The sequence below is a fragment of the Pantoea sp. sgz302252 genome, assembly GCF_042610525.1.
Classification (GTDB): domain Bacteria; phylum Pseudomonadota; class Gammaproteobacteria; order Enterobacterales; family Enterobacteriaceae; genus Erwinia.
This window is the reverse complement of the sequence record NZ_JBHDVM010000010.1, coordinates 113,245-170,915: the sequence shown is the minus strand read 5'-3', so window position 1 is coordinate 170,915 and position 57,671 is coordinate 113,245. Positions and strand designations below refer to the sequence as shown.

The window sequence follows — 57,671 nt, the reverse complement described above, 5'->3', positions numbered from 1 at the left end:
CAATTCGCTTTATCTGCATCTGAAAGGGTTTGAGGTAACGGCCTGGGATCGCAACCCGGCACGCCTGGAGCAGATTATCGCCGAAGAGAGGCTGAGCGGCATCCAGACCGCAACCAAAGACTTTAATGAGCTTAGGTTTAACGGCGCTTACGATCTGGTGCTTTCAACCGTGGTAATGATGTTTTTGCAGCCTGCCGCTATTCCGCAGCTGATTGCCGATATGCAGGCCAGCACGGTCAGAGGTGGCTATAACCTGATCGTGTCGGCAATGGATACGGAAGATTATCCCTGCGAGCTTTTCCCCTTCGCCTTTAAATCCGGCGAGCTGAGCGAGTATTACCGCAAATGGCGCATTGTGAAATACAACGAGCATGTTGGCCAACTGCACCGCACGGACGAACAGGGCAACCGCATCTCGCTACGTTTCGCCACGCTGCTGGCGCAGAAAGAGCGGGTTAAAGAGTAGGATTTCCCAGGCGGCCGCAAAGCCGCCTCTTTTACAGGCTGGAGAGCGGAAGCGCTTCGCCGTAAAGCTCGCCCTGAAGATAATCCACCCCCAGCTTGCGTAACTGCTCGTCCATTTCCTGCGTGGCCACGCCCTTAGCCACAACCTGCATCTTCTTCATGCGCGCCAGTACACAGGTAGAAGCGACGATCTGATAATCCAGACTGTTATTAAATATATTGCGTATATATTCACCATTGATTTGCAGCATATCCGCTTCGCTATCTTTTAACAGGAAATAGCTGCCGTAGCGCTGGCCGACATCGCTAATGGCGATACGGCACCCAAGCTGGCGCAGCTGGCTGATGGTGCGATAGCCACCGCCGTGCGGTGCCATCATCGGCGATTCCTCAATGTTGATAATGAGCTGCCACGGTTCTACGCCATGCATTCGCAGCAGCGCCTGAACTTCCTGAACCAGCCCCGGCCTGCACAGGCTAAGCGTAAAAAAGTCGAGCGCAATTCTGATCCCCGGCTGCTTTTCCCGCTGCTCGCTGATAAAGGCCAGCACCTGGCGCAGCCGCCAGCTATCCAGCTCCCAGGTTAAACCGAATTCGGCTATCACCGGAAAAAAGGTTTCCGGCGGTATGGCTTCGCCGCAGGCATTCGGCAAAGCCAGCCTGACGTGGTAGTAGTCGTCTCCGCGAACGCCACAGATTCTCTGCGCCGAGAGCTGGAAACCATCCAGCTTCAGCGCCTGCTGGATATCGTTTAACAGCGCGATTTTTTTACCTATGCGATACTGCACCGGCAGCGTCAGCTTTTGCTGCAAATTTTCCGTCATGCCGCTGGCCAGCGACAGTTCCGCCATGCCGCTCAGCTCTCCCAGCAGCTCATACAGATGGTGAACCGGCGGCTGTACGCTGCAATAACTGACGCCAATATCCGGGTGCACCGGCAGGCCGTCCCAGCTTAGGTAGTAATCTTTGAGCCTGGCGGCGAGATGTTCTATACGCGCCAGCTGGCTATTTCCCTCGAGCCGCATCACCAGATCGAAGCCGGGCAACTGGTAAACGTCTTCGCCCGGGTGCAGCTCCGGCCTCAGATGGCTGGCAAGGCTGCGCTTATAGTGAATACGCAGCCGCAGCCCGTAGGTTCTGCTCAGGCGATCCAGCTCCGGTATGGTCAAAAAGCAGAGCGTGGAGCAGGTGCTCTGCGCCAGCGCCAGACTCAGGGCGCGCAGGTTCGGCAAATTCATCACCGGATCGTTTAAGGCTGCCGCTTTGGCTCTGGCTAAAGTACGCCGCTGGCGCGTGGTAATAGCCGCCATCAGTAGCAGGCTCAGGCTGAAGACCAGCAAATTAGCGGAAATCACCGCCAGCTGATAAGGCTCCGTTTCCGGATGTAAAAAGCGATCGCGCAGCTGATAAAGCGCGATCAGCAATAGCGCCCAGGCCAGGCTGGTAAACAGATAGCCGAAGCGCATCGCGGCCCAGAGCATCAGCGGCAAAATCAGCGGCAAACCATAATCGGTGGTCAACAAATTTTGCCGGGTCGTAGTGACTTCCAGCAGCATCGTCAGCAGGAATACCAGCAGCATAAGCCAGATTACACATTCCGTTTTGCTGACCTCCGGTGAAAATTGCCGCCGAAGCCTCGGCAGAATAAGGCGTAGATAGCCCGGACTACGCAGGCTGCGCGCCACCAGATAGCAAATGGGCACCATAGCGACGCAGGCCAGCAACACCGATTGCAGATTCAGCAGCGTATGCAGCGAAAGGATCTGCCACGAAAAAATCGATTTTCTCAACGGCACTACGCCAGCCGAAGCCAGCGTCTGCATTAAAAAAATAAACAGCACGGGCGTTACCACCACCAGCCAAAGTAGCCTGCAAGGCATCAGGCGCAGCTCGTCGTAATCAACGCCCCATCGCCTTTTGGTCTGAAACCTGTAGCCGCCCCAGCCAGCCGCCAGCGCCATTAGCCAGCTAGCTGAGATGACGGCGGCGGGCAGCGGCGCGTAACGATTAAAGTAATAGAGGCTTAGCCCCAGTACGATGCCCGGAAATGCGCCCCAGTCATAGACCAGCATCAGTGCAATCATCGTGGCCAGCGGCAGGTAGATTAGGTAGACATAGCCATCCATGATTTCCAGCCGTACCGAAAGCTGCGTGGCGAGCGGCATCAGGATCGCGGGCAGGATTAAAGCCAGCCCCCAGGGGCTTTTACGGAAACGATTGAGATGGGCAGTGGTGATCATGGTACTCGCTGAATTACCGGGCATACACGCCCACAGACAGGCGCGCCGAAACTGGCCAACGCCGCTTACTCCCGGCTACCAGGCGTCATGCCTTAAGCAACCTGCGTTATCAGACATAAATTTGAGCAAACGATATTTTCGATGCGGGAGTATCCGCCATACTATGCGCAAACAGGGCTTTAAATTTGATCTATAACAATTTCAGACGCCTTTACCCGCGATAAGTGACAGATTTTGTATACCGTGCTCAGAAAACCCTGAACCAAAGCTTTCCGCACGGTCGATCGGCATTGACCTGACGGATGCGCTGTGTCTAAATTGCACTATCGCCCCTCGGGCATACTTCAGGAAAATTGCGTGAACCGCGCCATGGTCTTTAACAAACGCCGCAAAACAAGTCGAATGACCCGCATCGTGCTGCTGGTCAGCTTTATTATCCTGGCCGGCCGGCTGCTTTACGTGTTGCCTGGCGCCATTGAACATCACAAGCAAAAAAAACAGGAAACCCCGGTATCCGTCAGCACCGTTAAATAACCCTCAGCTTCCTGAAAAAATGCAACTTATTCCTCTGATTTGCCCAATTTAAGCAATACTTACTTCTTTGTCCGCTTTTGCCAGACACAAGGGAATTTTTATGTCTGTAGCCCAGTCACATGCTCAGCAGCTTGCTGAAATTCGTAACCGTATTCTTAATCTGTTGCTCAATGACAACGACCTGGTCGATACGCTGCTGCAAAAGCCGCTAAGGCAGAGCGAAGCCGAAGCCGAAGCGCATCAACAGCAGGTGCAGGAGTTAAGAGATTACCTGCCACTGCTGCACGCGGCGGATATAGCCGATCTGCTGGAAGCCCTGCCGGAAGAGCATCGCCAGGCGCTCTGGCGGCTGGTCGACACTAACCGCCGCGGGGAAGTGCTGGTTGAAGCATCGGAAAACGTCTGGGAAAGCCTGATCGAGGAGATGAGCGACCGCGATCTGCTGCAGGCTATTGAACCGCTGGATATTGATGAACAGGTTTATCTTGCCAAGTACCTGTCGCGCGATTTAACAGGCCGCCTGCTGACTTCGCTCGATCCGGCGCAGCGTTCGCGCGTGCTGGAGGTAATGGATTTCGACCGCGACCGCGTAGGCCGCATTATGGATTTCAAGCTTGTTACCGTCCCGGCCGATATCAAGCTGGCTACCGTACAGCGCTACCTGCGGCGCAAGAAAGTGATGCCGGACGGCACCGATAAGTTATTTATTACCGACGAAAACAACACGCTGCTGGGCGAGCTGACGCTGATGGATATCCTGCTGAACAAGCCAGGCAAGCGAGTGTTCGAAGTGATGAACGACAGGCCGGTGACTTTCCGGCTGGATGATAAAGCCGAAGATGCGGCAGGCGCTTTTGAACGCTACGACTTGATTTCCGCTGCCGTTATCGATGCCAAAGGCAAGCTGATGGGCCGCGTCACTATCGAAGATGTTATCGACCTGGTTAACGAGGCTAACGACAGTAATATTCGTAAGATGGGCGGTGTTAATCCCGACGAGGATGTTTTCGCGCCGGTCAGAAAAGCGGTACGCAACCGCTGGACATGGCTGGCTATCAACCTTTGTACCGCTTTTGTCGCCTCGCGCGTGATTGGCCTGTTCGAAGATACCATTTCGCAGCTGGTGGCGCTGGCGACGCTGATGCCTATCGTCGCCGGGATCGGCGGTAATACCGGCAACCAGACGATTACCATGATTGTGCGCGCGCTGGCGCTGCATCAGGTCGAGCCCGGTAACTTTTCGTTCTTAATAGCGCGCGAGCTGGGCGTGGCGCTGATAAACGGCCTCTGCTGGGGCGGCATAATGGGCGGCGTCACCTGGGCAATGTACGGTAACGCGGCGCTGGGCGGCGTTATGATGCTGGCAATGGTGCTGAACCTGCTGCTGGCGGCGCTAATGGGCGTGTTGATCCCGTTGATTATGACCAAACTCAAGCGCGACCCCGCGGTTGGCTCCAGCGTGCTGATTACCGCGCTGACCGATACCGGCGGCTTTTTTATCTTCCTGGGGCTGGCGACGCTGTTTTTACTGCACTGAGGTCAGTGGGCGGCCAGCGGAGTGCTGGCTGCCCCTGTTTAACCGCCTGGTTCATCACTGTTATGTGCTGAAAAGTTGAAAACCTTAGTGAGCTAACTTCCACAGCGTTATGGCCGGTAGTTTGGTCATTTTCCTGATGGTTTTAAGATCTAAACCGCAGGCCAGCATAGTACGCGCGACTTCCAGTTTTGCCTGCTGAAAACCTTCGTCACGGCCTTGTTTGAGGCCTTTTTTAAGGCCAAGCTGTTCCAGTTGTTCTGCTATGGTCATCATAACCTCCTTGTGCTGCGGTAAGCGCCGCGCCAGGCTACGGAATAGCGCTTTGCCGTTGTTCGCCTGCCCTGCCTGCGTTATGTAATTAACCAGCAAGGTCAGCTGCTCATTGTGAATATCCCCATGATCTAACAGCACGATCATTTGCTGCTCCAGCGCCGCCAGATCCCTTAAACGAATATGCTTTTGCAACAGTTCCAGCATTGCAATGCGGCGGTGAGTGACGATTTTATCATCAGAAATCGCCGTGATGTCAACCAGGGGAAAGTCATTACTGTAGAGCTGCGCGGCCAGTTCTGGATTATTGAAGCCCTGTAGCCAGTTAGTGTCGTAAGGGTAAGGCGTAACGGCACCATGGTAAAAAAGGATGGGGATGACTAACGGCAGCTTTTTATAACCCGCATCCAGATGCCGCTTCATCGCCGCTATGGCGTAGCGCATCAGCCGAAAGCTCATCTGCTTGTCCGGCGTGCTTTGATGTTCGATCAGGCAATAGATATAGCCCTCGCCTTCTGTGGTTTCCAGCGAATAGAGCACATCGGAATGATAAGTCCGCAAATCATCCTCGATAAAACTGCCGGACGTTAGTTTTAGCGTGCTGAGGTTGCAGCAGCTAAGCAGCTTAGCGGGCAGATGGATCTGCAGAAAATCTCTGGCTGCGTCGATCTGGCTTAAGTATTGTTTAAAAAAGGCGTCGTGCGGCGTCGGCGTCAGTGCCATATCTTGCTCCCGTCACTTCCGTTTGTTCTGGCGGGAACTTAGCACAGATGGAAAGCATCCGGGCTGGCTGTTACGCTCTTTGTTTAAGCGTTGCGAGGCTGCTCGTAAAGCGAAATGTAACGCAGACAATTTGCAGAAAAATGTTGGTTCAGGATGGAAAAAGCTCCGCCGCCTGGCAGAGCTTTTTTAAGGTTGGGGTTAGTGCAAAGGGGTTATTGCCTTATTCCCACTCAATCGTGGCAGGTGGCTTACCGGAAATATCGTAAACCACGCGGGAGATACCGTCGATTTCGTTGATGATGCGGTTGGAGACGCGGCCGAGGAACTCATACGGCAGGTGCGCCCAGTGCGCGGTCATAAAGTCGATGGTTTCCACTGCGCGCAATGAGACAACCCAGTCGTATTTACGGCCATCGCCCATTACGCCCACGGAACGCACTGGCAGGAACACGGTGAACGCCTGGCTTACCTTGTTGTACAGGTCGGCTTTATGCAGCTCTTCGATAAAGATGGCATCGGCACGACGCAGCAGGTCGCAGTACTCTTTTTTCACTTCGCCCAGTACGCGCACGCCTAAACCTGGACCAGGGAACGGGTGACGGTAAAGCATGTTGTACGGCAGGCCAAGCTCCAGACCAATTTTGCGTACTTCGTCTTTAAACAGTTCGCGCAGCGGCTCGACCAGGCCCATCTTCATTTCTTTCGGCAGGCCGCCCACGTTGTGGTGCGACTTGATCACGTGCGCTTTGCCGGTAGCGGAAGCGGCGGATTCAATGACATCCGGATAGATGGTGCCCTGCGCCAGCCATTTCACGTCCTGCAACTTCAGCGCTTCTTCGTCGAACACTTCCACGAACACGCGGCCAATGATTTTACGCTTGGCTTCCGGCTCGTCCACGCCTGCCAGCGCGTCCAGGAAACGCTGCTCGCCTTCGACGTGAATGATGTTCAGACCGAAGTGATCGCCAAACATCTCCATCACCTGCTCCGCTTCGTTCAGGCGCAGCAGCCCGTTGTCCACGAATACGCAGGTCAGGCGATCGCCGATGGCGCGATGCAGCAACATAGCGGTCACGGAAGAGTCCACGCCGCCGGAGAGGCCCAGGATCACTTTGTCGTTGCCAACCTGCACGCGCAGGCGCTCAACGGCGTCCTCAATGATTTTTGCTGGCGTCCACAGCGCCTCGCACTGGCAGATTTCCAGCACAAAACGTTCCAGCATGCGCTGGCCCTGACGGGTATGAGTGACTTCCGGGTGGAACTGCACGCCGTACAGGCGCTTTTCTTCGTTAGCCATAATGGCAAACGGGCAGGTTTCGGTGCTGGCAACGGTCACGAAATCGGACGGGATGGCGGTGACTTTATCGCCATGGCTCATCCAGACATCCAGCAGCGGCTTGCCATCCGCGCTCAGAGAATCTTCGATGCCGCGCGTCAGCGCGCTTTCCACATTGATTTCTACCTGCGCATAACCGAACTCGCGCTCGCTGGAGCCTTCCACTTTGCCGCCAAGCTGCAGCGCCATAGTCTGCATGCCGTAGCAGACGCCGAATACCGGCACGCCAGCGTTGAAAACGTATTCCGGCGCACGCGGGCTGTTGTTCGCCGTGGTGCTTTCCGGGCCGCCGGAAAGAATGATGCCGTTGGGATTAAACTGGCGGATCTGCTCTTCGGTGACGTCCCATGCCCAAAGTTCGCAATATACGCCCAGCTCGCGCACGCGGCGTGCAACCAGCTGCGTATACTGCGAGCCGAAATCAAGGATCAGGATGCGGTGTTTATGGATATTTTCCGTGGTCATTGGGCTATTCCAGAGCGATAAACAAATACAGGGATTAGGTAACATGCCCGGCCAGCGCCGGGCATCATGGCCGGGTTATCAGGAACCCATGCGGTAGTTTGGCGACTCTTTGGTGATGGTTACGTCATGCACGTGGCTTTCCGTAATGCCTGCGCCGCTGATGCGAACGAATTCTGCTTTAGTGCGCAGCGCTTCGATGGTGCCACAGCCGGTCAGGCCCATGCAGGAGCGCAGGCCGCCCATCTGCTGGTGCACGATCTCTTTCAGGCGGCCCTTATAGGCTACGCGGCCTTCGATACCTTCCGGTACCAGCTTATCCGCCGCGTTGTCGGTCTGGAAATAACGGTCGGAAGAGCCTTTAGACATCGCGCCCAGCGAGCCCATACCACGGTAGGATTTGAAAGAGCGGCCCTGGTAGAGTTCGATTTCGCCCGGAGATTCTTCGGTACCGGCCAGCATTGAACCAACCATTACCGCGCTTGCGCCAGCGGCGATTGCTTTAGCGATGTCGCCAGAGAAACGGATGCCGCCATCGGCGATAACAGGAATGCCGGTGCCTTCCAGCGCGGCAACCGCATCGGAAACAGCAGTAATCTGTGGAACGCCTACGCCGGTAACGATACGGGTAGTACAAATAGAGCCTGGGCCAATACCTACTTTCACCGCGCTCACGCCTGCTTCCGCCAGCGCCAGTGCGCCAGCGCCGGTCGCTACGTTACCGCCGACGATTTGCAGGTCAGGATATTTCGCGCGAGTTTCGCGGATACGCTGCAATACGCCTTCGGAGTGGCCGTGTGAGGAGTCAATCAGCAGTACGTCAACGCCAGCCGCGACCAGCGCATCCACGCGCTCTTCGTTGCCTGCGCCTGCACCAACTGCCGCGCCAACACGCAGACGGCCCTGCTGGTCTTTACAGGCGTTAGGCTTACGTTCGGCTTTCTGAAAATCTTTTACGGTGATCATGCCCAGCAGATGGAAAGCGTCGTCTACTACCAGCGCTTTCTCGATACGTTTTTCATGCATCTTCTGCAGCACGACTTCACGCGCTTCGCCTTCGCGTACGGTAACCAGACGCTCTTTCGGGGTCATTACGGCGGAAACCGGCAGGCTCAGGTCGGTAACGAAACGCACGTCGCGGCCGGTGATAATACCAACCAGTTCGTTTTCGCTGTTAACTACCGGATAGCCTGCAAAGCCGTTACGTTCGGTCAGGGCTTTGACATCGCTCAGCGCGGTGGTTGGCAGCACGGTCTGCGGATCGGTAACCACGCCGCTTTCGTGTTTTTTCACCTTGCGAACTTCTTCCGCCTGGCGTTCGATGGACATGTTCTTGTGGATAAAGCCCAGGCCGCCTTCCTGTGCCAGCGCAATGGCCATGCCCGCTTCGGTCACGGTATCCATAGCCGCAGAGAGCATAGGAATGTTCAGGCGAATAGTTTTAGTAAGCTGGGTACTGAGGTCGGCCGTATTAGGCAAAACAGTGGAGTGAGCAGGAACGAGCAGAACGTCGTCAAATGTCAGGGCTTCTTTAGCGATTCTTAGCATGGCAATATCTCAACCTCAGGGTGAATGAGAACTTGTAAAATATTGCCGCGGCATTATACAGGGCGTAATCGATTGCCTCCAGCATTATTTACGAAAAACTCTTGATCCCTCTGGTAAGGCATGTAGTATCGGTTAATTAACCCTCTGATTTGAAATTTGATCTCTATCACATGTCGCTACCGCCAACCGCCAATATTTTTACCGTCAGCCGCCTGAACACCACGGTGCGCAAGCTGCTGGAAATGGAGATGGGCCAGGTCTGGCTGAGCGCCGAGATCTCGAATTTCTCCCAGCCCTCTTCCGGCCACTGGTATTTCACGCTGAAAGATGACGGCGCCCAGGTGCGCTGCGCAATGTTCCGCAACAGCAACCGCCGCGTTACCTTTCGTCCGCAAAACGGACAGCAGGTGCTGGTCAGAGCCAGCATTACCCTTTACGAGCCGCGCGGCGACTATCAGCTAATAGCAGAGAGCATGCAGCCTGCGGGCGATGGCCTGCTGCAACAGCAGTTCGAGCAGCTCAAGCAGAAGCTGGCGAACGAAGGTTTGTTTGAACAGATTCACAAGCAGCCCCTGCCGGATCCGGCGCGCCAGGTTGGTGTAATCACTTCTTCAACCGGTGCGGCGCTGCACGATATTCTGCGTATCCTGCATCGTCGCGATCCTTCTCTGCCCGTAGTGATCTACCCTACTCCGGTTCAGGGCGTAGATGCACCTGCCAGCATAGTGCGGGCCATTGAGGTGGCGAACCAGCGTGCAGAATGTGATGTGCTGATCGTCGGACGCGGCGGCGGCTCGCTGGAAGATTTATGGAGCTTTAACGACGAGCGCGTGGCAAGAGCAATTTTCGCCAGTCGTATCGCTATCGTTAGCGCCGTTGGGCATGAAACCGATGTCACTATCGCGGATTTCGTAGCGGATCTGCGCGCGCCAACGCCTTCGGCAGCGGCCGAGCTGGTCAGCCGTAATCAGGTTGAGCTGCTGCGCCAGCTACAGTCGCAGCAGACCAGGCTGGAAATGGCGATGGATTACTATCTTGCTCAGCAGAACCGCACCTTTACGCGGCTGCATCATCGTCTTCAGCAGCAGCACCCTCAGCTAAGACTGGCCCGCCAGCAAACTACGCTGATGAAGCTGCAGCGCAGGCTGGATGATGCCATGCAGCTGCGGCTGCGCCAGGCCAGTCGTCAGCAGGAACGAGTTGCACAACGCCTGGCGGCCACGCAGCCGCAGCAGCGTCTTTATCGCGCGCAGCAACAGCTGCAACAGTGGCAGTACCGCTTACAGCAGGCGATGCAGTCGCAGCTTAACGGCAGCAAACAGCGCTTCGGCGAGCTGGCGGCGCAGCTTGAAGGCGTTAGTCCGCTGGCAACGCTGGCGCGCGGCTTCAGCGTTACTACGGTGGCCGATGGCGCTGTAGTAAAAAAAGCCGCGCAGGTTCAGGCTGGCGACAAGCTGCAAACACGGCTGGACGATGGCTGGGTCGAGAGCGAAGTCACCGCCATTAAGCCGCTAAAAAAATCCCGCGCGAAAACGGCCCGGCGGTAAAAAGCACGTCGGGCTACAAAGCGCGTACGCAATGCAGCCACTATACTTTTTGGACATTTACGATGGACCAAGGAGCATGGTATGCATTACGGCGTCATTCCTCCCTATATTCTGCGCAAAATCATCGATAACGGCTCCGGCCAGCAGCAGAGCTGCGCGCGTCATACTCTGGCGCACGTACAAACGCTGATGGCGGAAAACTGGATCAAACCGGACGGCGCAAAAACCGCCGCGCCGGGCAAGGTTCAGCGGGAAATCTATGATTCAGAGCAGACGCAAAATCTTCCCGGCACGCTGGTGCGCAGCGAAGGCCAGTCCAGCAATAACGACGTTGCCGCCAATGAGGCTTACGATTATCTCGGCGTCACCTACGATTTCTTTTGGCAGGCGTATCAGCGCAACTCTCTGGATAATCAGGGCCTGACGCTGAAAGGCACCGTGCACTACGGCAAAGGCTATCAAAACGCTTTCTGGAACGGGCAGCAGATGGTGTTCGGCGACGGTGACGGCGAAATATTTAACCGCTTTACCATTGCGTTAGATGTGGTCGGCCATGAGCTGGCGCACGGCGTAACGGAAACCGAGGCCGGTTTAATCTACTTCGAACAGGCGGGCGCGCTGAATGAATCTCTGTCGGACGTATTCGGTTCGCTGGTGAAGCAGTTCAGCCGCAAGCAGACCGCCGATAAGGCAGACTGGCTTATCGGCGAAGGTTTGCTGGCCGAAGGCATTAACGGCAAGGGGCTGCGTTCGATGTCGGCTCCCGGCACGGCCTACGACGATCCTTTGCTGGGCAAGGACCCACAGCCTGCGGATATGAAAGGCTATATACAAACGCGGGAGGATAACGGCGGCGTGCATCTGAACTCCGGCATTCCTAACCGCGCTTTCTATCTGGCCGCAAAAGCGCTGGGCGGCTATGCGTGGGAGCTGGCGGGCTACGCCTGGTATGACACGGTATGCGATAAAACGCTGCCGCAAAACGCCGACTTCAAAACTTTTGCGCAGTATACTGTTAATCACGGTCAGAAACGTTTTAATAAATCGGTAGGCCAGGCGATTGAAAATGCCTGGAAAGAGGTTGGCGTATTATGAATTCACTTCCGGAACTGAGCGACGACGCGGTCATTGACGTGGCGCGCGAAGGTGGTTTTGCTTTTATCCCTAAGCTGTCCGCCGCAAAAAGAATTGCGCTGGCACAGTTGGATCCTCCGCAGCGGGAGCATGTGTGCAGCGTGCTGCGACAGGCGTTGCCGTTAGGGGAACCGCCGGGAGAGCAAAGCCGGGCCGGAAGAGGAGATCAACGTTATTACCGTATTGAGATTACCTACGCGACTCAGCAGCATTCAGGCAATATAGTGATTCTGATCCCTGAGGATTTGGCACCGCCTGAACTGGTGCAGCTCTGGCACGACGGTCAGTAGATAAAAAAAAGCCCCGCTAATCACGGGGCTTGAGGTTGATGACAAACTCTTTATCGCCTTTAAATCAGTGACAAAGCAGCAGGGGCAGATCGGAACATGGACACGCCGTGAAATCGTCCCTGATGGCTCGGTTGGCGCGTCCCTGCGCCAAACGGTCCACTTATCCGCTCTGCCTCCGCCGCTATCAAGCTGCTGTGTTGCTGTAAAAAGAGGCAGTCCTGATGAAGGGTTCAGGTTTGTCAGCAGTCTGAAGCCCCGCTAATCGCGGGGCTTCTTTTTTACGCTTACTTATCCAGCGAGAAGGCAATCACGTAGTCACCACGATCCGGGGACTGACGCGCGCCGCCCGCAGAAATCAGGATGTACTGCTTGCCTGTTTTCGGCGATTTGTAGCTGATTGGGCCGCCCTGGCTACCAACCGGCAGACGTGCTTTCCACACTTCTTTACCGGTTGCGGAGTCAAAGGCGCGCAGATAGTAATCCTGCGTACCGGCGATAAACACCAGGCCGCCCTGCGTGGCCAGCGTGCCGCCCAGCGTTGGCATACCTACCGGCATCTGCGCATGCATTTTGATGCCGAACGGGCCGGTATCCTGCACTGTGCCGACCGGAACCTGCCACACCAGCTTCTGGGTTTTCAGGTCGATAGCGGAAAGCGTACCGAAAGGCGGCTTCTGGCAAGGGATGCCCAGCGGCGACATAAAGCGGTTTTTGTTAACCGCATAAGGCGTGCCTTTCAGCGGCACCGCGCCCATACCGGTGTTGATGGCTTCGCCACCGTTGCTGCCACGAGCGATAGCGCCAGTGTTAGCCGGAATCATCTGCACCCACAGGCCAAGACGCATGTCGTTGACGAAGATGTAGTGATTATTTGGATCGGTAGAGAGGCTGCCCCAGTTCATACCGCCCAGCGAGCCAGGGAAGCTGAGCGCTTTATCAGTGCCCGGCACGGTGTACAGGCCATCGTAACGCATTGATTTAAAGGCCACGCGGCAGGCGAGCTGGTCGAACGGCGTCGCGCCCCACATATCAGACTCTTTCAGCGTCTCCGCGCCAATCTGCGGCATGCCTACAGACTTAGGCTGGGTTGGCGTGTACTGCTCGTTCGGGATATTGCCTCTTTTAACCGGCACTTCTTTCACTTCGGTCAGCGGCTTGCCGGTCAGGCGATCCAGCACATAGATCTGGCCCGCTTTGGTGCCGATAACCACGGCTGGCTTGCTGGTGCCGTCTTTCATTGGGAAGTCGATCAGGCTTGGCTGCATCGGCAGGTCAAAGTCCCACAGATCGTTATGTACGGTCTGATAAACCCACTTCTCTTTACCGGTGGTGGCGTCAACAGCAAGCACAGAAGCGCCATATTTATGGTTCAGCGCGGTACGCGTTGCGCCATACAGGTCCACCGAAGAGCTACCCATCGGCATAAACACGGTATTCATGGTCGGGTCGTAGGACATCGGTGCCCAGGAGTTAGGCGTGCTGCGGGCGTAATTCTGACCCGGCTGCAGTTTGGCGTTCGGATCGTCGTTGCCGGTATCAAACGCCCAGCGCATCTGGCCGGTGATAACGTCGAAACCACGGATTACGCCGCCAGGCATATCGGTCTGTACGTTATCTGCTACGCGACCGCCTACCACTACGGTAGTACCGGCCAGCGTCGGCGCGGAAGTCAGCTGGTATTTTGGATCCTGCGCTTCGCCCAGGCCCGCTTTCAGGTCAACCACACCGTGGTCGCCGAAGTTCTGGCAGAGTTCGCCGTTGTCGGCATTAATAGCCATCAGGCGCGCGTCGATGGTGTTCATCAACAGGCGACGCTGGCAGCTATCGCCCGCAGCCAGAGCAGGCTGCGGCACCGCCGTGGAGCCAGGTACGGAAGGCTGAGTCAGCGGTTTAGTGGCATCGAAGTAAGCCAGGCCGCGGCAGCGGTTCCAGACTTCCGCCTGCGCGTTAACTACGTGTTCCCAGATCTTTTTGCCCGAGTCAGCGTTAACAGCAATCACGTTATTGTGCGGCGTACAAAGATAAAGTACATCGCCAACTTGCAGAGGCGTTTGCTGATCTTCCGCGCCGTTGCCGGTCGGGCTGTCAGGAATATCGCCCGTATGGAAAGTCCAGGCAACTTTAAGATCTTTAACGTTGTCGCGCGTAATCTGATCCAGCGCTACGAAGCGGCTACCGCCCGGCGTGTTGCCATAGTTATCCCAGTTTTTCTGCTCGCTCGCCTTATTAACCGGCGTTAGCGGCAGTTCGCTACCATCGGCGACCGGCGCGTGAGGCTGGAACATTTGCGCGAAGGTTGCGACCATACCCACAACCAGCACGGCTGCAGAAATATAAGCTGGCTTAGCCGCAGAGGATTTCCCTTCATGCTTGCGCAGCGCGGGCAGCGTGATAACGGCCAGCAGCGTCAGGCCAGCAATTGTCATCAGGCGCGACACCAGCGGCCAGAAATCCAGACCGACGTCCAGCAACGCCCAGATTACCGTGCCGATAAAGACCAGCGCGAAAAGCGTTACGGCGGAGGATTTACGACGGAAAAATTGAATGGCGGAAAGCACGGTAACAATACCGGCAATCAGGAAGTACCAGCTGCCGCCCAGCGACACCAGTTTTCCTCCGCCAATAACAAAGAACAGGCCGGTCGCCAATAAAATCAGGCCCAGCACAAGGCACCATAAACCCAGCCATTTTGGCGACCGGGCATTTGTTTGAGACATGGTAAAGATACTCCTGGAAAAAACAGGCCCTTAGCGCAATCTTATGCTGCTTCAGCGCGCTTTAGCCAGGCGCCGGACGAAGCAAATCAACATTAGGCTATGGTCGCTATTTTTATTAACAAGTCGTTACGGGCCGCGCCCGTCCTGCGCCAGCGCAAAATTGCCTCAGGGCTTTTCGCCGCTGGCGGCAAAATTGTACCACGCGGTTCATAAATAACTACACAGAAAATTAACAAACTTCACACTTCAAATTATAACTGACAATTTCCGCCACCTAATTTTAACTGTAGAAAAACAATTACGGCGCACAATTGTTCAAAGCGGCTAAAGGAGCCACTAGCAGAGTAATTAAAGAATGAATATGTTAGCGATGGGTAAGCGGGGGAAAATAAAAGCCGGGCTAATTAAATTAACCTTGTTTACAACGAGGGGATGAAATAAGCACCAGGCCGCGAGCAGCCCGATCTTTTTAGAGTGACTCGATGAGCGGTTTGAAAATCACGCTTTTTCTGGAGATTAAACCATCGCCGTTAGGGCAAAAGTAGTCGACGGCACCGCAGGCTTTCAATACCTGCAGAGACTGTCCGCAGCTGGGGCAGATTGGCTGTGCAGCAAAATCACGCTGGCATTCAACGCAGTGAAAGGCGTCCTGTTGGGCAATAAGTTGATGCTGGCAAACCGGGCAGTTTTCGCTCATAGAGATCTCCTGTGCTGTTTGACGAGTATAAAACAAAGGGGGCCATCAGGCCCCCTTGCGGATTAACGTTTATTCTTTTTCAGATGACTCATCAGACGCTTGCGCTTGCGCTGCTGGTTTGGCGTCAGCAGGTTGCGTTTACCGGCAAACGGGTTCTCGCCTTCCTTGAACTGGATGCGGATAGGCGTCCCCATGACCTCCAGCGAACGGCGGAAGTAGTTCATCAGGTAGCGCTTGTAGGAGTCCGGCAAGTCTTTGACCTGGTTGCCGTGGATCACCACAATCGGCGGGTTGTAGCCGCCAGCGTGCGCATACTTCAGCTTCACCCTGCGCCCACGCACCAGCGGCGGCTGGTGATCGTCGGCCGCCATATTCATGATACGGGTCAGCATGGAAGTGTTAACACGGCGGGTTGAGCAGTCGTAAGCCTCGGTGACCGACTCAAACAGATTGCCTACGCCGCTGCCGTGCAGAGCAGAGATAAAGTGCACGCGAGCGAAGTCGATAAAGCCAAGACGGAAGTCCAGCGTCTCTTTGACCTGCTCACGGATCTCCTGTGACAGGCCATCCCATTTGTTGACCACGATCACCAATGAGCGGCCGCTGTTGAGGATAAAGCCCAGCAGCGATAAATCCTGATCGGAGATGCCCTCATGCGCGTCGATAACCAGCATCACGACGTTGGCGTCTTCAATTGCCTGCAGCGTTTTGATCACGGAAAACTTCTCTACCGCCTCGGTGATTTTTCCGCGTTTGCGCACGCCAGCTGTGTCGATCAGTATGTATTCCCGGCCATCGCGCTCCATTGGGATATAGATGCTGTCTCGCGTGGTGCCCGGCATATCGTAAACTACCACGCGGTCTTCACCGAGAATACGGTTGGTCAGCGTTGACTTACCCACGTTTGGACGGCCAACGATAGCCAGTTTGATCGGCAGATCCAGCGGGTTGAAGTCGTCTTCCTCTTCTTCCTGCTCTTCGCCGCTCTCTTTCGCCGCCAGCTCTGCCCAGTAGGCTTCGTTTTCCTCTTCTTCCGTCAGCTCCGCCTGCGGTGCCACTTCATCCATCCACGGCAGCAGCACCATCTCCAGCAGACCTGTTACGCCACGGCCATGCGAAGCCGCGATCGGATGAATTTCGCCAAGCCCCAGCGAATAAAAATCAACCACGGCGGAATCGGGATCCATGCCGTCGGTTTTATTGGCAACCAGGAAAGTAGGTTTCTGGCGTGAGCGCAGATGTTGGGCGATGGCCTGATCGGCAGGCATCAGCCCGGCGCGCGCATCCACCATAAACAGCACTACGTCGGCTTCTTCAATCGCCAGCAGCGACTGTTCCGCCATGCGCGTTTCCACGCCCTCTTCTGTACCATCGATACCGCCGGTATCGATACAGATAAACTCACGCCCTTCGACCTCGGCGCGACCATACTTACGGTCACGGGTTAGCCCGGGAAAATCCGCTACCAGCGCATCTCGCGTGCGCGTAAGACGGTTAAAAAGTGTTGATTTTCCCACATTGGGACGCCCGACCAGCGCGACCACAGGTACCATATTGAAGCCTCATTACTAAAATTAAACGCCTGACCGCTGGCAACTTAAATGCTGACGCAGACGCAGGCTCAAGGCGTAGAGGATACCACGCCTGTAGAAAAACGAAACGGCCCCTGAAGATTCAGGAGCCGTTGCAAAACGGTGCTAAAAGCTAATTAGCGGGTAAAAGCGTAAACCTTGCCGCCTTTCGCCTGAATCAGCAGCTTGTCGCTGGCGACCACTGGCTCGGTCTGGAAACCGGAACCGTCGACTTTCTGCTGCGCGACAAAACGACCATCGGTGGTGTTGATCCAGTGCAGATAGCCTTCGCTGTCGCCGGTAACCAGATAGCCATTATAGAGCACTGGCGCGGTCAGGTTGCGGTGCAGCAGATCGCTCTGGCGCCACAGCGTTACGCCGCCATCGGTGCTTAGCGCCACTACGCGGTCGTCCTGATCGACCAGGTAGATGCGGCCAGCGTCCACGATCATGTTGTTTACGGAACCAATTTCTCGCTTCCACATGATCTGGCCCGAACGCAGATCCAGCGCCGACAGGTTGCCGTTATAGGCCAGCGCGTAAACCACGCCGTCTACCACAACTGGCGTAGTATCGACATCTGACAGGCGATCGATTTCCGTCGCGCCGCCCGGCTGTGAAATACGCTGCTGCCAGATAATCTGGCCCTGGTTCATCATTACCGCGCTGACGCGGCCGTTATCGCCGCCAACGATAGCCGCGCCAAAGGCGGTCGCTGGCGCTGATTCGCCGCGCAGCGACAGCGCTGGTACATCCAGGTTAACCGTCCATTTTACCGCGCCGCTGTTTTGATCCAGACCCTGCAGCATGCCGTTGCTGGTATGGATCAGCACAAGGCCATCGCTGGCGACCGGACGCGACAGCACTTCACCCGCTGCTTTGGTCTGCCACACAATGGAGCCATCGCTGCTGTTCAGCGCGTAAACTTCACCGCGTTCGCTGCCGACATAGACATGTCCGCCGTCATAGCTCACTCCGCCGGAAAGCAGCGCGGGCAGGTTTTTCGAGAAGAAGCCAGTTTTGGTCGAGAGATCGACTTTCCACTGCTCTTTGCCGTCGCCTGCGTTCAGCGCTTTAACGATGCCGAAACGATCGGCAGCGTACACGGTATTTTCTGACCAGGCCGGATGCAGGTTAGAATAGAAATCGCCTACGCCATCACCTACCGACGTGCTCCAGACCTCTTCCGGGGTAAACTGGTTTTCTACTTTTGGCAGCGGCGACATTTTGACCACGTCTTCTTCGCCGCTGAACCATGAACATCCGCTGAGCAGCGTGACTGAAATCAGCCCCGGCAGCAGTATCTTACGCAATTCCATGACATCCCTCTTGAGCCCGTTTTAGCCCGGCAAATTGTTCATTTTCATCTGCAGCATCTCTTTCAGCGCCGGCGAGGCGTTGGAGGCAATGCCTTTACTCCAGGCTTCACGAGCGCCTTTGCTGTCGCCCTTGCTGAGCAGCGCTTCACCGCGCACGTCGGCGATAATGGCCGTCCAGCCTTCGCCTTTGACCGCGTCCAGGGTTTTCAGCGCCGCATCCGGCTGCTTCTGCTGCAGCTGAACACGGGCCAGGCGCAGATTAAGCACCGCCTGGAGGTTAGCGTCTTTGGTGGCTTTCAGCCCGTTTTGCAGCTGCGCTGCGGCTTTATCCAGCTCGTTGTTGTCAACGTAGCGCTTCGCCAGATCCAGCGAGGCCAGCGCGCCGTAGGTATTGCTGTTGCTGTCGGCAAACTTTGCCGCCGCCGTCAGCGTCTCTGGCTTACTGCTATCCAGCGCGGTGGAAACCTGCTGGTAGGCCGCCGAGGTTTCACGGCTGCCGCTGTCCTGATGGCTGCTCCAGTAGCGCCAGCCCGCCAGCGCGCCGATGCCGATAATAACGCCGATAGCCAGCGCCTTGCCGTTCTGCGCGAAAAAGCTTTTCAGCGCGTCGACCTGTTCGTTTTCGTTGCTATATACTTCCACGCCAACTCTCTCCTTAAATCGCGGCGGTCTGCTTCAGCATTGCTGCCAGCGTCGCTGCCGCCTCATGCTGCTCCAGCTTCTGCTGCTCGCCGTTGCGCAAATCTTTAATGACTACCAGGCCGTTGGCAACTTCTTCTTCGCCCAGCACCAGCGCGACGCGCGCGCCCCACTTGTCTGCGCGGGCAAACTGCTTCTTGAAGTTGCCGCCGCCGAAGTTAGTCATTAGCTTCAACGAGGGATCCGCATCACGCAGTTTTTCCGCCAGCTGCATCGCCGCAGACTGTACGCCAGCCCCTGAAGCGATAACATAGACATCGACAATGCGCGTCGGTTCAAATTCCGGATTCACCGCCTGCACCAGCAGCACCAGGCGCTCCATGCCCATGGCAAAACCTACGGCTGGCGTAGCTCGTCCGCCCAGCTGTTCTACCAGGCCATCGTAACGGCCGCCGGCGCAGACTGTACCCTGCGCGCCCAGGCTCTCGGTGACCCACTCAAAAACAGTGCGGTTGTAGTAGTCCAGGCCGCGTACCAGACGCTGGTTCACTTTATAGGCGATACCGGCATCTTCTAACAGCTGGCAGAGGCCTTCGAAGTGCTCGCGGGATTCCGTATCGAGATAGTCGCCCAGCACCGGCGCATCGTTCAGCAGCTGCTGCACGTCCGGGTTTTTGCTGTCGAGCACTCGCAGCGGGTTGCTGTACATGCGGCGCTTGCAGTCTTCATCCAGCACTTCTTTGTGCTCTTCCAGGAAAGCCACCAGCGCATCGCGGTAGTTGGCGCGCGCTTCCAGCGAACCGATCGAGTTCAGCTCCAGACGAACGTGATCGGCGATGCCCAGCGCTTTCCACCAGCGTGCGGTCATCATAATCAGCTCGGCGTCGATATCCGGCCCCTGCAGACCGAAAACCTCTGCGCCAATCTGGTGGAACTGGCGGTAGCGGCCTTTCTGCGGACGCTCGTAGCGGAACATCGGGCCGATGTACCACAGGCGCTGCTCCTGATTGTAGAGCAGACCGTGCTCGATGCCGGCGCGCACGCAGCTTGCCGTGCCTTCCGGACGCAGCGTCAGGCTTTCGCCGTTGCGGTCGTCAAAGGTGTACATCTCTTTTTCGACTACATCGGTCACTTCGCCGATAGCGCGCTTGAATAACGGGGTCTGCTCTACAATCGGCGTGCGGATTTCGCTGTAGCCATAGCTGGCCAGCACCTGCTTGAGGGTTTGTTCGATACGCTGCCATACCGCGGTGTCTACCGGCAGATAGTCGTTCATTCCGCGGATTGCCTGAATATTCTTCGCCACTGTTTTCTCTTCTTTCCTTTCGGAGGCGGGCCGCGAAAGCCAGGCCGCGCCCGCCCCGCCGTTATTTATTTTTCAACCTGCTGCACATCGATACGACGGGATTCGTCCATCATCGCGGCTTTAGCGCGAATGCGCGCTTCCAGCTGGTCGATCATATCGTGGTTGTCCAGACGCTCGCGCAGGCGCACGCCGTCCTCATAGAAACCGCTTTTTTTGTTGCTGCCGGTGACGCCAAGCGTGGAGACCAACGCTTCGCCCGGCCCATTCACCACGCAACCGATAATGGAGACATCCATTGGGGTGATGATATCTTCCAGCCGCTGCTCCAGCGCGTTAACGGTGCCGATCACGTCGAACTCCTGGCGTGAGCAGGTCGGGCAGGCGATAAAGTTGATGCCGCGCGAACGGATACGCAGCGATTTCAGGATATCGAAACCGACTTTTACCTCTTCGACCGGATCTGCCGCCAGCGAGATACGCAGCGTATCGCCGATACCTTCCGAGAGCAGCAGCCCCAGGCCGATAGCGGACTTTACCGCGCCAGCGCGCGCGCCGCCTGCTTCCGTAATCCCCAGATGCAGCGGCTGCTCGATCTGTTTTGCCAGCAGGCGATAGGATTCGACAGCCAGAAAGACATCCGAGGCTTTGACGCTGACCTTGAACTGGTCAAAGTTGAGGCGATCGAGATGATCCACATGGCGCATGGCGGATTCCAGCAGCGCCTGCGGCGTCGGCTCGCCATACTTTTCCTGCAGATCTTTTTCCAGCGAGCCGGCGTTTACGCCGATGCGGATAGGAATGTTGTTATAGCGCGCGCAGTCAACGACCTGGCGGATACGCTCTTCGTTGCCGATGTTGCCCGGGTTGATGCGCAGGCAGTCAACGCCGTACTCGGCGACTTTCAGCGCGATGCGGTAGTCGAAATGGATATCGGCGACTAACGGGACGTTAACCTGCTGTTTGATCGCGCGGAAGGCTTCAGCGGCATCCATAGTCGGAACAGAGACGCGGACGATATCTACGCCGACGCGCTCCAGCGCTTTGATTTGGTTGACCGTCGCGGCCACGTCCGTGGTTCGCGTATTGGTCATGGACTGGACGGCAATAGGCGCGCCGTCGCCCACCGGCACCTTGCCGACGTAAATGCGCTTTGATTTGCGACGGATAATGGGTGCTTCGTTATGCATATTCTTTCTCCGGAATTACTCGCGACCAGAAGATGCGTTATTGCGCACCGACTGTCAGGCGGGCAACCTGGTTGGTACGGATAAAACGACTCAGATCGACCGGCTGGCCCTGGTATTGGATCTGGACTGCGCCCGGCGCGCCAATCTTCAGGCGATATGGCGTTTTGCCGGTAAGGTTGAGTTTACCACCGCTGCGCTGGATCCCGCTGAACAGTTTTTTGCCGGTCGCATCGCTGACTTCCAGCCAGCAATCTTTACTGAAGTTCATCACCAGCGCGTTGGCATCGGCAGCCGGGCTGACGCCCGCGGCGGCCGTTGGCATCTGGCTTGCGCTTTCCTGCGGCGCCTGCGAAGGCGAAACGGCCACGGGTGCCGCGCTTTCTGCTGGCGCTGCCGGGCTGGCTGCGGCTGGATTAGCCGCAGCGGCTGGCTGAGCCGTCTCCGCTGCGCTTTCTGCTGGCGCGCTGCGCACAGGCAGGCTGTCTACTGGTGACGCATCCGACTGCTGCGCGCTATCCGCGCCGCTGTCGGTTAAAGGGATTGACTGACCATTGCTGTCGCTCGCGCCCGCATTCTGATCGGCCATAGAAACCAGATCGTCCTGCGCCGCCTTGTGGTTCTGCCACCACCAGGCACCGGTCAGCCCGACGACCACAAACAGCACCAGCCAGGTGAAAATCATTAGCCAGCCATCACGCTTTTTACGGCGTTTGCCCAGCGAAAAGCTCTGCATCGGTTCGACTTTGGCGGCCCGCACCGGCGCCTGTTTCGCCATCATCGGCAGCAGCTCTTCTTCCGGTACATGTACCAGCCGGGCATAGGAACGGATATAGCCACGCAGGAAGGTTGACGCCAGATCCGCAGGCGCCTTGTCCTCTTCAATGTCGCGGACGGTGGAAAGTTTCAGGCAAAGGCGCTCCGCAACGTTCTGCTGAGAGAGGCCCATCTGCTCACGGGCCATGCGCAGGCGCTCGCCTGTTGAATTTACTGCTGATTTATCTTGAGTGGCTTCAGTATTCATTAGCTAAAAAATGCAGGTACTGTATCGATTGTGGAAAATTTCGCGCCAGCTGTTCCCCGGCAAGCCGGATGCTCTCCGGATGCCCTGCCTGCGCGGCGAAGCGAATCTCTAACCACAAGCTCTGCGCCGAAGGGGCAAAGTTGTGTTGATAAACATCTAACAGGAGCCGCGACGAATCGCGCTCGTTCTTTCCAAATCGCCTTTCGGCTTCCGCCAGCAGCGCGGCGCCCTTTTCCGCATCGTTCCGCGTCGCTTCCAGCAACGCCGCTTTCGCCTTCTGCGGCTCGCCTGCCCTGAGATAGCAATAGCCAGCGTTTTCCACCGCATCGGCGCGTCCCGGCAAAGCGGCGGCCTTGCCGAACTGCTGCTGGGCCGCATCATACTGCCCTAAAAGACAGAGAAACGCACCGTAATTATTGATTACGTCACGGTTTTGTTCTGCCAGCGCCACCGCTTTACGGTAGCTCTTTAGCGCGCCAGCCTGGTCGCCCGTTTGCTGAAAATAGCGGGCCATAGCCAGCCAGCCGCGATAATCATTGGGTGCCAGCGCCAGCGACTGGCGCAGATTGCGCTCTGCCGCCGCCGGTTCGTTCTGCGCCAGCCAGGCCAGGCCTAATTGTAGCTTTGTTGCGGCCAGCTCGCTGCGCGGTGCCGTCTGGCCGCAGCCCGCAAGCAGCAGCGCGGCCAGCCAGAGTAGTAATCCCTTAGCCATAATCGCCTCCTTAACGGAAGCGATGTTACGCCCTTTGGCTCAGGGAACAAGCCGCGCTGCCGGGTTTCAGAGCGCTTTCACAGAAATCGCTTCGCCAGCCATTTTTTTGCGCATGGTGCGGCGCGTGCGGTCGATGACCTCGCCAGCCAACTGGCCGCAGGCGGCATCAATATCATCGCCACGGGTCTTACGCACAATAGTGGTAAAACCATAATCCATCAACACTTTAGAGAAACGATCGATGCGGCTGTTCGAACTACGGCCATAAGGCGCGCCCGGGAAGGGGTTCCATGGGATCAGGTTGATTTTGCACGGCGTATCTTTCAGCAGCGCGGCCAGCTCATGCGCATTGTCAGTACTGTCGTTGACGTGATCCAGCATGACGTATTCGATAGTCACTCGGCCCTGATTGGCGTTGGATTTGGTGATGTAACGAGCCACCGAAGCCAGGAAGGTTTCGATATTGTACTTTTTGTTGATCGGCACGATTTCGTCGCGGATGACGTCGTTAGGCGCGTGCAGCGAGATAGCCAGCGCTACGTCAATCATATCGCCCAGCTTATCCAGCGCTGGTACTACGCCGGAAGTAGAAAGCGTTACGCGGCGCTTGGAAAGCCCAAAGCCGAAGTCATCCAGCATGATTTCCATTGCCGGTACTACGTTGTTCAGGTTCAGCAGCGGCTCGCCCATGCCCATCATTACCACGTTGGTAATAGGCCGCTGGCCGGTGACTTTAGAGGCACCGATAATTTTAGCGGCGCGCCAGACCTGACCAATAATTTCTGATACGCGCAGGTTGCGGTTAAAACCCTGCTGCGCGGTCGAACAGAATTTGCACTCCAGCGCGCAGCCGACCTGCGAAGAGACGCACAGCGTGGCGCGATCTTTTTCGGGAATGTAGACGGTTTCTACCTGCTGGCCGCCGACGGTGATGGCCCATTTTATGGTGCCGTCCGCCGAGCGCTGCTCTTCTGCTACTTCCGGCGCGCGGATCTCGGCCAGCTCTTTCAGCTTGCCGCGAAAAACTTTGTTGATGTCGGTCATTTCATCGAAATCATCACAGCAGTAGTGATAGATCCACTTCATCACCTGATCGGCGCGGAAAGGCTTTTCACCTAAGCTGACGAAAAACTCGCGCATTTGCTGACGGTTGAGATCGAGCAGGTTGATTTTTTCTTTTTTTGGCGTGGCGATGGCGACGGACGACGGAGTCACAATTTGTTCAGACATAATTTTCTCTGGCCTCGTTGTTACACGTTATGGCGCTGGGGGTTAAAGGTGTATAAATAAAACGCCCCCGCTTAAGCAGGGGCGCATTATTGTACAAGCGCGGGATAGCGGGTTAAAGGGCGTTATGAAAATAAATTGTAAACGCGCCGCCGTCCCGGGCCGACAATCAGCTTAGCGAGTGCGTGGGCACACTTCGCCTTCGCCGAAGAAGTACGCGATTTCACGAGCAGCAGACTCTGCAGAGTCAGAACCGTGGGTAGCGTTTTCGGTGAAGCTGTCTGCGTAGTCAGCACGCAGCGTACCGGCCAGCGCGTTGTCCGGGTTAGTTGCACCCATCAGATCACGGTGACGCTGTACGGCGTTTTCGCCTTCCAGCACGGAAACAACAACCGGGCCAGAGGTCATGAATTCAACCAGACCGTCGAAGAAAGGACGGCCCTGGTGTTCTGCGTAGAAGCCTTCAGCCTGCTCTTTGGTCAGGTGCAGCATTTTGGTGCCAACGATTTTGAAGCCAGCGCTTTCAAAACGGTTAAAGATGGCACCAATTACGTTTTTTGCCACCGCGTTTGGCTTTACGATAGAAAAAGTACGTTCGATAGTCATAGTGACCCCTGTTTGATGTCGAATTTAGCCGGTGAAAAGGCTCCCCGGCCGGGAAAATGGCGCCGATTATAGGGGGCTGAGCCAGGCTTGCCTATGGAAGATTTAATAATTTATTAAAAAAACAGGTTTTCTCCCCACACTTTTATAACGGCCTGACTTTATTTTATACAAATCACTGCAATTCAAAGCTGGCTGCCGCTACCTCGCCTGCTTCATCAAGTACCGTCAGTTGGTGCCTGCCAGCATCGCTAAGCGAAAGAGACCAGGAAGCTTTGCCATCCGCCTCGGCTAACGGATTACCATCAAAAAACCACCATCTCTGGCTTCCTTCTCCGCCCTGCACGCTTACGCTGACTGTCAGTGTGGCCTGCCCCGGCAGGCGATGCAGTAATTGACCATCCCGTAGTCCGGTCATCAGCAATGGCGCTTTATTGCCAGAACGCAGCGGCGGACAGCCTGGATCACTCTCCGGCAGGCGATTACTGCGCCGTTCCGCAGAGGGCAGCCACGGCTGTAACGCAAGCGGCCACTGAATCACTTTTTCCGCATGGGCCTGCGGGCAATCTGCCGCTACCTGCTGCCCGGCTTCATTAAGCCAGATGGGTTGCTGAAGCCCGGCGAGGCTCTCCTGGCCGACTGCCAGCAAAGTTGGTGGCGTAGTCCGATCCAGCAGCCAGCTTTGCCTGCGCTGGCGACAGTTGCTGTCACCGGCAGGCAGCGGTTGCCCGCCAGGCCAGCAGATTATGCCTGCCGTTACCGAAGCGGGCCGCGCGTCGCCGGGCAGCCAGTTGCCGCGAAAAACCGGCGAGGTCATCAAGAGATTGTTGACCTGGTTCAGCACCGGAACCGCGCTGGCGTTGCCATACTGACCGGCGACGGGCGTGCCGTCCGGGCGGCCAACCCAAACGCCGATCAGGTAACGCGGGTTAACGCCTATTGCCCAGGCATCGCGATAGCCATAGCTGGTGCCGGTTTTCCACGCCAGCGGCACCACCGCAGGCAGAACGCCGTCCGCAAGCGGCTGCGCTTCTCCCGCCATAATGCGCCGGATAATCCAGGCCGCGCCCGGCGACAACAACCGCCTTTCCTGTAGCGGCTGCTGCGGCAGGAAACGCAGCTTCGCCGCCTTGCCGTGACGGGCGAAAGCGCTGTAAGCCGCAACAATTTCATCCATTCTCGTGCCGGTGCCGCCAAGCACCAGCGACAGATTAGGCTCGGCTGCTGGCGGAAAACGTAGCTGCAGGCCGACATTTCTTAACGCTGCGGTCAAATATTTTGGCCCCAGCGCTTCCAGCACCTGTACCGCCGGTAAATTTAACGAGCGCACCAGCGCCTCGCTGACGCTTACCGGGCCGTGAAAACCGCTGTCGAAATTGCCCGGACGGTAGTCGCCAAAACGTCTGGGCACATCCTGTAAAAGCGATTCTGCATGGATTAACCCCTGATCCAGCGCCATGCCATAAACAAAAGGTTTCAGCACCGAGCCGGGCGAGCGGACGCTGCGGATCATATCGACGTGGCCGAAGCGGCTGTCGTCATCCAGATCGGCGGAACCAACGTAGGCCCGCACTTTCATCGTGGCGTGATCCACAACCAGGATAGCCATAGAGGTGCGCGGCGGTAGCTGAGTTTTCCAGCCTGCGGTCAAGGCTTCCAGCTGGCGCTGCATCGGCGCGCTAAGGGTAGAGACTATTTTTTGCTGCTTTGACAAAGCCAGCAGCCTGCGCGAAAGCAGCGGCGCAAGCTGAGGCACTTGCCTGGGCGCCAGCCAGACCGGTTCCTGCAGGATTTCTTCCACCTGTTTTGCGGGCCAGACCTGCAACGTCGCCATGCGTTTGAGCACCTTGTCTCGTGCCGCCTGCGCACGCTCCGGCCAGCGATCCGGGCGCAGACGGCTTGGCGCCTGCGGGAGAACTGCCAGCAGCGCTGCTTCGCCCCGCGTTAACTGAGAAGGCGGTTTGCCCAGCCATGTCCAGCTCGCCGCGCCCACGCCTTCAACCGTCCCGCCAAAAGGCGCCCGGTTCAGATAGAGCGTCAAGATCTCGCGCTTCGAAAGGTGCCACTCCAGCTGTAAGGCGCGCCAGACCTGCCAGAGCTTGCCGCTAAATGTTCTGGGGCGGGGATCAAGAAGACGTGCTACCTGCATAGTGAGCGTGCTGCCGCCTGATATAATCTCGCCCCCACGCAAATCCTGCCAGGCAGCCCGTAGCAGCGCCTGAGGATTGATGCCCGGGTGATACCAGAACCAGCGATCTTCATAGTTCAGCAGCGCCTGCAGGTAATCCGGCGCGACATCCTCCGGGCTGACCGGATAACGCCATATGCCGTTGGCGTCGGCAAACCGCCACAGCGGCGTGCCATCTTCTGCCACCACCAGCCGCGCAGGCGCGACCTCCGCCAGCGGCAGCGGCCACAGCCGGTCGGCAAGCATTAGCAGCAGCGCCAGCAGACAGGGAAGCAAAAGCCAGCGAACATAGCGAGACAGGATTTTCATTCTGCTACGGCGCCCGCTGCGACGCGGGCGCCTCCTGCTTAGTGAACGGTCAGACCGTTTGGCGTGCTGCCCACGGCGCGCCATTGCGGCACGTACATAGACTCTACCTGCGGCGGCGGAACCTGGTAGTGACCCGGCGTAACGGCTCGGGCCAGATAGAGCAGCGTAACCGGACGATAATCGTCGACTTCCATAGCGGCGACAAAACGGTCATCGCGGAACTCCATATGCTTAATGCTGGCCTGCTGCATATCGCCCATTAATTCCTGAACCGCCGCTGCGCTGTCGCTGAGGCTGACCGTGCTGTCGGCCAGGTTCTGGTTTTCCAGCTCCAGCCCGGCTGGCAGCAGATCGGTGACCAGCGCGTCCGGCACCTGGCGATCGGCCCAGACCTCGAGGCTGACCAGCACTAAATCGCCACTTTTCAGGTTGGCAAGTGAGATCTCCTTGCCGCTGAGATCCAGATAACGGCGTGAGATTTGCAGCACCTGATGCGCGGGCTGCGGCGACTGGACAGGATAGCCAGAAACATCCAGGCGACCATAAACCGCGCCTTCGCCCTGGTTCTGTATGGCAATACCCTCTGCAAGCTGCTCTGCCGCGACAGAAGTATTAAGCGGCTTATCGCCGCTTAGCGCCTGCTGGCCGTTGAGCTGCACCTGCCACGGCATGGCTTTATCATTAATAAACTGATGAGCAACCAGGAACAGCGCGTTATTCTCCTGCGTGGAGAACCAGAGCATACTGTTTACCTGCTGTGAAAGCTCGATTAACAGCTGATTGCGGGCTTCCGGCAGCAGCTGATTTTCTGCCAGCAGCACCAGAATCATTGCCCTGTCGCGGATATCGCTGCCGTAATCTTCCAGCCAGACGTTTTCCCGGGCCCGGCTTGTAGTCAGCCCCTGAGCCAGCGCCTTTTCCGATCTCGACTCGTCGCCCATCAGCTTCAGCGCCACGCCCAGCTGTACCAGCGCCAGTCCTGATTTGGCCTGGTCTTTTTTATCGTACAACGCGCGCAAGGCACCAAGCGGCGCTTTTTGCTGACGCGCCAGCACCAGGGCGGCGTAAGACTGCACCCCGAAACGAGCGGCGTTAGCATTCTGGCTGTAGTAAACATCAATTTGTGACGGATCCTGAAGGTAACGCAGCAGGCGCGTGTTGGCTTTGTCGATAACCGGTTTCGCCACGTCGTAGCCCTGCTCGCCTGCGCGGATCAGGAAGTCGGTAACGTAGGCCGTTAGCCAGAACTCCTCCGGGCTTTCTTTGCTCCACAGGCCAAATCCGCCGTTACCGCGCTGCATGCCTGCCAGCCGATCAATGCCAATACCGATTGACTCTCTGCGCGCGGCATCAGTGCTGCCTTTAATCCCTAATGCTTTTAACTGCATCTGGTTAGTGAACAGCGAAGGATAAAGCCCGCTGGTGGTCTGCTCCAGACAGCCGTAAGGGTAAGCGTACAGCTCCGATATATAGCGAGCGATATTGAACGGCAGACGGTTACTCAATACCAGGTGGCCCTGCATGGTGGACGGCGCAAGGCCGCTGAAGGCTTCGGCCGGTAGATTCCACGCCTTGCCCGTTTGCATGACGCTGCTGAAGCTGCGGGTTTCAGCCGGATAAGGAGAGCGCACGCCAATTTTCCAGTTCTGATTAAGCGGCTCAACGGTTTCCCCTGGCAGGTTTAGGCCGGTAATTTCTGTTGCCACCTCGCCCTCGCCAAAGCCTGGCCGCGCGCTCACCGGAATAAACAGCGTTTTTCGTTCGCCTGCCGCAAGCGCCAGCGCTAAGGGTTCAGCGTTCTCCAGTTGTATCAGGCCGGACGCTTTAGCCTTCACCAGAAGATTTTGCGGCGCGCCGGTAAGGTTAGTGACGTCAAACGCCAGCCTGGCGCTGTCGCCACCTGCCATAAAGCGCGGCGTTGCCAGCTCGCTGACTAAAGGCGCGGCGACGACCACTTTCTTCTCTGTCGAACCGAATTCCTTTTCGCTCCATGCTTGCGCCATCAGCCGCAGTTCGCCATTGAACTCAGGTATGGCCAGCTCAAGCGTGCCTTCGCCCTTGTCGTCAAGCGTCACCGGCTGGAGCTGCTGAGCAATAATATTGGCATGAGTAACCGGCTTTTTGCCGCCGCGGGCAAGCGGATCTTCTTCGTCGCCATCGCCGCCGTAGCTCAACGTCGCCAGCCTGCCAGCGCCCTCAATTAGCTGGCCGTAGACATCGTACTGGTCAGCGTTATAGCGTTTACGGCCAAAGAAGGCTTCCCAGGGATCGGGGGTTTTATAATCGGTAATGCTCAGCACGCCGCTGTCGACGGCGGAAAGCAGAACCTGTACCTGCTGCGGAACTTTTCCATCCTTAGTCGCGGCCTTGACCCTGATTTTTAGGGTGTGCTCGGGCCGGATTCGGTCCGGGGAAAGTAGTGTAATATTCAGCCGGCGGTTCTCCTGCGCCAGCGGAAGATGAAGTAGCCCTACCGCTCTTTTGGGCGTAATGCCCTTTGATTTATCGCCCTGGCGTATCACCAGCGCGCTCAGATAGAGGTCGTGACGCTTCCATGCCGGATCGATCGGTAGTTCAATATCCTTACCTTCTGCGGGCACGGTGATTTCCTGCCGCCAGAGCGGCCCGTTGCTGGACTCTACCATCAGGTAGCCTTTGCCGGCAGCGGGCGCGGTAACATGCACAATGGCTTTATCGCCAGCCTGATAGGCGGGTTTATTGATGCTGAGCTTAACCTGATCCGGCCGTAGCGCGCCGGAACCACCGGTATTATCCTGCCAGCTATAGCCTGCCCAGAAGCGAATGCTGCTGACGATGTTCCCTTCTGGCGCGCGCACCTCCAGACGATAGGAGCCCCAATCTACCGGGTAATCCACACGTGCGGTGCCACCAGCGGCAATAGCTATGCTTTGCTCGTCTTCGACCAGGTCTTTTTGGTCATAGCGTGACTGCCAGCCTTCGTCGTCGGAAAAACTCCAGTAATAGTCGCGCCGTTCGCGGATTAGTCGGACATCAAGATCCTCTACCGCCAGCTTCTCACCTTCGCTGTTAGCGTAAACCACATCGAATGAGGCGACGCTGTCGCTGTCCACCATCGGCTGGCTGCGATAGCTGTCGCTGCGGTAGTCGTACATCTCTTTGTTGCCGAACAGCGGACGGATGCCGGGCAGGGCTTCTGCTGGCCAAACAGCCTGCTGAGCACGACGGCTGACCGGACGCCCTCCTGCCTCCAGCAGGCTGGCCTGTAGGATCACGCTCAGCGGCGAGTGCGTCTCTGCCCAGCTGGATTCAGCCTCGACGCTGGCGTTGCCCTGCTCGTCCAGCTTCAGATCCAGATCGTCCAGGCTGCGCTTCAGGTCTGGCTCGGTAATATCGCCGAACTGATAGCCCGGCAGGCTGGCGACAGCTTCCCGCAGCGGACGTAAAAATAGCTGCCCTTGTAACGTATTGCCTGCTGCTGGCGCGCCGTAGAGGTAGCGGCCGTTAATCTGAAAGCTGGCGTTTTCGCTGTTGTCTATTGGATGTTCGCTGCTTTTCAGACTCAGTGCCATGCGCTCCGGCAGAAAATCTTCCACGTTGAATGCCCAGTTACGCGCCCGGCCATCACCTGTATCCAGGCGCAGCGTCCATTTCCCTGTAGCTGCGGACTCCGGCAGAGCATAGCGATACTGGTAAAGGCCGTTTTCCGGTTGCCATACAAATGTACGCGCCGCTTCGCCATCTGGTTTGACTACCGTGGCTTTTACCGGCTGTGGTGGCAGAGGCGCGCCATCGGCGTCTCTCATCAGTGCATTGAACACCACTGTTTCTCCCGGACGATAAAGATCGCGCGGGCTGAACATAAATAGCTGTTTGTCATACCCTTCCGGCCCTGTTACGGCAAATTCGGCCAGATCTAATGCTGGCAGCGTCAGATCAAGCAGCGTTGTTTGCTCGCCTTGCGTAGCCAGCAGCAGTTTGCCCTGCTCATTTGCTGCCAGTTCCGCATAGCCGTTTTTATCCGTAGTGGCCTGCTCCAGCGTCCGTCCCTTTTGGTCCAGAAGCGTTAGCTGGGTATTGGGCTGTGCCGCGCCGTCTTCGAGACTTTGCGCGAATACCGCCAGCTTGCCGGGGAACTGATGCAGCGACAGCCCGATGTCGCTTAACGTAAACAGCGTGGCCGGATTACTGTAGTTATACGAACCGGCCTGTTTCATTACCGCCAGGTAAACGCCCGGCTGTTTCAGCGCGGCGATATCGTTAAGCGGTAACAGCATTTTCTCGCGCGTGTTGCGCTGGGGATTAAGCTCGAAACGCCCGCTGTAAACCAGCTCGGTTTTATTTTGTAGCTCCCGCGAGCGCCAGGTTGATAGCGACGATCCGTACTGCCATGAAGAAAGGAAAGCAGGCAGTGAGGCAGGCTTAACACGGAAGAAATCGACATCGACCTTGTTGATATTGAGCGCCAGCACCGGCAGCCCTTGCGTGATCCGCGTAGGCAGCAGCGAACCCCGGCTGGCGAAGCCCACCATTGGCTGAATATCGCGCGTGGTTATTTTTTGCTGGACCGGTTCTGCCAGCGCCACACCATTTGCCGCCAGCAGGCCGCTATCAAGAGTAACGGTCAGTTCACGGTCTGGCGGCAGATGGCGAAACCGCAGCTCTTTGCGATTTGGCGACAGCTCCCAGCCACCCTCTACCGCGCCTGTTTTGCTGTCTACCAAATGCAGTAGGCTACTGTAATTTTGCCGGTCATCCAGCGCTACTGAGAAGGTGAGGACAAGCGTAGCGGCACCATCCAGCTGCACTTCCGAAGCATCAATCAATTTTAAAGGTTTGCCGGCATCCCGTTTTATCGCCGCCTCGCTTAAAGGGGCTGGCGCTGGCTGCGGCTGGGTAGCTTTTGCTGCGCTATGGGCCGCCAGGCCCAATTCTTCTTTTTCATTATTGTCGCACCCGCTAAGCGTCAGTAGCGAGAGTAAAACCGCCAGCCCGAAGGCCCTTGTCGTATAAGTCATAGTTGTATCCCTGGCAGAGCCACATAAAAGCTTATTATGCCGTCATCGGGCGTTAAGAAAAAAGGCAATTATTTATTCTTCGCAACATCTCGCAAAGTTTCTGCTGTGTTGCAGTTCACTGTCATTAAAATGCTTAACGCTTCCAGCTTTTTGCTTTATTCCTGTTAATCAGCATGGAAGAGCTTGAGATGCTTGCCGGGATGAAAGACACTCAGGAAACAATCTCTACAGCGAGGCCGCTATGACTTCCTCTTTTTTTGTGACCGCCGACTGGCTGGCGGAACATTACGCCGATGACGATATCCAGGTGCTGGACGCGCGCATGCTGCCGCCAGGCCAGGAAAAAACACGAGATATCCTGGCCGAATACCGTGCTGGTCATCTGCCAGACGCCCCTTTTTTCGATATCGAAGCGCTCTCCGACCATGCCAGTCCTTATCCGCATATGTTGCCGCGAACGGAAGCTTTTGCCGTGGCAATGCGCGAGCTGGGCATCAGCAGCGAGAAACATCTGGTGGTTTACGATGAGGGCAACCTTTTCTCCGCGCCGCGCGCCTGGTGGATGCTGCGCCAGTTTGGCGTGGAATCAGTTTCTATTCTGGCTGGCGGTCTGAAGGGCTGGCGCGAAGCGGGTTTTGCGCTGGCGACGGGCGAGGTCACGCTGCCGGAAGCGGAGTTCGAGGCCAGCTTTGATCCGGCAGTGGTGAAGCGAGTAACCGAAGTGATGGTGATTAGCCACGAGGGCGGCGCGCAGATTGTGGATGCCAGAGCCGCTAACCGTTTCAACGGCGAAGTCGATGAGCCGCGGCCAGGGCTGCATCGCGGCCATATTCCGGGCAGTCTGAACGTGCCGTGGAACGAGCTGGTAGAAAACGGCGAGCTAAAGTCGCCAGAAGCGTTGAAAGCTATTTTCCAGCGTCAGGGCGTCAAGCTGAACGAACCTGTGGTAGCCAGCTGCGGTTCGGGCGTAACGGCAGTGGTGCTGATTCTGGCGCTAAACTCGTTGGGCGTCGAGGATGTAACGCTGTACGACGGCTCCTGGGGCGAATGGGGCAGCCGTGACGATCTGCCAATCGCCACGCGGTAAAAGATCCGGTGTCGGTTGCCGATTAAAGAAGGTTTGCTGGAGTGGTCAAAAAAGAGTTGTTGCGGTAAAGATACGCCCGGACATCTGTTCTGTCCGGGCGTAAAGCGGCTTACAGGATCCTGTCCTGCTTAAGCGAGCGCAGAAAGCTGCCCCAGCGCCGCTCATAAAACGGCGTGAGATGGGCGGTAAAAAAGTGGCTGATGTTGTCGTTTTCCACCACCTGACAGATATCCACAGGTTCATCCTCCAGCAGCGTATCGGTCGCCACGCTGCCAGCGGCCTGGATAATATTTTCAATATCGCCGTCGGCTTCAATGCCTATCAGCAGGTTAGGCTGCGCTTCCGCCGCCTCTTTGATATGCGCGACCCAGGCGCGGCGCACCTCTTTATGTTTGGCAAACAGCTGAGTCAGCGAGGCGATAGTCTGCGCCGGAGGCTCCGCGATTTCCGACAGTAGCAGCGAGGTGCCGCCTTCCAGTACCGTTTGCTGGCTGAGCGCATTGCCTGTTTCTTCCAGCAGGCTGCTGATTTCGCGCGGCGAGAACTCTTTACCGGCAGGCAGCTTTGGATTCAGAAACAGCGTTTCGCCTCGGGTAATGGCAAACAGCGTGCGCGTCGGCATCACCAGAAAAGGCAACGCTTCGCTGGTGGCCTGCTGCAACGCCTGCTCCGAGGTAAAAAAAGGAATGATGCTGGCGCCATCCTCTTTTTCCCAGTGCTGTAGCTCGACATCGCTTTGCGCCGCACTTTCGCCAGGCACCCAAACGCTGGCTTCCAGCAGCAGCTTAAAAAATTCCGGGCGATGGGCAGGCTCGGTCGCCGCCAGCTTCAGCACCTCTTCCAGGCGCGAGTTGGTTTCGTTCATGATTTTATCCAGTTAAAGCGCCGGGCCTGGCTGCCCGGCCGGAAACTATTTCAGCAGCAGGTTCGCCACGGTACGCACGCCCAGCCCGGTCGCGCCAGCCGACCACTGATCGACAGCGCCTTTACGGTAGGTCGCCGAGCAGTCGATATGCAGCCAGCCCTGCTGGTAGTTTTTCACGAAGTGCGACAGAAATGCCGCTGCCGTGCTGGCGCCAGCCGTGTGCGAAGGCGCGGCGATGTTATTTAAATCGGCAAAGTTGGAAGGCAGGTAGCCGCGATGGAACTCGGCCAAAGGCAGTCGCCAGAATGGCTCGTTTTCGCTGGCGGCGCTGGTCAGCAGCGACTGCGCCAGACCGTCGTCGAAGCTGAACAGCGCATGGTAGTCATTGCCCAGCGCCATTTTCGCCGCGCCGGTTAGCGTGGCCGCATCGATCATCAGCTGCGGATTCTGCTCGCTGGCGTCAATCAGGCCGTCTGCCAGTACCAGCCGCCCTTCCGCATCGGTGTTCATAACTTCGACGCTTTTGCCGTTGCGGTAACGAATGATATCCCCCAGGCGGAAAGCGTTGCCGCTGACCATGTTATCGGCGCAGCAAAGATAAAGCTTCACGCGCTTGCCCAGGCCACGGTCGATTGCCAGCGCCAGCGCGCCAGTCAGCGTGGCCGCGCCACCCATATCCGACTTCATGGAATCCATTGAGCCGCTCGGCTTCAGGCTGTAGCCGCCGGTATCAAAGGTGATGCCTTTGCCCACCAGGCAGGCGAAAACCGGCGCGTTTTCATCGCCGGTCGGATTGTAATCCAGCGCCAGCAATGCCGGTGCGCGCGTAGAACCGCGTCCAACGGTATGCAGGCCTGCATAGCCCTGGAGCCGCAAATCTTCGCCTTTAGTAATGCGATAGCTGACATTGTCACAGGCGACGCCGCATAGCAGATCGACCGCGCGCTGCGCCAGCTGTTCCGGGCTAAGCTCTTCTGCAGGCAGATTAATGGTGTCACGAACCCAGTCGATAATTTTTAAACGGCGATTAAATTCTGTTTGGTCAGCCTCATTCAGCGCGGCCCAGTCAACTTTTCTCTCGCCTTTTGGTCCGCGGTAGCCCTGCCAGAAGGCCCAGCTTTTTTCCAGATCCCAGTCGCCCTGCAGGCTGACGTGGCGAATGCCCTGACCGTCAATTTTACGCGCCGCGCGCTGGATGGTGGTCAGCTCATCGCCGCCGTTCAGGTGGATGGTCATACCGCTGTCGTTGCTGGTCAGGGTCGCTTTTTCGCCCCAGCGCGCATCCGCCGCTGTCGTTGACAGCGTGATAATCATTGGCGTGGTTGTCATTGCCGCTCCTTGTTAAAATTTTGTTACATCAAGCCGGTAAGGTAGAACGCGTTTATCTTTCCAGATTAACAGAATAAACGGAAAACGGGCTAAAGAGGCCGTTTCAAACTGCTGAACCTGAGGCGATGGAGGGCCTATAGCTGGAGCAAAGCATTACGGGCCATGGACGGCCCGTACTGAGCCACCATGGACGGTGCTTTTTGCGTCTTTGCGGAAGATACAGGCCCTCCTGAGCTTGCACCTGCATACTTTGTCATCAGCCTGAAACGGGCTAAAGAGCCCGTTTCAGGAGAAAGTTTAAGCTTGTTTAAAAGCCTGCCATTGCGGGGAAATATCGCGCAGGCGGGCAATAGATTTGCGTACCAGCTCAATGGCGTATTCGATTTCTTCGCCAGTGGTGAAGCGCCCCAGCGAAAAGCGCAGCGAACTGTGCGCCAGCTCTTCGCTCAGCCCCATGGCACGCAACACGTAGGAAGGCTCCAGGCTGGCTGAAGTACAGGCGGAACCGGAAGAGAGCGCCAGATCTTTCAGCGCCATAATCAGCGATTCGCCATCTACATGGGCAAAGCTGACGTTCAGGATAGTCGGTGAGCTCTGCTCCAGGCTACCGTTGAGAAAAACTTCTTCGATCTCGCTCAGGCCGGACCATAAGGTTCTGCGCAGCAGATTAAGCCGGGCGCTTTCGCTGCTCATCTCTTCTTTGACGATTCGGTAGGCTTCGCCCATGCCAACAATCTGATGTACAGGCAAAGTGCCGGAACGCATCCCGCGTTCGTGACCGCCGCCGTGGATCTGCGCGGCAATACGGATACGCGGTTTTCTACGCACATAAAGGCCGCCGATCCCTTTCGGGCCATAAAGCTTATGGGCGGAAAACGACATCAGATCGACTTTCAGCACGCTGAGATCTACCGGCAGCTTACCGACGCTTTGCGTGGCATCGACATGAAAAAGGATATCCTTTGCCTGGCAAAGCTCGCCGATAGCCGCAATATCCTGTACCACGCCGGTTTCGTTATTAACGTGCATGATGGAGACCAGGATAGTGTCATCGCGCATTGCCGCCTGAATCTGCTGCAAGGTAATGATGCCGTCGGGCTGCGGCTGTAGGTAAGTTACCTCAAACCCTTCCCGCTCCAGCTGGGCGCAGGTATCCAGTACCGCTTTATGCTCGGTCTGGCTGGTGATGATGTGCCTGCCTTTCTCCTGATGGAGTTCGGCCGCGCCTTTGATAGCCAGGTTATCAGCTTCGGTAGCGCCAGAGGTGAATACGATTTCGCGGGGATCGGCACCGATCAGCTCGGCGACCTGGTTGCGGGCTACGTCGACCGCTTCCTCGGCCTGCCAGCCAAACCGGTGAGAGCGAGAGGCCGGATTGCCAAAAGTGCCGTCCATAGTCAGGAACCGCATCATTTTTTCCGCCACGCGCGGGTCAACCGGCGTGGTGGCGGCATAATCCAGGTAAATCGGGACTTTCATTGCGTTGAACTCCGTTATGGCATTCAACGCGACCGATGCGCGGCGACTATCGTCCCCGACACGGCTAAAAGGACGACGGCCTGCGCCGCCGCTTCAATCAGGCGCGCAGATTGACATTGATGGTTTCATGCAGGCGGCCAACCGGCACGCGTGCTTTTTCAGTATTGTTCTGACGGTCGGCCACATCCAGGATTTCCTGGTTGTTGACCAGCTCCGCCAGCGTAATGTTGTTCAGGAAGTCGCTAATGCGTTCGCTCAGGTCGCGCCACAGCACGTGGGTCAGGCAGCGCTCGCCGCCCTGGCAACCCTCTTTGCCCTGACACTTGGTCGCATCCACTGACTCATCCACAGCGGTAATAACCGCGCCAACCGCGATCTCGCCAGACTCTTTACCCAGCAGATAGCCGCCGCCCGGGCCGCGAACGCTGGCCACCAGGCCGTTTTTGCGCAGGCGAGAGAACAGCTGCTCCAGATAGGAAAGGGAGATGCCCTGACGCTCTGAAATATCGGCTAAAGGTACTGGGCCTTCGTGCGAGTGCAGCGCAACATCAAGCATAGCGGTAACGGCATAACGGCCTTTGGATGTCAGTCTCATGGCGTAAACGACCTCGGTTGTTCGTGAACAGTTGATGGTCGCAGTCTGCCATTCCTGAGTGATTTGGTCAACTATTTAACCGAGTAAAACACTCAACTATTTAACCTGGTAATCTAGTCAACTATTACCGCCGCTTTTTCGCACGATTTATGGCTATTTTTCGCTCTTTAGCTTTTCCAGCGAGGAGAGCATGCCGCGCAGGATATTCAGCTCATCGCGTTCCGGCCGCGCACGTGTATAAAGGCGGCGCATTTTGCTCATCACCTGGCCCGGATTACCTTCGCGAATAAAGCCGCTCTTTACCATCATCTGTTCCATATGCTGGTAAAAGCGCTCAAGGTCGTCCACCAGCGGATAAGGTGATTCTTCATAAGCTGGCTGTTGGGTTTCCTGCGACTGTAGAAATGCCATGCGCACTTCGTAGGCGATGATCTGAACCGCCATCGCCAGGTTCAGCGAGCTGTATTCCGGGTTGGCGGCAATCGCCACATGGTAATGACACTTTTGCAGCTCTTCGTTGGTCAGGCCCACGCGCTCGCGGCCGAACACCAGCGCAACTGGCGCCTGCTGCCCTTCCTGCACGCTTTTGATACCGCATTCGCGCGGATCGAGCATTGGCCAGGGCAACGAACGCGAGCGGGCGCTGGTGCCAACCACCAGGCTACAGCCCGCCAGCGCTTCGTCAAGCGTGTCGACAATGTGCGCTTCGCCAATCACGTCACTGGCACCGGCGGCCAGGGCAATCGCCTGCGAGTCGGGTTTAACCAGCGGATTGACCAGATAAAGGTTAGTAAGGCCCATGGTTTTCATCGCACGCGCGACGGAGCCCATATTGCCGGTGTGGGAAGTTTCCACCAGCACGATTCGAATGTTCTGCAGCATAGGAGTTCAGGTCTGTGAGATAATTTGACGATGCTAACATATTTTCAGGACTTTTACTGAACCCCCTGTTATAATCCGCGCCGTTTTCCGTTCTTTAACATCCAGTGAGAGAGACCGATGCATCCGATGCTCAACATCGCCGTGCGCGCTGCGCGCAAGGCCGGTAATTTAATTGCCAAAAATTACGAAACGCCAGACGCCGTAGAAGCCAGCCAGAAAGGCAGCAATGACTTCGTTACCAATGTTGATCGCGACGCCGAGCGCCTGATTATTGAGGTGATCCGCAAATCTTATCCGCAGCACACCATTATCACCGAAGAGAGTGGCGAGCTGGCGGGAACGGACCAGGATGTGCAATGGGTTATCGATCCACTGGATGGCACTACTAACTTCATTAAGCGTCTTCCTCACTTTTCTGTCTCTATTGCCGTTCGCATTAAAGGCCGTACCGAAGTGGCCGTTGTTTACGATCCAATGCGCAATGAGCTGTTCAGCGCCGTTCGCGGCCAGGGCGCTCAGCTGAACGGTTATCGCCTGCGCGGTTCTACCGCTCGCGATCTGGACGGCACCATTCTGGCGACCGGCTTCCCGTTCAAACTGAAGCAGCACGCCACGCCTTATATCAATATCGTCAGCAAGCTGTTTACCCAGTGCGCGGATTTCCGCCGCACCGGTTCCGCCGCGCTGGATCTGGCCTATGTGGCCGCCGGTCGCGTGGATGGTTATTTTGAGATTGGCCTGAAGCCGTGGGATTTCGCTGCTGGCGAGCTGCTGGTACGTGAAGCTGGCGGCCTGGTCACCGACTTTGTCGGCGCACATGGCTATATGTACTCTGGTAACATCGTAGCGGGCAACCCGCGCGTAGTGAAGGCAATGCTGGCCTCCATGCGTGAAGAGCTGAGCGAAGCGCTGAAGCGCTAAGCCGTCGGGCTAATCAAGGGCTGACAGTGTTCAGCCCTGAGGTTAATGACAAAGTATGCCGGTGCCGGCTCAGGAGGGCCTGTGTCTTCCGCAAAGACGCAAAAAACGCCATCCGTGGCAGCTCAGTACGGGCCGTCCATGGCCCGTAATGCTTTGCTCCAGCCACAGGCCCTCCATCGCTTCAGGTTCAGCAGTCCGAGGGCTGACATCGTTCAGCCCTTTTTTATTGCCGATTTAAAACAGAGGCCGGATACCGCCCGACATTGCTGGCTGCGCGCTCAACCACAGCATTATGCCAATAACCATCAGCAGCACGCCGCCTGCCAGCGACAGCGAGGCCCAAACCAGCTGGCGATCGCCCTGCCCTTTCTTATTCTGGCTTAGCTTCAGCGCCAGCGCGCGTGATATCTGTACCAGTAAAGCCATACCTGTCACCGTCATTGCCGTGCCGACCGCCATAATCAGTGCAGAAAGCACGCCCCACCAGTAAACGCCAATTACTTTTGCAAACAGCAGCATCATAATAGCGCCCGAACAGGGACGCAGCCCCATCGACAGCACCACCAGCGCTTTGGTTTTAGCGCTAACGGCTTTATCCAGCATTGCACTGTCCGGGACATGCTGATGGCCGCAGCCGCAGTGTTCGTGGTGCGTGTGATTGTGCTGAACGGGAACCAGGCGACGGATAGCAAGCTGCGGTTTTTTCAATAGCCGGACAATCTTGCCGAGCGCTCGCCAGCACAGCCATATCCCCAGCCCGATGACCAGCAGATAGCTGCCTTTTTCCAGCCAGTAGCTGCTGATATGCAACTGACGAGAAGAGAGTTGCAGCACCATTAATACCGTTGTCACCAGAGCTATGGCGACACCGCCCTGTAAGATCGCGGCAGCCAGGGTCAGTTTGATGCTGGTTCTCAGCTTTGTTGGGTGAGTTGCCAGAAAAGTGGCGATAACAACTTTGCCGTGGCCGGGGCCAAGCGCATGCAGAATGCCATAAGCCAGGCTGAACCCCATTAGCGCAAGCCCGACACGATTCGATTTATCAACCTGCTGTAACAGCGCGGTCATCTCCACGTGCAGTTTTCGCTGCCAGACCACGCTTTGCAGCAGAAGCTGCGGCCAGTGCAGCCAGAGCGCCGCGCCCGCTGCGATTAGTACCATCAGCAACAGATAAAGCGGCCATGCCTGTCGCCAGCGGCGACCGGAGGCCATCGCCATTATTGACATTGCAGCGTCACCGTCTGCGCGAACTGGCGGCCAAGATCCATATCAGCAGGCGGTGCGTCTGCTTTATCCAGCGATAGCGCATAGCTTTGCAGCGCAGCGTCAGGATTGGGCGTTTTCAGCGTAAAACGGCACTGCCTCGCCAGCTCGTCGGGCAGGTGCAGTGATTTTTCACCAGCAAAAGTCATATCGACAAAGTAAGTGGGATCGAAAACGGAAAAGGTGTAGCGCTGACCGGCCAGCGGCTGTGGCTCGCCCAGCGGCAGAATAAACTCCAGCACGGCTTTATTGCCCTCTCTCAGCAGCCGATATTCCGGCGGTAGATTACCAAATTTCACCGGCTTACCCTGGTGCCAGAACTCGGTGAAATAGTGTTGGCCCAGCACGTTTGCCATTACCTCCGCGGCCAGTTTTTTCCAGATAACCGAATCGGGTTTAGCCTTGCCAGCGTCGTACAGTAAATCGGCAGAGGTAATTTCATCCATAACCCAGCGCATTTTCAGGCCGGTCAGCTCGTTGTCTTTATGAACCGCCGTCGCCTGCATGGCGATAAAACTGTGGGGATGGCTCCACGCCTGCTTTGCCATCAGCAGCAGGATCGCGGCAAAGAGATTAACAAAAACGTTATAACGTAACAATACCGACTCCTTAGGCTGGCCGTAAAAATTCTGTGACCTGTCTTAAAAGCTACAAAAAAACCTGCCGACTGGCGGTTTAGTCTTACACAACCGCGCTATTCTTAGCGATGTTACTTTAACCGGGATAGCAGACGATGACTCAACCTCTCACCGGGCCTGCTGCTTTCTCCAGTCCGCAGCGTCGCTGCCATCTGCTTTTATTGCTTTATCTCCCGCAGGCCAGCGTGACTCTGGCGTCAGTTTGCCAGCTTAACGGGGTCGATCGCACTCTTGCCCGGCAAGATATAGCGGAGGTGGCGGCAGAAATCCAGCGCTATCACCGGCTTGCTCTGGTACAGCACGCCAGCGAAAGCTATCGGATCGACGGCGCGGAACTGGATCGGCGGCTGTGCCTGCAGCACTGGCTTAAGCGCGCCTTAAGGCTGACGCCCGATTTTGTACGCCTGCATTTCTCGCCAGCCCTGAAACAACAGCTGCAATTATTACAGCTGGAAAAAGCCCTGTACGACGAGCACAACCTCAGCGCGCTGGTGCAGCATTGCGCTCACGGCCTGTCGCGCGAGTTTACGCCCGGCGACTGCCAATTTCTGATGCTGTTTATGCAGTATTCGCTGTGCCAGCAGGCATGTATGGCATTCAGCGAGGCGCAGCAGGCGTGGCTGGCGAAGCGCGTTGAGTATCGGGTAGCGGAGGAAATTGTCCGGCACTGGCAAAAACGCTGCAAAAACGCACCGGAAGCCAGCCTCGCCTGTCTGTTCGCGTTGCTGTTCAGCCAGCTTCATGCGCCGGTAGTAGCCAATATCCGTCATGATTATGAGCAGCAGCTGTTGGATAAGGTCGGCGAGCTGATCACCCGCTTTGAAAGCCTTTCCGGCCACTACTTCAATAATGTGCATGGGCTTTGCGAGAGGTTATATACGCATCTTGCGCAGGCGCTTGAACGTTCGCTGTTCGGCATCGGCATTGATAACAGCCTGGCAGAGGAAGTGTTACAGCTTTATCCCAGGCTGCTGCGCACTACGCAGTCGGCCATTGCAGAGTTTGAAAATCATTACGCGCTGCGCTTTTCCGAAGAAGAGATGGGGCTGATCGCCATTATCTTCGGCGCCTGGCTGATGCAGGAGAACGTGTTGCAGGAAAAGCAGGTGCTGCTGCTGACGGGGAAAGATCCACTTCTTGAAAAAGAAATTGAGCAGCAGCTGCGGGAACTAACGCTGCTGCCGCTGAATATCAAATATCTGGACGTCGCGGAGTATCAGCGCACCAGCGCGCCAAAAGGCGTAGCGCTGGTGATTACGCCTTACGCCACGCCACTGCCGCTCTATTCCCCACCGCTGATCCACGCGGTATTGCCGCTACAGCCTTGCCAGCAGGAAAGGATCCGGCAGCTGCTGGAATCATAAACCCGTTGCCTTCGGGCGCAGAAAAAGCGTTGGGACCACCAGCAGCGCCATAAGCCAAAAAATATCGCCGTGCAGATGCCGGAACAGCGCGCCGCAGACGATAGTCATGACCGCAATGCCGCCGCCCATCGCCAGCGCCGAATAGACGGACTGCAGGCGAATAACCTCAGCACCTTCTCTGGCAGCGATAAAGCGCATTGCCGCCAGGTGGCAAATGGTAAAGCTGCCGCAGTGCAGGATTTGCGCCACGATCAGCTGCGGCAAAGCAGTTGAGGAAGCCAACAGGCTCCAGCGGATCAGCGCGCAGATGCTGGAAAGCAGCAGCAGATCCCGTGCGCTCCAGCGGCGGAAAAGGCGATTACTGGCGGCAAAAATAATGATTTCCGCTACTACGCCGAGCGACCACAGATATCCGACCACGCTGGCCGAATAGCCTGCCTCCTGCCACCAGATCGCGCTGAAGCTATAGTAGGCCGCGTGCGCGCCCTGCATCAGCGTAACGCACAGCAGGAACCGCCAGCTTGATTGCAATAATTGCCGCCACTCTTGCCAGCCCGTATGCGCGACCACTTTTTCGCTGCCCTGCGGCGCAACGGACGGGCGAAGCAGCATGCCGCAGAGCATTGCCGTAACGCCAGCACAGAGCATCCAGAGGATTGCCTGATAAGAAAAAGCGTTGACCAGCAGGCCGGTAAGAGCCGAACTGATGACGAACGCCAGCGATCCCCAAAGCCTGACCGGCCCGTAAGCCATGCCGAGCTGCCGCTGCCAGGTGGCGGCCAGCGCATCGCTGAGCGGCACCAGCGGCGAGAAAAACAGGTTAAAACCGATCATTACCAGCAGCAGCCAGGCCCAGAAGGCGCTGAACCAGAAGCCAAGCGCGAACAGCAAGGATAAACCGGCCAGTACGCGAAGGACGGTAATCAGGCGAGAAGGATTAGTCACGCGGGAAGCGATAAGCAAGCTGCCGGTAAAGCGCGAGACCATACCCACGCCTAACAGCAGGCCAATTTTTTCAGCATCCAGGCCCGCGCCTTTTAGCCAGACGGCCCAGAACGGCAGCCAGACGCCATAGGTGAAAAAATAGGTGAAATAGCCCAGCGCAAGCCACAGTGCGGAACGGATTGCCATTTTCCCTCCGGCAATATACAGGCGAAAAAAACGGGACATAGCGTCCCGTTTCGGTATCTTTATAGCCAGCGGGACAGCAGATCCCGCCGGGTTTTTATGCGTATACCGGGAAGCGTGCGCAGAGTTCCAGCACCTGCTTTTTCACGCGTTCGATAGTTGCTTCATCGTTAACATTATCCAGCACGTCCGCGATCCAGCCAGCCAGCTCGCGCACTTCCGCTTCTTTGAAACCGCGGCGGGTCACTGCTGGCGAACCGATACGGATACCGGAAGTCACAAACGGGCTCTTCGGATCGTTCGGCACGCTGTTTTTATTAACGGTGATGTTGGCACGGCCCAGCGCCGCATCCGCTTCTTTACCGGTCAGGTTTTTGCTCACCAGATCGATCAGGAACAGATGGTTGTGGGTGCCGCCGGAAACGATGTCGTAACCGCGCGCCAACAGAACTTCCACCATAGCTTTAGCATTTTTCGCTACCTGCTGCTGGTAGGTTTTGAACGCTGGCTCCATTGCCTCTTTGAACGCTACCGCTTTACCGGCGATCACGTGCATCAGCGGGCCGCCCTGGCCGCCAGGGAAGACAGCAGAATTCAGCTTCTTATAGAAATCTTCGTCGCCGCCCTTCGCCAGGATCAGGCCGCCACGCGGGCCAGCCAGGGTTTTATGGGTGGTTGAAGTCACAACATGCGCATGCGGAACCGGGGTTGGGTAGACGCCAGCGGCAACCAGACCGGCAACGTGTGCCATATCAACAAACAGGTAAGCGCCGATGCTGTCGGCGATTTCGCGCATTTTTGCCCAGTCGCAAACGCCGGAGTAAGCAGAGAAGCCGCCGATAATCATTTTTGGCTTATGTTTCTGCGCCTGCGCGGCCAGATCGTCATAATCAATTTTGCCGGTTTCGTCGATGCCGTAAGGCACCACGTTGTAGAGCTTACCGGAAAGGTTCACCGGCGAACCGTGGGTCAGATGGCCGCCGTGCGCCAGGTTCATGCCCAGAATGGTGTCGCCCGGCTGCAGCAGCGCGGTATAAACAGCGAAGTTGGCCTGAGAGCCGGAGTGCGGCTGCACGTTAGCATAATCGGCGCCGAACAGCTCTTTGGCGCGATCGATCGCCAGCTGCTCTACGATATCAACGTATTCACAGCCGCCGTAGTAGCGCTTGCCCGGATAGCCTTCCGCATATTTGTTGGTCAGCTGAGATCCCTGCGCCTGCATAACGCGCGGACTGGTGTAGTTTTCCGAAGCAATCAGTTCGATGTGCTCTTCCTGACGCACTTTTTCCTGCTCCATTGCCTGCCACAACTCGGCATCATAATCGGCAATATTCATATCACGCTTTAACATCCGCTTCTCCTGACTCAGCTAACAATCTATTCGGCATTAAACGGCCCCTTTGGGCGAAGGCCAACAGTGTAAACCCTTTTGCCCATTCAGGGATAGCCGGAAAACGCGGTTTTTACGCAAACGATTGGCTTGAGCGCTGACGAGGCTTTAAACCGCTTTCCTTACACGCGGCGGTACGGAGAATCGTACGATATTGCAATAGGTTTTTTCACCGTTCGCTGACTTTTTGTGGCAATAAATGCCCCTGTATGTTCAAAGGATATTTACAAATCCGCGCGCTTCGCTATAAGATGCATTGAAAATGCAACTTATAAAGTTTATTGCGGAGCACGCCATGTTAGACGCCCAAACCATTTCCACCATCAAAGCAACTATTCCTGCTTTACTGGCCACCGGCCCTGCCCTTACCGCCCATTTTTATGACCGGCTGTTCGCGCATCATCCGGAGTTAAAAGATATTTTCAATATGAGCAACCAGCGCAACGGCAATCAGCGTGAAGCGCTGTTTAACGCCATCTGCGCCTATGCGGGCAATATCGAGAACTTGCCAGCTATCCTGCCAGCCGTAGAGAAAATTGCCCAGAAGCACACCAGCTTTGCCGTACAGCCGGAACATTATCAGGTCGTGGGCGAGCATTTGCTGGCAACGCTGGATGAGATGCTTCATCCCGGCCAGGAAATATTGGATGCATGGGAAAAAGCCTATGGCGTGCTGGCGGGCGTCTTCATTAAACGCGAAGAGGAAATTTACGAGGCTGCGGAGCATAAACCCGGCGGCTGGCGTACGCCACGCGCTTTCCGTATTACGGAGATAGTTCCGCAGAGCGAAGTCATTAAAAGCTTTGTGTTAAGCCCGGTTGACGGTCAGCCGGTAGCCGATTACCAGCCAGGGCAATATCTGGGCGTCTGGCTGCGGGACAAAGGCCTGGCCAATCAGGAAATCCGTCAGTATTCGCTAACCCGCGCGCCAAACGGTAAGGACTATCGGATTGCCGTCCGCCATGAAGCGGCAGGCACGGTCTCTGGCTGGCTGCACCAGCAGGCGAAAGTGGGTGATGAGGTGCTGCTGGCGGCGCCTGCTGGCGATTTCTTCCTGAACGTTGAGCCACAAACGCCGGTAACGCTGATTTCAGCAGGCGTTGGCCAGACGCCGATGCTGGCGATGCTGGCAGCCCTGGCGGCGCGGCAGCATCCTTCGCAGGTACAGTGGCTTCATGCGGCGGATAACGGCAAGACTCACGCTTTTGCCGATGAAGTTGCCACAACGGGCCAACAACTGGCGCATTTTGCGCAGCATATCTGGTACAGAGAACCGCAGCCTAAGGATAGCGACCGCTATAACACCGCCGGGCTAATGGATCTGCTGCCGCTGGCAAGCCAGCTCAGCGATCCCGCTATGCAGTTCTATCTTTGCGGCCCGGTTGGGTTTATGCAGTTTGCGGCAGCGCAGCTGGTGAAGATGGGGATTGCAGCGGAGCGTATTCACTACGAAGTGTTTGGCCCGCATAAGGTGCTGTAAGAGACGATAAGGCCGGGTAATCCGGCCTTAAGTTCATGAAAAAGTGCTCAATCCAGGGGAGCACTTAAAAATCAAAGTGTGCGGCTTTTGGTAAAGGATTAGCTGGGATATCAGGCCGTCCTCCTGAGAGCCAAAAAAAAGCTTCCACTCTTACGACCCGAAAGTCTGGAGGAAGCTGTTGTTAACAGAAATTTTATCCGAATTTGACCGCGCCGTCAATATCTCTGGTACTTGCTGGCAGCCGAATCAGATCGCTTCTTCATCCTCTTCGCCGGTACGGATACGCACCACGCGAGCTACGTCGAAGACAAAGATTTTGCCATCGCCGATTTTACCGGTCTGGGCAGTGCGCATGATGGTTTCTACACAGGTGTCCACGATGTCGTCAGCGATAACGATTTCAATTTTTACCTTCGGCAGAAAATCCACCATGTACTCCGCGCCGCGATAAAGCTCGGTGTGCCCTTTCTGACGCCCGAAACCTTTCACCTCGGTGACGGTCATGCCGGTAATGCCGACTTCGGCCAGCGCTTCACGTACGTCGTCCAGCTTGAACGGTTTGATAATTGCATCGATCTTTTTCATCACAGACCCTTGTTGTTCCCTCGCCAGTCGGAGGGGAAGCGTATTCAGTATATGTGCTGCGGACAGGATCCGCCGCGCGGTCTGTCTCTTTTCCGGGCTGATAAACTATCATATCTGCGCGGCGATGCGGCACAAAAAACTACTCTTTAAAATCAGACGCATCCAGCTCGTGGCGCGACAGCAGCTTGTAAAATTCCGTACGGTTACGTCCTGCCAGGCGAGCCGCATGCGTAACGTTGCCTTTGGTCATCTGCAGTAGCTTGCGCAAGTAGTTAAGCTCAAACTGGTTTCTGGCTTCGGCAAAGGTTGGCAACGCCGTGTTTTCCCCGGTCAGCGCCTGCTCTACCAGCGCCTCGCCGATGACCGGCGCGGAGCTCAGCGCCACGCATTGCTCAATAACGTTGACCAGCTGCCGTACGTTACCCGGCCAGCTGGCGGCAATCAGCCGCTTCATGGCATCGGTTGAGAAGCTGCGTACAAAAGGTTTATGCCGCTCCGCCGCCTGTTTCAGCAGATGGTTTGCCAGCAACGGAATATCCTCTGCGCGCTCATGCAGCGCCGGTATGCGTAGCGTGACCACATTGAGCCGGTAATAAAGATCTTCACGGAACTCTTTTTTCTCCATCGCCTTTGGCAGGTCGCGATGCGTGGCGGAGATAATGCGCACGTTAATATCCAGATCGCGATTGCTGCCCAGCGGCCGCACCTTGCGCTCCTGCAATACGCGCAGCAGCTTGACCTGAAGCGCCTGCGGCATATCGCCTATCTCGTCTAAGAACAGCGTGCCGCCTTCCGCTGCCTGAAAAAGCCCTTCGCGCTGGCTGACCGCGCCAGTGAAAGCGCCTTTGGCGTGGCCAAACAGCTCCGATTCCAGCAGCTGTTCCGGCAGCGCGCCGCAGTTGATAGCGATAAAGGCTTTCCCGGCTCGGGGGCTGGCGGCATGAATGGCCTGGGCCAGAATTTCTTTGCCGGTGCCGCTCTGGCCGTTGATCAGCACGCTGACGTCCGACTGCGCTACCATTCTGGCCTGCTCCAGCAGCCGCAGCATCACCGGGCTGCGGGTTACAATGCTTTCGCGCCAGGCGTCGTCGCTGGCCGGCGCGCGTTGGGCTAAGGCCTGGTCGATAGCGCTGTAAAGCGCATCGCGATCTACTGGCTTGGTAAGAAAACTGAATACGCCCTGCTGCGTGGCGGAAACGGCTTCGGGAATAGAGCCGTGCGCGGTCAGAATAATCACCGGCATACCCGGATGGCTTTTCTGCACTTCGGCGAACAGCGCCAGGCCGTTCATTTCGTCCATCCGCAGATCGCTGATCACCAGATCGATACGTTCATTTTGCAGCGTGCGCAGCGCTTCGGCTCCGCTTTCTGCGGTAAATACGCTAAAACCCTCGCTGCCTAAGCGCATTCCCAACAGCTTAAGCAGGCCGGGATCGTCATCCACCAGCAGTAAATTTGCCGCTTTTTTTATCATGGCTGAGTTCCTTTTTCCGCGTCGCTTTTCTCACTGTGGTTTTCCGCACCGTCCGGCGAACGGCGGGAAGAGAGCTGCCGCTCAATATCCGTTAGCGTATCCAGTTTGCGACGGGTAACGGCAAGTTCGCTGCTTAGCGCCGCATGCTGCTGGCGCAGCGCGTCAAGTTGGGCATCGCTGCTTTGCTGAAGATGATGGTAGCGGGTTCGCTCCTCAGAGAGCTGTAGCTGCGCCATCTGATTCTCGCGCCAGAGCTGTAACAATGGACGCAGCGCAGCGGGATAGTCGCGGCTGAACGCATCCAGCTGCAACATATACTGGCGTCTTTCTACAGGCGTGACGTTGCCGTTCGCCATTAACACCGCGACTTTAAAGGCAGCCTGCCAGCCATCGCCAGCCTGACTTCTCGCGGCGGCTCGCGCGTCGGCAGGCGACAGCCTGGCGGCACAGTCCATCATTCGCAGCCAGTACAGCGGATTGCTGCCACTTTTGCTCTCTTCGACATCCTGGAGACGATTGCAGTCCATAAGCCGGTAGTCGACGATTTTCGCTTCCGGCTCTGCGGGTGAGCTATGGCCTGGAATTTTAACATCAGGCGCTTTGCCAACGCAGGCGGCCAGCGCGCTGGCCAGCAGCGCGGCTGCTGTGAATTTGCCCAGCCGCCCAAAAGAGCCGACAGCGGGAAAAGAGAAAAAAGATCGCATTATTTATTCTCGCCAATGGAGTTAAGTTCGATGCGAAAACAGACGTCAGCCTCTTTGCTGGCGATCAGTTGCAGATCGCCCTGCAGGCGGTGCACGCAGTCTTTGGCGATGCTCAGGCCCAGACCGCTGCCTTTTACCGCGCCTTTTCGCTGCTGGCTGCCCTGAAAAAATGGCTCAAAGATCATCGCCCGCTCGGTATCCGGGATCGGCGTGCCGCTGTTAGCGACTTCGATGATGATTTTACGGCCCTGCGGCCAGCTGCGGATCCAGATGGTACCGGATTCGTCGCCGTAGTGTATCGCATTCGAATAAAGATTATCGATTGCCCTGGTCAGCAAAGCTTCATCTGCACGGCACAGCGTAGCGGTCAGCACTATATCGGTCTGAATCTGGCGTTTGCGCGCCGTAAGATTGTGATTGCTGACGATGCGGCCAATCAGCGGCTCCAGCTCTACCGGTTTCAGCACCACCTGCGCCTCTGAGAGTTTGCGGTTGTAGTCCAGCAACTGTTCAATAAGCCGCTGCAAATGGCGGCTGCTTTCATCCAGAATGGCGACCACTTCTCGCTGGTCAGCGGTCAGCGGGCCCGCTACTTCATCCGCCAGCAGCGCCGTTCCTTCACGCATGCTGGCCAGCGGCGTTTTTAGCTCATGGGAAATATGGCGGAGAAACTCATGCCGCTGCGATTCCAGCCAGGCCAGCCTTTCGCTAAGCCACAGGATCCGCTGGCCAAGAGAACGCAGTTCGCGTGGCCCCTTGAAGGCCAGGTTGTGACCCGCCGAACGCCCTTCGCCCAGCCTGTTGATCATCCGTTCAACGGCCTTGACCGGCCCGATAATCATCCGGGTAAAGAGCACCACCAGCCCAAGGCTAAGCAGAAAGAGGATCAGCGCCTGCCAGCCGAAATACTGGCCGCGTTCGGCGATTTCCCGCTGTAGCTGTAGGCCACGTGAAAAAACCGTCGCGCGCGTGGACTGCGCCAGCTGGCCGTTGACGGCGGAAAATTCTTCCAGATTAGCGGAGGCTGCTTTGACGGGATTACTGTTATCACAGCTGATTTTCGCCAGCCGGGAAAGCAACTGCTGCAGCGACTGCGTCAGGCGATCGTCCGGTACTGCCGCCGCCTGCTCCTCCAGCATGCGGGCATACTTAACGTGCTGGCTTTGATAGAGATTCGCCAGCATGGGATCGTCCAGCACGCAGTACTGGCGATAGCTGCGCTCCAGCTCCAGGGCGGTGCGGGCCATGGCTTCGCTGCGCCGTACGTCGGTCAGGGTGTTGCGGTTGATGTCCGCCGCCTGGTTGCTTAAAGCCGACAGGCTTTCCCAGGCTTGCCAGGCCAGCACCAGCAGCGGCAGCAGCACTAAAAGGAACGCCATCAGCACCAGCTGACGCAGCGAACGGGGAAACAGACGCCATTTTTTCACGGGAAGCTCTCAGTATTTAACTCAGCCCGATGCTAGCCGACTGTGGTGCGTGAGGAAAGCCTTAGCTTTAAAACGAAAAATGGCAGGCTCGGTGAGCCTGCCATGGTGCAATGCCGGTTTAGCCGACATGCCAGAATAGGTGGTGCCTAACTCAACGTTGCGCCCTGAGTGTGATAGAGCCAAAGCTGTATCGGTCTCGCTGGACGGCAGGCACCGTATTGTGCGTCATTCGGAATGTTATGAAGCGCTTGGCCGCTTGCGCAGGGCTGTCATAACCAGGTGAATGAGCCACTGCGCTTAGTATAGCAAAAGCCGTGCCATATTTTAAATATATTTATAATGCGTTGTTATTAAAGTGATTAAATTATCGGACGCTTTAGCCGTGGCGTCCGAAAGCACTGCTATTGAAGTATCAACTGTCGCCATTCGGTAACAAGTTTAGGATTAACCTTACGTATGCTGTTTTATCAATGAGTTAGATGTCGCTATTTAGAGACAGCTTATTTTCCGGCTGTCGCCGATTTGCAACAGCAGGCCAGTTTGCCACTTTTTTCCATGAAAAAAGGCAGCCGAAGCTGCCTTTGTAGTTGATGAAAAACCTCAGGTCGCGTTTAAATCCGTGACAAAGCAGCAGAGGCAGAGCGGAACATGGACACGCCGTTAAATCATCCCTGATGGCTCGGTTGGCGCGTCCCTGCGCCAAACGGTCCACTTATCTGCTCAGCCTCTGCTGCTATCAAGCTGTAGCAATGCTGTAAAAAACAAACGCTCGCCTGAGTTTTTTAATTTTGTCAGCAATCTGAAAGGCAGCCGAAGCTGCCTTTGTAGTTAACGCGTCAATCAGCCAAGCTGCTTACGCGCATTGCGGAAGATCCGCATCCACGGGCTGTCCTCACCCCACTCTGCCGGATGCCAGGAGTTGCTGACCGTGCGGAACACGCGCTCCGGATGCGGCATCATAATGGTTACGCGACCGCTTTCGTTAGTCACCGCCGTGATGCCATTCGGCGAGCCGTTCGGGTTAGCCGGATAGGTTTGCGTGACCTTGCCAAAGTTATCAACAAAGCGCAGCGCCGCCAGGCCTTTGCTTTCCAGCAGTGCCAGGTGTGCCTCGTCGCGCACTTCGACAAAACCTTCGCCGTGCGATACGGCAATCGGCATTTGCGATCCCGCCATGCCTTCCAGCAGCAGCGATGGGCTGGCCGTGACTTCCACCAGGCTAAAACGAGCCTCAAAACGCTCGGACTGGTTGCGCACAAAGCGCGGCCAGGCTTCGCTTCCCGGGATTAGCTCGCGCAGGTTGGAGATCATCTGGCAGCCATTACAAACGCCCAGCGCCAGCGTTTGCGGACGGTGGAAGAAGGTTTCGAACTCGTCGCGCACGCGGGTGTTGAACAGAATTGATTTCGCCCAGCCTTCGCCAGCGCCCAGCACGTCGCCATAAGAGAAGCCGCCGCAGGCTACCAGCGTCTGGAAATCTTCCAGCCCCTGGCGTCCGGCCAGCAGATCGCTCATATGCACATCCACCGCGTCGAAACCGGCGCGATGGAAGGCTGCGGCCATTTCCACATGGGAGTTAACACCCTGCTCGCGCAGCACAGCCACCTTCGGACGTGCGCCCGTAGCGATATAAGGCGCGGCGATATCTTCTTCCGGACGGAAAGTCAGCTTAACGTTCAGGCCCGGATCGAGATCGTTCTTTTTGGCTTCATGCTCCTGATCGGCGCAGGTCGGGTTGTCGCGCAGACGCTGCATCTGCCAGGTCGTTTCCGCCCACCAGGTGCGTAGCGTGGTGCGGCTTTCGCTATAAACCGCCGAATCGCCAGAGGTGATAACGAAACGATCGCCCGGCAGCGCACGGCCAAGGAAGTGCACACAGTCGGCCAGACCATGCGTGGCGAAGATCTGCTCTACATGCTCGCGATCTTCCTCCGCGATCTGGATCACTGCGCCCAGCTCTTCGTTAAACAGCGCGGCCAGCGAATCGCTGCCCAGCGCCGCGATATCCGCCTCGATGCCGCAGTGGCCGGTAAAGGCCATTTCCGCCAGCGTGACCAGCAGGCCGCCATCGGAACGGTCATGGTAGGCCAGCAGCTTCTCGTCGGCTACCAGCGCCTGCATGGCGTTAAAGAAGCCAGCCAGCTTAACGGCGTCGCGCACGTCGGCAGGCTTGTCGCCCAGCTGACGATAAACCTGCGACAGCGCAGTAGCGCCCAACGCATTAACGCCCTCGCCAAGATCGATTAGCAGCAACGCATTGTCGCGCTGAGGCTGAAGCTGTGGCGTGACAGTGCGACGAACATCTTCCACGCGGGCGAAAGCGGTGATCACCAGAGAGAGCGGCGAAGTCATCTCGCGCTGCTCTGTGCCCTGCTGCCAGCGGGTTTTCATCGACATGGAATCTTTACCGACCGGGATGGTGATGCCCAGCGCCGGGCAAAGCTCTTCGCCCACGGCTTTAACGGCCTCGTAAAGACCCGCATCTTCGCCCGGATGGCCGGCTGCTGCCATCCAGTTGGCGGAAAGCTTAATCCGCTTCAGCGAGCCAATCTGCGTGGCGGCGATGTTGGTAATTGCCTCACCCACGGCCAGACGACCGGAAGCGGCGAAATCCAGCAAAGCGACCGGCGCACGCTCGCCAAGAGCCATAGCTTCGCCATAGTAGCTGTCCAGGCTGGCCGTAGTGACAGCGCAGTTTGCAACAGGGATCTGCCATGGGCCAACCATTTGGTCGCGCGCAACCATGCCGGTTACGGTGCGGTCACCGATAGTGATCAGGAAGGTTTTTTCCGCCACGGTTGGCAGATGCAGCACGCGGTTTACCGCGTCGGCAACGGTAATCGCTTCTCGCGCCAGCGGCTCGCCTTTGGCTTTCAGCGTGCTGACGTCGCGGGTCATTTTTGGCGTTTTGCCCAGCAGCACGTCCAGCGGCATATCGATCGGTTTGTTGTCGAAGTGGCTGTCGCTAAGCGAAAGGTGCATCTCTTCCGTCGCTTCGCCAATCACGGCATAAGGCGCGCGCTCGCGCTGGCAAAGGGCATCGAACTGCGCCAGCTTCTCTGGAGCAACGGCCAGCACGTAACGTTCCTGGGACTCGTTACACCAGATTTCCAGCGGGCTCATGCCCGGCTCGTCGCTAAGAATATCGCGCAGATTGAAGCGGCCGCCGCGCTCGCCGTCGCTGACCAGCTCTGGCATGGCGTTAGAAAGGCCGCCCGCGCCCACGTCGTGGATAAACAGGATCGGGTTCTCTTCGCCAAGCTGCCAGCAGCGGTCAATCACTTCCTGGCAGCGGCGCTCCATTTCCGGGTTATCGCGCTGCACGGAGGCGAAATCGAGATCCGCATCGGACTGGCCGGAAGCCATAGAAGATGCCGCGCCGCCGCCCAGGCCGATGTTCATCGCCGGGCCACCAAGCACGATCAGCTTCGCGCCGACGCTGATTTCGCCTTTCTGCACGTGGTCGGCGCGGATATTGCCGATGCCGCCAGCCAGCATAATTGGTTTGTGATAGCCACGCAGCTCAACACCGTTGTGGCTGTTAACTTCTTCTTCATAAGTGCGGAAGTAGCCTGTGAGCGCCGGGCGGCCAAATTCATTGTTGAACGCCGCGCCGCCCAATGGGCCTTCGGTCATGATATCCAGCGCGGTAACGATGCGATCGGGCTTGCCGAAATCTTCTTCCCACGGCTGTTCAAAGCCCGGAATGCGCAGGTTGGACACCGAGAAGCCGACCAGGCCAGCTTTAGGTTTAGCACCACGACCGGTAGCGCCTTCGTCGCGAATTTCGCCGCCGGAACCTGTTGCCGCGCCCGGCCACGGAGAGATAGCCGTTGGGTGGTTATGGGTTTCCACCTTCATCAGGATATGCGCTTCCTCCTGATGGAAATCGTACTGCCCTTCGGTATCGGCGTAGAAGCGGCCAACCCGGGAACCTTCCATTACCGCCGCGTTATCTTTATAGGCGGAGAGCACGTGGTCCGGCGTTTTTTCAAAGGTGTTTTTGATCATTTTGAACAGCGATTTAGGCTGCTGTTCGCCATCGATAACCCAGTCGGCGTTAAAGATTTTATGACGACAGTGCTCGGAGTTCGCCTGAGCGAACATATAAAGCTCGATGTCGTTCGGGTTGCGCCCGAGTTTTTCGAAAGCCTGACGCAGATAGTCGATTTCGTCTTCAGCCAGCGCCAGGCCCAGCCGACGGTTGGCCTCTTCCAGCGCCGTACGGCCTTCGCCCAGCACATCAACGCTGCTCAGCGGCGTCGGCTCATGGTGCGCAAACAGCTGCGCGGCCTGGGACAGATCGTCAAGAACGACTTCCATCATGCGGTCATGCAGCAGTGCAGCCAGCTGCTTCCACTGCGCTTCGGTCAGCTGTGGCGCCTTAATATAGAAAGCCAGCCCGCGCTCAAGGCGCTTCACCTGCGGCAGATCGCAGTTATGCGCGATATCCGTCGCTTTGGAAGACCAGGGAGAAATGGTTCCCGGGCGAGGCGTCACCAGCAGCAGGCGGCCTTCGGGGGTGTGTTCGGCGAGAGAAGGGCCGTATTTCAGCAGACGCTGTAAACGGGCTTTTTCAGCCTCGGCAAGCGGCGCGCTGACATCGGCGAAATGGACGTACTCGGCGTAAATGTCACTCACCGGCAGGTGAGCGTCCTGAAAGCGGGCCAGCAGTTTGTTAATACGAAATGCCGACAGAGCGGGCGAACCACGCAGAATTTCCATCATAAAGATCTCTCGTCAGAGCGCCAGGAGACGCTTCTTTGGGCGCAACAGGGGAAAACGGGCGCTATTATAGAGAATCCCCTCCGGTTACGAAACCGTTTGCGCAGAATTAATCGCTGCAGGGAATTGGCTGAAAAGCGCACAATTTTGCATGAATTCAGTTGCGCAGGCGCAGGGAGTTGCGCAAAATGCCCCACGCTCAGGGCCCCTTACAGACCATAAATACTGCCGTTACAGACAGAATCCTGAGAGAAATCGAGAGATAACCATTTGAAACGCCTGAAAATTAATTATTTGTTCATCGGGCTGGTGACGGTACTGCTCGCGCTTGCGCTGTGGCCGTCGATCCCCTGGCACAGCAGCGGGTTAAACCGGACGGAACAGATAAAAGCACGAGGAGTTTTGCGCGTCAGCACGCTCAATTCGCCTCTGACTTACTACACAGTGAATAAAGCGCCAGCCGGAATGGATTACGAGCTGGCAAAGCGCTTCGCCGATTATTTGGGGGTGAAGCTGCAGATCACGGTGCGGCAGAACCTTAGCGAGCTGTTCGACGATCTGGAAGAAGATAAAGCAGATGTGCTGGCGGCCGGGCTGATTTACAACAGCGATCGCCTGTCGCGCTTTCGCACCGGCCCGACCTACTATTCCGTTTCGCAGCAGCTGGTTTACCGGATGGGCAAGCCGCGTCCGCCAAATCTGGGTGCGCTGAAGGGCCGTTTAACCGTGGCTTCCGATTCCGCGTTCGCCTCGACCCTGCGTGATATCCGGCAGAACCAGTATCCCGATCTCGACTGGGCTATCTCTACCGACCAAAGCCCGAACGAGCTGCTGGAAGCGGTGGCGGACGGCAAGCTGGACTACACGGTAGGGGATTCCGTCTCTATTGCGCTGCTACAGCGGATCCACCCGCAGCTGGCGGTGGCTTTTGATATTACGGATGAAGAGCCGGTTACCTGGTATTCGCAGCGCGACGATGACGACAGCCTTTATGCCGCCATGCTGGACTACTTTAACCAGATGGCAGAAGAAGGCGCGATGGCGCGGCTGGACGAGAAGTATTTAGGCCATGTCGGTACTTTCGACTATGTTGATACCCGCACTTTTTTGCGCGCTATCGACAGTATGCTGCCAGCTATCCGCCCGTTGTTTGAAAAGTATGCCAGCGCCATTGACTGGCGCCTGCTGGCGGCAATCTCCTGGCAGGAGTCGCACTGGAATCCGCAGGCCACTTCGCCTACCGGCGTGCGCGGCATGATGATGCTGACCCGCAATACGGCAGATAGCGTCAACGTCAGCGATCGTACCGATCCGGAACAGAGCATTCGCGGCGGCAGCGAGTATCTGGTGAAAATGATGGAGAAGGTGCCGCCCGAGATCCCTGAGGATGAACGCATCTGGTTTGCGCTGGCGGCGTACAATATGGGCTATGCGCATATGCTGGACGCGCGCAGGCTGACAGAAAAGCAAAAAGGCAATCCCAACAGTTGGGCAGACGTCAAGCTGCGGCTGCCGATGCTGAGCCAAAAACGCTACTATAGCCAGACCACTTACGGCTATGCGCGTGGTCAGGAAGCCTATAACTATGTGGAGAATATTCGCATCTACCAGCTCAGTCTGGTGGGCTATCTTCAGGATCAGGAGCGCAAGCTTGCCCAGCAGGCGGCCATGGAGGCGCAGCTGGGCAAAGGCTATCCGGCCGTGGATCCGCAGGTAGCGCTGAATTAAAGCGTGCTGGCGGCGCGCCAGTACGCTA

At 56.9% G+C, this 57,671-nt stretch carries 43 protein-coding genes (2 of these 43 only partly in view); 11 read left to right on the top strand and 32 right to left on the bottom strand.

The features are described from left to right. A protein-coding gene (gene tehB / locus ACETPC_RS17935) for a tellurite resistance methyltransferase TehB (RefSeq protein WP_380183690.1) crosses the window boundary here: on the top strand, positions 1–466 show its 3' portion. 134 nt of this gene lie to the left of the window's left edge; the window shows 466 of its 600 coding nt (coding positions 135–600); its start codon lies beyond the left edge, outside the window; its stop codon occupies positions 464–466. A gap of 31 nt (positions 467–497) precedes the next feature. Here the strand turns inward: tehB and ACETPC_RS17930 are convergent, their stop codons facing one another. Continuing rightward, the gene (locus tag ACETPC_RS17930) at positions 498–2,705 is read right to left on the bottom strand and encodes an EAL domain-containing protein (RefSeq protein WP_380183688.1); all 2,208 of its coding nucleotides are present in this window, start codon (positions 2,703–2,705) and stop codon (positions 498–500) included. Positions 2,706–3,014: 309 nt separating this feature from the next. On the opposite strand from ACETPC_RS17930, the gene ACETPC_RS17925 reads away from it, so the two are divergent. Both ACETPC_RS17925 and mgtE read left to right on the top strand, forming a co-directional pair. Next, a complete protein-coding gene (locus tag ACETPC_RS17925; RefSeq protein WP_380183686.1) occupies positions 3,015–3,239 on the top strand; it encodes a YfgG family protein in 225 nt (74 codons plus the stop codon). Positions 3,240–3,339: 100 nt separating this feature from the next. Next, positions 3,340–4,776, top strand: a complete 1,437-nt coding sequence (gene mgtE / locus ACETPC_RS17920) for a magnesium transporter (protein ID WP_380183684.1) — start codon at positions 3,340–3,342, stop codon at positions 4,774–4,776. Positions 4,777–4,860: 84 nt separating this feature from the next. Here the strand turns inward: mgtE and ACETPC_RS17915 are convergent, their stop codons facing one another. The 3 genes from ACETPC_RS17915 to guaB all read right to left on the bottom strand — a co-directional run bounded on the left by ACETPC_RS17915 (position 4,861) and on the right by guaB (position 9,115). Continuing rightward, positions 4,861–5,769, bottom strand: a complete 909-nt coding sequence (locus ACETPC_RS17915; protein WP_380183682.1) for an Rpn family recombination-promoting nuclease/putative transposase — start codon at positions 5,767–5,769, stop codon at positions 4,861–4,863. A 220-nt stretch (positions 5,770–5,989) separates the two neighbouring features. Beyond that, the gene (gene guaA / locus ACETPC_RS17910) at positions 5,990–7,570 is read right to left on the bottom strand and encodes a glutamine-hydrolyzing GMP synthase (RefSeq protein WP_380183681.1); all 1,581 of its coding nucleotides are present in this window, start codon (positions 7,568–7,570) and stop codon (positions 5,990–5,992) included. A gap of 78 nt (positions 7,571–7,648) precedes the next feature. Next, on the bottom strand, positions 7,649–9,115 hold the full coding sequence (guaB, locus tag ACETPC_RS17905; RefSeq protein WP_380183679.1) for an IMP dehydrogenase: 1,467 nt from the start codon (positions 9,113–9,115) through the stop codon (positions 7,649–7,651). A 170-nt stretch (positions 9,116–9,285) separates the two neighbouring features. Here guaB and xseA point away from each other — a divergent pair, with 170 nt between their 5' ends. The 3 genes from xseA to ACETPC_RS17890 all read left to right on the top strand — a co-directional run bounded on the left by xseA (position 9,286) and on the right by ACETPC_RS17890 (position 12,086). Beyond that, positions 9,286–10,662 carry an exodeoxyribonuclease VII large subunit gene (xseA, locus tag ACETPC_RS17900; RefSeq protein WP_380183677.1) on the top strand — a complete coding sequence of 459 codons (1,377 nt, stop codon included), beginning with the start codon at positions 9,286–9,288 and terminating at the stop codon, positions 10,660–10,662. 81 nt (positions 10,663–10,743) lie between these two features. Beyond that, the gene (locus ACETPC_RS17895) at positions 10,744–11,757 is read left to right on the top strand and encodes a M4 family metallopeptidase (RefSeq protein ID WP_380183675.1); all 1,014 of its coding nucleotides are present in this window, start codon (positions 10,744–10,746) and stop codon (positions 11,755–11,757) included. Further along, positions 11,754–12,086, top strand: coding sequence for a protealysin inhibitor emfourin (locus ACETPC_RS17890; RefSeq protein ID WP_380183673.1), 333 nt, complete (start codon positions 11,754–11,756; stop codon positions 12,084–12,086). Before ACETPC_RS17895 ends, ACETPC_RS17890 begins: the two co-directional genes overlap by 4 nt. 284 nt (positions 12,087–12,370) lie before the next feature. On the opposite strand, the gene ACETPC_RS17885 is transcribed toward ACETPC_RS17890, so the two are convergent. From ACETPC_RS17885 to ACETPC_RS17825, 13 genes are all read right to left on the bottom strand, one after another. Continuing rightward, a complete protein-coding gene (locus ACETPC_RS17885) occupies positions 12,371–14,803 on the bottom strand; it encodes a glucose/quinate/shikimate family membrane-bound PQQ-dependent dehydrogenase (protein ID WP_380183671.1) in 2,433 nt (810 codons plus the stop codon). Between the two features lie 469 nt (positions 14,804–15,272). After that, positions 15,273–15,500, bottom strand: a complete 228-nt coding sequence (locus ACETPC_RS17880; protein ID WP_380183669.1) for a zinc ribbon domain-containing protein — start codon at positions 15,498–15,500, stop codon at positions 15,273–15,275. Between the two features lie 62 nt (positions 15,501–15,562). After that, positions 15,563–17,053 (bottom strand): ribosome biogenesis GTPase Der, encoded by a 1,491-nt coding sequence (gene der, locus ACETPC_RS17875; RefSeq protein WP_380183667.1) that lies wholly within the window; start codon positions 17,051–17,053, stop codon positions 15,563–15,565. 155 nt (positions 17,054–17,208) lie between these two features. Then, positions 17,209–18,390 (bottom strand): outer membrane protein assembly factor BamB, encoded by a 1,182-nt coding sequence (gene bamB, locus ACETPC_RS17870; protein ID WP_380183665.1) that lies wholly within the window; start codon positions 18,388–18,390, stop codon positions 17,209–17,211. A 21-nt stretch (positions 18,391–18,411) separates the two neighbouring features. Continuing rightward, a complete protein-coding gene (locus ACETPC_RS17865; protein WP_380183663.1) occupies positions 18,412–19,032 on the bottom strand; it encodes a YfgM family protein in 621 nt (206 codons plus the stop codon). 13 nt (positions 19,033–19,045) lie between these two features. Next, positions 19,046–20,335, bottom strand: coding sequence for a histidine--tRNA ligase (gene hisS / locus ACETPC_RS17860; RefSeq protein ID WP_380183661.1), 1,290 nt, complete (start codon positions 20,333–20,335; stop codon positions 19,046–19,048). A gap of 65 nt (positions 20,336–20,400) precedes the next feature. Continuing rightward, positions 20,401–21,522: a flavodoxin-dependent (E)-4-hydroxy-3-methylbut-2-enyl-diphosphate synthase gene (ispG, locus tag ACETPC_RS17855; protein WP_380183659.1), complete on the bottom strand. Its 1,122-nt coding sequence runs from the start codon at positions 21,520–21,522 to the stop codon at positions 20,401–20,403. A 37-nt stretch (positions 21,523–21,559) separates the two neighbouring features. Next, positions 21,560–22,543 carry a cytoskeleton protein RodZ gene (gene rodZ / locus ACETPC_RS17850; protein ID WP_380183657.1) on the bottom strand — a complete coding sequence of 328 codons (984 nt, stop codon included), beginning with the start codon at positions 22,541–22,543 and terminating at the stop codon, positions 21,560–21,562. Further along, positions 22,533–23,255, bottom strand: a complete 723-nt coding sequence (pilW, locus tag ACETPC_RS17845) for a type IV pilus biogenesis/stability protein PilW (RefSeq protein ID WP_380183655.1) — start codon at positions 23,253–23,255, stop codon at positions 22,533–22,535. The genes rodZ and pilW overlap by 11 nt, the downstream gene beginning before the upstream one ends. A 66-nt stretch (positions 23,256–23,321) precedes the next feature. Beyond that, positions 23,322–24,485, bottom strand: coding sequence for a bifunctional tRNA (adenosine(37)-C2)-methyltransferase TrmG/ribosomal RNA large subunit methyltransferase RlmN (locus tag ACETPC_RS17840; RefSeq protein ID WP_380183653.1), 1,164 nt, complete (start codon positions 24,483–24,485; stop codon positions 23,322–23,324). Positions 24,486–24,656: 171 nt separating this feature from the next. Beyond that, positions 24,657–25,088 (bottom strand): nucleoside-diphosphate kinase, encoded by a 432-nt coding sequence (gene ndk / locus ACETPC_RS17835; protein WP_380183651.1) that lies wholly within the window; start codon positions 25,086–25,088, stop codon positions 24,657–24,659. Positions 25,089–25,260: 172 nt separating this feature from the next. Next, the gene (pbpC, locus tag ACETPC_RS17830) at positions 25,261–27,582 is read right to left on the bottom strand and encodes a peptidoglycan glycosyltransferase PbpC (RefSeq protein WP_380183649.1); all 2,322 of its coding nucleotides are present in this window, start codon (positions 27,580–27,582) and stop codon (positions 25,261–25,263) included. Positions 27,583–27,620: 38 nt separating this feature from the next. Then, positions 27,621–32,579: an alpha-2-macroglobulin gene (locus ACETPC_RS17825; RefSeq protein WP_380183647.1), complete on the bottom strand. Its 4,959-nt coding sequence runs from the start codon at positions 32,577–32,579 to the stop codon at positions 27,621–27,623. 241 nt (positions 32,580–32,820) lie between these two features. Here ACETPC_RS17825 and sseA point away from each other — a divergent pair, with 241 nt between their 5' ends. Next, the gene (sseA, locus tag ACETPC_RS17820; RefSeq protein ID WP_380183645.1) at positions 32,821–33,666 is read left to right on the top strand and encodes a 3-mercaptopyruvate sulfurtransferase; all 846 of its coding nucleotides are present in this window, start codon (positions 32,821–32,823) and stop codon (positions 33,664–33,666) included. Positions 33,667–33,775: 109 nt separating this feature from the next. Here sseA and sseB read toward each other — a convergent pair whose 3' ends face one another. The 5 genes from sseB to trmJ all read right to left on the bottom strand — a co-directional run bounded on the left by sseB (position 33,776) and on the right by trmJ (position 38,816). Beyond that, the gene (gene sseB / locus ACETPC_RS17815; protein WP_380183643.1) at positions 33,776–34,531 is read right to left on the bottom strand and encodes an enhanced serine sensitivity protein SseB; all 756 of its coding nucleotides are present in this window, start codon (positions 34,529–34,531) and stop codon (positions 33,776–33,778) included. Between the two features lie 45 nt (positions 34,532–34,576). Then, positions 34,577–35,860, bottom strand: a complete 1,284-nt coding sequence (gene pepB / locus ACETPC_RS17810) for an aminopeptidase PepB (protein ID WP_380183641.1) — start codon at positions 35,858–35,860, stop codon at positions 34,577–34,579. Between the two features lie 297 nt (positions 35,861–36,157). Then, complete coding sequence (locus tag ACETPC_RS17805) at positions 36,158–37,339, bottom strand: IscS subfamily cysteine desulfurase (RefSeq protein WP_380183639.1); 1,182 nt, start codon at positions 37,337–37,339, stop codon at positions 36,158–36,160. 97 nt (positions 37,340–37,436) lie between these two features. Beyond that, a complete protein-coding gene (iscR, locus tag ACETPC_RS17800; protein WP_380183637.1) occupies positions 37,437–37,934 on the bottom strand; it encodes a Fe-S cluster assembly transcriptional regulator IscR in 498 nt (165 codons plus the stop codon). A gap of 153 nt (positions 37,935–38,087) precedes the next feature. Further along, positions 38,088–38,816 carry a tRNA (cytosine(32)/uridine(32)-2'-O)-methyltransferase TrmJ gene (gene trmJ, locus ACETPC_RS17795; protein ID WP_380183635.1) on the bottom strand — a complete coding sequence of 243 codons (729 nt, stop codon included), beginning with the start codon at positions 38,814–38,816 and terminating at the stop codon, positions 38,088–38,090. A gap of 117 nt (positions 38,817–38,933) precedes the next feature. On the opposite strand from trmJ, the gene suhB reads away from it, so the two are divergent. After that, on the top strand, positions 38,934–39,737 hold the full coding sequence (gene suhB, locus ACETPC_RS17790; RefSeq protein WP_380183634.1) for an inositol-1-monophosphatase: 804 nt from the start codon (positions 38,934–38,936) through the stop codon (positions 39,735–39,737). Between the two features lie 234 nt (positions 39,738–39,971). On the opposite strand, the gene ACETPC_RS17785 is transcribed toward suhB, so the two are convergent. Together ACETPC_RS17785 and ACETPC_RS17780 are read right to left on the bottom strand one after the other, a co-directional pair. Further along, positions 39,972–40,964 (bottom strand): nickel/cobalt transporter, encoded by a 993-nt coding sequence (locus ACETPC_RS17785; protein ID WP_380183632.1) that lies wholly within the window; start codon positions 40,962–40,964, stop codon positions 39,972–39,974. Further along, positions 40,955–41,548 (bottom strand): DUF1007 family protein, encoded by a 594-nt coding sequence (locus tag ACETPC_RS17780; RefSeq protein ID WP_380183752.1) that lies wholly within the window; start codon positions 41,546–41,548, stop codon positions 40,955–40,957. Before ACETPC_RS17780 ends, ACETPC_RS17785 begins: the two co-directional genes overlap by 10 nt. A gap of 185 nt (positions 41,549–41,733) precedes the next feature. On the opposite strand from ACETPC_RS17780, the gene csiE reads away from it, so the two are divergent. Then, positions 41,734–43,002 (top strand): stationary phase inducible protein CsiE, encoded by a 1,269-nt coding sequence (csiE, locus tag ACETPC_RS17775; RefSeq protein ID WP_380183631.1) that lies wholly within the window; start codon positions 41,734–41,736, stop codon positions 43,000–43,002. Here the strand turns inward: csiE and ACETPC_RS17770 are convergent. Continuing rightward, entirely contained in the window at positions 42,997–44,133 is a 1,137-nt protein-coding gene (locus tag ACETPC_RS17770) for a 3-phenylpropionate MFS transporter (RefSeq protein WP_380183629.1), read from the bottom strand. The genes csiE and ACETPC_RS17770 overlap by 6 nt on opposite strands. 94 nt (positions 44,134–44,227) lie before the next feature. Beyond that, a complete protein-coding gene (gene glyA, locus ACETPC_RS17765; RefSeq protein ID WP_380183628.1) occupies positions 44,228–45,481 on the bottom strand; it encodes a serine hydroxymethyltransferase in 1,254 nt (417 codons plus the stop codon). 334 nt (positions 45,482–45,815) lie between these two features. On the opposite strand from glyA, the gene hmpA reads away from it, so the two are divergent. Then, complete coding sequence (gene hmpA / locus ACETPC_RS17760; protein WP_380183626.1) at positions 45,816–47,000, top strand: NO-inducible flavohemoprotein; 1,185 nt, start codon at positions 45,816–45,818, stop codon at positions 46,998–47,000. 246 nt (positions 47,001–47,246) lie between these two features. Here the strand turns inward: hmpA and glnB are convergent, their stop codons facing one another. The 5 genes from glnB to purL form a co-directional block, all read right to left on the bottom strand. Then, a complete protein-coding gene (gene glnB / locus ACETPC_RS17755) occupies positions 47,247–47,585 on the bottom strand; it encodes a nitrogen regulatory protein P-II (RefSeq protein ID WP_125289509.1) in 339 nt (112 codons plus the stop codon). A gap of 139 nt (positions 47,586–47,724) precedes the next feature. Next, a complete protein-coding gene (gene glrR, locus ACETPC_RS17750; protein ID WP_380183625.1) occupies positions 47,725–49,059 on the bottom strand; it encodes a two-component system response regulator GlrR in 1,335 nt (444 codons plus the stop codon). Then, a complete protein-coding gene (gene qseG, locus ACETPC_RS17745) occupies positions 49,056–49,763 on the bottom strand; it encodes a two-component system QseEF-associated lipoprotein QseG (protein WP_380183623.1) in 708 nt (235 codons plus the stop codon). The genes glrR and qseG overlap by 4 nt, the downstream gene beginning before the upstream one ends. Further along, positions 49,763–51,190, bottom strand: coding sequence for a sensor histidine kinase (locus tag ACETPC_RS17740; RefSeq protein ID WP_380183621.1), 1,428 nt, complete (start codon positions 51,188–51,190; stop codon positions 49,763–49,765). Before ACETPC_RS17740 ends, qseG begins: the two co-directional genes overlap by 1 nt. A gap of 840 nt (positions 51,191–52,030) precedes the next feature. Next, complete coding sequence (gene purL / locus ACETPC_RS17735) at positions 52,031–55,918, bottom strand: phosphoribosylformylglycinamidine synthase (RefSeq protein ID WP_380183619.1); 3,888 nt, start codon at positions 55,916–55,918, stop codon at positions 52,031–52,033. A 267-nt stretch (positions 55,919–56,185) separates the two neighbouring features. Between purL and mltF the strand changes: the two genes are divergently transcribed. Then, positions 56,186–57,643, top strand: coding sequence for a membrane-bound lytic murein transglycosylase MltF (mltF, locus tag ACETPC_RS17730; RefSeq protein WP_380183617.1), 1,458 nt, complete (start codon positions 56,186–56,188; stop codon positions 57,641–57,643). Between the two features lie 25 nt (positions 57,644–57,668). Here mltF and tadA read toward each other — a convergent pair whose 3' ends face one another. Continuing rightward, positions 57,669–57,671 carry the final stretch of a tRNA adenosine(34) deaminase TadA gene (tadA, locus tag ACETPC_RS17725; RefSeq protein ID WP_380183615.1) on the bottom strand. 510 nt of this gene lie beyond the right edge of the window, so only the last 3 of its 513 coding nucleotides appear in the window; its start codon lies beyond the right edge, outside the window; it ends in the stop codon at positions 57,669–57,671.

Bases quoted from the DNA above. Each gene is read 5' to 3' on its own strand.
- ACETPC_RS17930 (WP_380183688.1), bottom strand. From the start codon at position 2,705: ATGATCACCACTGCCCATCTCAATCGTTTCCGTAAAAGCCCCTGGGGG.
- mgtE (WP_380183684.1), top strand. From the start codon at position 3,340: ATGTCTGTAGCCCAGTCACATGCTCAGCAGCTTGCTGAAATTCGTAAC.
- ACETPC_RS17915 (WP_380183682.1), bottom strand. From the start codon at position 5,769: ATGGCACTGACGCCGACGCCGCACGACGCCTTTTTTAAACAATACTTA.
- guaA (WP_380183681.1), bottom strand. From the start codon at position 7,570: ATGACCACGGAAAATATCCATAAACACCGCATCCTGATCCTTGATTTC.
- guaB (WP_380183679.1), bottom strand. From the start codon at position 9,115: ATGCTAAGAATCGCTAAAGAAGCCCTGACATTTGACGACGTTCTGCTC.
- xseA (WP_380183677.1), top strand. From the start codon at position 9,286: ATGTCGCTACCGCCAACCGCCAATATTTTTACCGTCAGCCGCCTGAAC.
- ACETPC_RS17895 (WP_380183675.1), top strand. From the start codon at position 10,744: ATGCATTACGGCGTCATTCCTCCCTATATTCTGCGCAAAATCATCGAT.
- ACETPC_RS17890 (WP_380183673.1), top strand. From the start codon at position 11,754: ATGAATTCACTTCCGGAACTGAGCGACGACGCGGTCATTGACGTGGCG.
- ACETPC_RS17885 (WP_380183671.1), bottom strand. From the start codon at position 14,803: ATGTCTCAAACAAATGCCCGGTCGCCAAAATGGCTGGGTTTATGGTGC.
- ACETPC_RS17880 (WP_380183669.1), bottom strand. From the start codon at position 15,500: ATGAGCGAAAACTGCCCGGTTTGCCAGCATCAACTTATTGCCCAACAG.
- der (WP_380183667.1), bottom strand. From the start codon at position 17,053: ATGGTACCTGTGGTCGCGCTGGTCGGGCGTCCCAATGTGGGAAAATCA.
- bamB (WP_380183665.1), bottom strand. From the start codon at position 18,390: ATGGAATTGCGTAAGATACTGCTGCCGGGGCTGATTTCAGTCACGCTG.
- ispG (WP_380183659.1), bottom strand. From the start codon at position 21,522: ATGCATAACGAAGCACCCATTATCCGTCGCAAATCAAAGCGCATTTAC.
- rodZ (WP_380183657.1), bottom strand. From the start codon at position 22,543: ATGAATACTGAAGCCACTCAAGATAAATCAGCAGTAAATTCAACAGGC.
- pilW (WP_380183655.1), bottom strand. From the start codon at position 23,255: ATGGCTAAGGGATTACTACTCTGGCTGGCCGCGCTGCTGCTTGCGGGC.
- ACETPC_RS17840 (WP_380183653.1), bottom strand. From the start codon at position 24,485: ATGTCTGAACAAATTGTGACTCCGTCGTCCGTCGCCATCGCCACGCCA.
- ndk (WP_380183651.1), bottom strand. From the start codon at position 25,088: ATGACTATCGAACGTACTTTTTCTATCGTAAAGCCAAACGCGGTGGCA.
- pbpC (WP_380183649.1), bottom strand. From the start codon at position 27,582: ATGAAAATCCTGTCTCGCTATGTTCGCTGGCTTTTGCTTCCCTGTCTG.
- ACETPC_RS17825 (WP_380183647.1), bottom strand. From the start codon at position 32,579: ATGACTTATACGACAAGGGCCTTCGGGCTGGCGGTTTTACTCTCGCTA.
- sseA (WP_380183645.1), top strand. From the start codon at position 32,821: ATGACTTCCTCTTTTTTTGTGACCGCCGACTGGCTGGCGGAACATTAC.
- sseB (WP_380183643.1), bottom strand. From the start codon at position 34,531: ATGAACGAAACCAACTCGCGCCTGGAAGAGGTGCTGAAGCTGGCGGCG.
- pepB (WP_380183641.1), bottom strand. From the start codon at position 35,860: ATGACAACCACGCCAATGATTATCACGCTGTCAACGACAGCGGCGGAT.
- ACETPC_RS17805 (WP_380183639.1), bottom strand. From the start codon at position 37,339: ATGAAAGTCCCGATTTACCTGGATTATGCCGCCACCACGCCGGTTGAC.
- iscR (WP_380183637.1), bottom strand. From the start codon at position 37,934: ATGAGACTGACATCCAAAGGCCGTTATGCCGTTACCGCTATGCTTGAT.
- trmJ (WP_380183635.1), bottom strand. From the start codon at position 38,816: ATGCTGCAGAACATTCGAATCGTGCTGGTGGAAACTTCCCACACCGGC.
- suhB (WP_380183634.1), top strand. From the start codon at position 38,934: ATGCATCCGATGCTCAACATCGCCGTGCGCGCTGCGCGCAAGGCCGGT.
- ACETPC_RS17785 (WP_380183632.1), bottom strand. From the start codon at position 40,964: ATGTCAATAATGGCGATGGCCTCCGGTCGCCGCTGGCGACAGGCATGG.
- ACETPC_RS17780 (WP_380183752.1), bottom strand. From the start codon at position 41,548: ATGGCAAAGCAGGCGTGGAGCCATCCCCACAGTTTTATCGCCATGCAG.
- csiE (WP_380183631.1), top strand. From the start codon at position 41,734: ATGACTCAACCTCTCACCGGGCCTGCTGCTTTCTCCAGTCCGCAGCGT.
- ACETPC_RS17770 (WP_380183629.1), bottom strand. From the start codon at position 44,133: ATGGCAATCCGTTCCGCACTGTGGCTTGCGCTGGGCTATTTCACCTAT.
- glyA (WP_380183628.1), bottom strand. From the start codon at position 45,481: ATGTTAAAGCGTGATATGAATATTGCCGATTATGATGCCGAGTTGTGG.
- hmpA (WP_380183626.1), top strand. From the start codon at position 45,816: ATGTTAGACGCCCAAACCATTTCCACCATCAAAGCAACTATTCCTGCT.
- glnB (WP_125289509.1), bottom strand. From the start codon at position 47,585: ATGAAAAAGATCGATGCAATTATCAAACCGTTCAAGCTGGACGACGTA.
- glrR (WP_380183625.1), bottom strand. From the start codon at position 49,059: ATGATAAAAAAAGCGGCAAATTTACTGCTGGTGGATGACGATCCCGGC.
- qseG (WP_380183623.1), bottom strand. From the start codon at position 49,763: ATGCGATCTTTTTTCTCTTTTCCCGCTGTCGGCTCTTTTGGGCGGCTG.
- purL (WP_380183619.1), bottom strand. From the start codon at position 55,918: ATGATGGAAATTCTGCGTGGTTCGCCCGCTCTGTCGGCATTTCGTATT.